Annotated in this window: 53 protein-coding genes, 1 tRNA gene, 1 pseudogene and 1 riboswitch (1 of these 56 only partly in view); of the genes and pseudogenes, 30 read left to right on the top strand and 25 right to left on the bottom strand. The window is 71.6% G+C overall.

All coding sequences use genetic code 11. From position 1 onward, the window contains the following. From ACWC94_RS20560 to recQ, 3 genes are all read left to right on the top strand, one after another. On the top strand, positions 1-189 hold the end of the coding sequence (locus ACWC94_RS20560) for an NADH-quinone oxidoreductase subunit M (protein ID WP_450798214.1). It extends 1,383 nt beyond the left edge of the window; 189 of the gene's 1,572 nt are visible here — the last part of the coding sequence; its start codon lies beyond the left edge, outside the window; the stop codon is at positions 187-189. Next, positions 186-1,835, top strand: a complete 1,650-nt coding sequence (gene nuoN / locus ACWC94_RS20555) for an NADH-quinone oxidoreductase subunit NuoN (RefSeq protein WP_450798213.1) — start codon at positions 186-188, stop codon at positions 1,833-1,835. Before ACWC94_RS20560 ends, nuoN begins: the two co-directional genes overlap by 4 nt. Before the next feature lie 177 nt (positions 1,836-2,012). Further along, positions 2,013-3,995 carry a DNA helicase RecQ gene (gene recQ / locus ACWC94_RS20550; protein WP_450798212.1) on the top strand — a complete coding sequence of 661 codons (1,983 nt, stop codon included), beginning with the start codon at positions 2,013-2,015 and terminating at the stop codon, positions 3,993-3,995. Positions 3,996-4,025: 30 nt separating this feature from the next. Here the strand turns inward: recQ and ACWC94_RS20545 are convergent, their stop codons facing one another. The 10 genes from ACWC94_RS20545 to fahA all read right to left on the bottom strand — a co-directional run bounded on the left by ACWC94_RS20545 (position 4,026) and on the right by fahA (position 14,702). Then, positions 4,026-6,791, bottom strand: a complete 2,766-nt coding sequence (locus ACWC94_RS20545; protein WP_450798211.1) for a fumarate reductase/succinate dehydrogenase flavoprotein subunit — start codon at positions 6,789-6,791, stop codon at positions 4,026-4,028. Between the two features lie 11 nt (positions 6,792-6,802). After that, a complete protein-coding gene (locus ACWC94_RS20540) occupies positions 6,803-7,591 on the bottom strand; it encodes an ABC transporter ATP-binding protein (RefSeq protein ID WP_450798210.1) in 789 nt (262 codons plus the stop codon). Next, positions 7,575-8,489 carry an ABC transporter permease gene (locus tag ACWC94_RS20535; RefSeq protein ID WP_450798209.1) on the bottom strand — a complete coding sequence of 305 codons (915 nt, stop codon included), beginning with the start codon at positions 8,487-8,489 and terminating at the stop codon, positions 7,575-7,577. Before ACWC94_RS20535 ends, ACWC94_RS20540 begins: the two co-directional genes overlap by 17 nt. After that, positions 8,486-9,829 (bottom strand): ABC transporter substrate-binding protein, encoded by a 1,344-nt coding sequence (locus tag ACWC94_RS20530; RefSeq protein ID WP_450798208.1) that lies wholly within the window; start codon positions 9,827-9,829, stop codon positions 8,486-8,488. The genes ACWC94_RS20535 and ACWC94_RS20530 overlap by 4 nt, the downstream gene beginning before the upstream one ends. Before the next feature lie 14 nt (positions 9,830-9,843). Beyond that, entirely contained in the window at positions 9,844-10,071 is a 228-nt protein-coding gene (locus tag ACWC94_RS20525; RefSeq protein ID WP_031166915.1) for a 4Fe-4S dicluster domain-containing protein, read from the bottom strand. Between the two features lie 35 nt (positions 10,072-10,106). Then, complete coding sequence (locus ACWC94_RS20520; protein WP_450798207.1) at positions 10,107-10,895, bottom strand: GntR family transcriptional regulator; 789 nt, start codon at positions 10,893-10,895, stop codon at positions 10,107-10,109. A 133-nt stretch (positions 10,896-11,028) separates the two neighbouring features. Next, positions 11,029-11,967, bottom strand: coding sequence for a M56 family metallopeptidase (locus tag ACWC94_RS20515; protein WP_450798205.1), 939 nt, complete (start codon positions 11,965-11,967; stop codon positions 11,029-11,031). Between the two features lie 251 nt (positions 11,968-12,218). After that, positions 12,219-12,605, bottom strand: coding sequence for a GntR family transcriptional regulator (locus ACWC94_RS20510; protein WP_450798203.1), 387 nt, complete (start codon positions 12,603-12,605; stop codon positions 12,219-12,221). Next, on the bottom strand, positions 12,602-13,375 hold the full coding sequence (locus ACWC94_RS20505; RefSeq protein WP_450798201.1) for a hypothetical protein: 774 nt from the start codon (positions 13,373-13,375) through the stop codon (positions 12,602-12,604). The genes ACWC94_RS20510 and ACWC94_RS20505 overlap by 4 nt, the downstream gene beginning before the upstream one ends. 109 nt (positions 13,376-13,484) lie before the next feature. Then, on the bottom strand, positions 13,485-14,702 hold the full coding sequence (gene fahA / locus ACWC94_RS20500) for a fumarylacetoacetase (protein ID WP_450798200.1): 1,218 nt from the start codon (positions 14,700-14,702) through the stop codon (positions 13,485-13,487). Positions 14,703-15,006: 304 nt separating this feature from the next. Here fahA and ACWC94_RS20495 point away from each other — a divergent pair, with 304 nt between their 5' ends. The 4 genes from ACWC94_RS20495 to ACWC94_RS20480 all read left to right on the top strand — a co-directional run bounded on the left by ACWC94_RS20495 (position 15,007) and on the right by ACWC94_RS20480 (position 18,680). After that, positions 15,007-16,251: a carboxylate--amine ligase gene (locus ACWC94_RS20495; RefSeq protein ID WP_450798343.1), complete on the top strand. Its 1,245-nt coding sequence runs from the start codon at positions 15,007-15,009 to the stop codon at positions 16,249-16,251. Between the two features lie 45 nt (positions 16,252-16,296). Next, entirely contained in the window at positions 16,297-17,499 is a 1,203-nt protein-coding gene (locus ACWC94_RS20490) for an FAD-dependent oxidoreductase (RefSeq protein ID WP_450798199.1), read from the top strand. A gap of 33 nt (positions 17,500-17,532) precedes the next feature. Further along, positions 17,533-17,802: a hypothetical protein gene (locus ACWC94_RS20485; protein ID WP_450798198.1), complete on the top strand. Its 270-nt coding sequence runs from the start codon at positions 17,533-17,535 to the stop codon at positions 17,800-17,802. Between the two features lie 65 nt (positions 17,803-17,867). Next, positions 17,868-18,680: an HAD family hydrolase gene (locus ACWC94_RS20480; RefSeq protein ID WP_450798197.1), complete on the top strand. Its 813-nt coding sequence runs from the start codon at positions 17,868-17,870 to the stop codon at positions 18,678-18,680. Positions 18,681-18,845: 165 nt separating this feature from the next. Here ACWC94_RS20480 and ACWC94_RS20475 read toward each other — a convergent pair whose 3' ends face one another. Further along, positions 18,846-19,334, bottom strand: a complete 489-nt coding sequence (locus ACWC94_RS20475; protein ID WP_450798196.1) for a transglycosylase SLT domain-containing protein — start codon at positions 19,332-19,334, stop codon at positions 18,846-18,848. A gap of 3 nt (positions 19,335-19,337) precedes the next feature. Continuing rightward, positions 19,338-19,515: riboswitch (cyclic di-AMP (ydaO/yuaA leader) on the bottom strand. Between the two features lie 572 nt (positions 19,516-20,087). Here ACWC94_RS20475 and ACWC94_RS20470 point away from each other — a divergent pair. The 4 genes from ACWC94_RS20470 (at position 20,088) to ACWC94_RS20455 (ending at position 24,728) form a co-directional block, all read left to right on the top strand. Then, complete coding sequence (locus tag ACWC94_RS20470; RefSeq protein ID WP_450798195.1) at positions 20,088-21,098, top strand: polyprenyl synthetase family protein; 1,011 nt, start codon at positions 20,088-20,090, stop codon at positions 21,096-21,098. A gap of 449 nt (positions 21,099-21,547) precedes the next feature. Continuing rightward, positions 21,548-22,753, top strand: coding sequence for a LolA family protein (locus tag ACWC94_RS20465; RefSeq protein WP_450798194.1), 1,206 nt, complete (start codon positions 21,548-21,550; stop codon positions 22,751-22,753). Positions 22,754-22,843: 90 nt separating this feature from the next. Next, a complete protein-coding gene (locus ACWC94_RS20460; RefSeq protein WP_450798193.1) occupies positions 22,844-23,860 on the top strand; it encodes an ABC transporter ATP-binding protein in 1,017 nt (338 codons plus the stop codon). After that, positions 23,847-24,728 (top strand): ABC transporter permease, encoded by an 882-nt coding sequence (locus ACWC94_RS20455; RefSeq protein ID WP_450798192.1) that lies wholly within the window; start codon positions 23,847-23,849, stop codon positions 24,726-24,728. The genes ACWC94_RS20460 and ACWC94_RS20455 overlap by 14 nt, the downstream gene beginning before the upstream one ends. Before the next feature lie 6 nt (positions 24,729-24,734). Here ACWC94_RS20455 and ACWC94_RS20450 read toward each other — a convergent pair whose 3' ends face one another. Further along, positions 24,735-25,328, bottom strand: coding sequence for a flavodoxin family protein (locus ACWC94_RS20450; RefSeq protein WP_450798191.1), 594 nt, complete (start codon positions 25,326-25,328; stop codon positions 24,735-24,737). A gap of 195 nt (positions 25,329-25,523) precedes the next feature. Here ACWC94_RS20450 and ACWC94_RS20445 point away from each other — a divergent pair, with 195 nt between their 5' ends. Further along, positions 25,524-26,831, top strand: coding sequence for a tetratricopeptide repeat protein (locus ACWC94_RS20445; protein ID WP_450798190.1), 1,308 nt, complete (start codon positions 25,524-25,526; stop codon positions 26,829-26,831). A 191-nt stretch (positions 26,832-27,022) separates the two neighbouring features. Here the strand turns inward: ACWC94_RS20445 and ACWC94_RS20440 are convergent, their stop codons facing one another. The 3 genes from ACWC94_RS20440 to ACWC94_RS20430 all read right to left on the bottom strand — a co-directional run bounded on the left by ACWC94_RS20440 (position 27,023) and on the right by ACWC94_RS20430 (position 29,511). Beyond that, complete coding sequence (locus ACWC94_RS20440) at positions 27,023-27,502, bottom strand: VOC family protein (protein WP_450798189.1); 480 nt, start codon at positions 27,500-27,502, stop codon at positions 27,023-27,025. Positions 27,503-27,594: 92 nt separating this feature from the next. Then, the gene (rarD, locus tag ACWC94_RS20435) at positions 27,595-28,545 is read right to left on the bottom strand and encodes an EamA family transporter RarD (protein WP_450798188.1); all 951 of its coding nucleotides are present in this window, start codon (positions 28,543-28,545) and stop codon (positions 27,595-27,597) included. 111 nt (positions 28,546-28,656) lie between these two features. Further along, a complete protein-coding gene (locus tag ACWC94_RS20430; RefSeq protein ID WP_450798187.1) occupies positions 28,657-29,511 on the bottom strand; it encodes an NAD(P)H-binding protein in 855 nt (284 codons plus the stop codon). 98 nt (positions 29,512-29,609) lie between these two features. On the opposite strand from ACWC94_RS20430, the gene ACWC94_RS20425 reads away from it, so the two are divergent. After that, on the top strand, positions 29,610-30,014 hold the full coding sequence (locus tag ACWC94_RS20425; RefSeq protein ID WP_450798186.1) for a winged helix-turn-helix transcriptional regulator: 405 nt from the start codon (positions 29,610-29,612) through the stop codon (positions 30,012-30,014). A 15-nt stretch (positions 30,015-30,029) separates the two neighbouring features. On the opposite strand, the gene ACWC94_RS20420 is transcribed toward ACWC94_RS20425, so the two are convergent. The 5 genes from ACWC94_RS20420 to ACWC94_RS20400 all read right to left on the bottom strand — a co-directional run bounded on the left by ACWC94_RS20420 (position 30,030) and on the right by ACWC94_RS20400 (position 37,263). Next, positions 30,030-31,091: a 2-oxoacid:ferredoxin oxidoreductase subunit beta gene (locus ACWC94_RS20420; protein WP_450798185.1), complete on the bottom strand. Its 1,062-nt coding sequence runs from the start codon at positions 31,089-31,091 to the stop codon at positions 30,030-30,032. Further along, positions 31,084-33,012 carry a 2-oxoacid:acceptor oxidoreductase subunit alpha gene (locus ACWC94_RS20415; RefSeq protein WP_450798183.1) on the bottom strand — a complete coding sequence of 643 codons (1,929 nt, stop codon included), beginning with the start codon at positions 33,010-33,012 and terminating at the stop codon, positions 31,084-31,086. The genes ACWC94_RS20420 and ACWC94_RS20415 overlap by 8 nt, the downstream gene beginning before the upstream one ends. A 284-nt stretch (positions 33,013-33,296) precedes the next feature. Next, the gene (locus tag ACWC94_RS20410; protein WP_450798182.1) at positions 33,297-33,986 is read right to left on the bottom strand and encodes a LuxR C-terminal-related transcriptional regulator; all 690 of its coding nucleotides are present in this window, start codon (positions 33,984-33,986) and stop codon (positions 33,297-33,299) included. Between the two features lie 304 nt (positions 33,987-34,290). Further along, a complete protein-coding gene (locus ACWC94_RS20405; RefSeq protein ID WP_450798180.1) occupies positions 34,291-35,628 on the bottom strand; it encodes a sensor histidine kinase in 1,338 nt (445 codons plus the stop codon). A 450-nt stretch (positions 35,629-36,078) separates the two neighbouring features. Further along, on the bottom strand, positions 36,079-37,263 hold the full coding sequence (locus ACWC94_RS20400) for a sensor histidine kinase (protein ID WP_450798179.1): 1,185 nt from the start codon (positions 37,261-37,263) through the stop codon (positions 36,079-36,081). A gap of 259 nt (positions 37,264-37,522) precedes the next feature. Here ACWC94_RS20400 and ACWC94_RS20395 point away from each other — a divergent pair, with 259 nt between their 5' ends. The 12 genes from ACWC94_RS20395 to ACWC94_RS20340 all read left to right on the top strand — a co-directional run bounded on the left by ACWC94_RS20395 (position 37,523) and on the right by ACWC94_RS20340 (position 49,647). After that, positions 37,523-37,942: an NADH-quinone oxidoreductase subunit A gene (locus tag ACWC94_RS20395; protein ID WP_450798178.1), complete on the top strand. Its 420-nt coding sequence runs from the start codon at positions 37,523-37,525 to the stop codon at positions 37,940-37,942. Beyond that, a complete protein-coding gene (locus tag ACWC94_RS20390; protein ID WP_450798177.1) occupies positions 37,933-38,547 on the top strand; it encodes an NADH-quinone oxidoreductase subunit B in 615 nt (204 codons plus the stop codon). The genes ACWC94_RS20395 and ACWC94_RS20390 overlap by 10 nt, the downstream gene beginning before the upstream one ends. Continuing rightward, a complete protein-coding gene (locus ACWC94_RS20385; protein ID WP_450798176.1) occupies positions 38,544-40,313 on the top strand; it encodes an NADH-quinone oxidoreductase subunit C in 1,770 nt (589 codons plus the stop codon). The genes ACWC94_RS20390 and ACWC94_RS20385 overlap by 4 nt, the downstream gene beginning before the upstream one ends. Beyond that, positions 40,310-41,278, top strand: a complete 969-nt coding sequence (locus ACWC94_RS20380; protein ID WP_450798175.1) for a complex I subunit 1/NuoH family protein — start codon at positions 40,310-40,312, stop codon at positions 41,276-41,278. Before ACWC94_RS20385 ends, ACWC94_RS20380 begins: the two co-directional genes overlap by 4 nt. 2 nt (positions 41,279-41,280) lie before the next feature. Further along, positions 41,281-41,832: a NuoI/complex I 23 kDa subunit family protein gene (locus ACWC94_RS20375; RefSeq protein WP_450798173.1), complete on the top strand. Its 552-nt coding sequence runs from the start codon at positions 41,281-41,283 to the stop codon at positions 41,830-41,832. Further along, positions 41,829-42,464 (top strand): NADH-quinone oxidoreductase subunit J family protein, encoded by a 636-nt coding sequence (locus tag ACWC94_RS20370; RefSeq protein ID WP_450798172.1) that lies wholly within the window; start codon positions 41,829-41,831, stop codon positions 42,462-42,464. The genes ACWC94_RS20375 and ACWC94_RS20370 overlap by 4 nt, the downstream gene beginning before the upstream one ends. Next, complete coding sequence (gene nuoK, locus ACWC94_RS20365) at positions 42,464-42,838, top strand: NADH-quinone oxidoreductase subunit NuoK (protein WP_450798171.1); 375 nt, start codon at positions 42,464-42,466, stop codon at positions 42,836-42,838. Before ACWC94_RS20370 ends, nuoK begins: the two co-directional genes overlap by 1 nt. Beyond that, entirely contained in the window at positions 42,835-44,829 is a 1,995-nt protein-coding gene (locus ACWC94_RS20360) for an NADH-quinone oxidoreductase subunit 5 family protein (protein WP_450798170.1), read from the top strand. The genes nuoK and ACWC94_RS20360 overlap by 4 nt, the downstream gene beginning before the upstream one ends. A gap of 6 nt (positions 44,830-44,835) precedes the next feature. After that, positions 44,836-46,410, top strand: a complete 1,575-nt coding sequence (locus ACWC94_RS20355) for a complex I subunit 4 family protein (RefSeq protein ID WP_450798168.1) — start codon at positions 44,836-44,838, stop codon at positions 46,408-46,410. After that, positions 46,407-47,924 (top strand): NADH-quinone oxidoreductase subunit N, encoded by a 1,518-nt coding sequence (locus ACWC94_RS20350; RefSeq protein WP_450798167.1) that lies wholly within the window; start codon positions 46,407-46,409, stop codon positions 47,922-47,924. Before ACWC94_RS20355 ends, ACWC94_RS20350 begins: the two co-directional genes overlap by 4 nt. Positions 47,925-48,394: 470 nt before the next feature. Continuing rightward, positions 48,395-49,258, top strand: a complete 864-nt coding sequence (gene htpX / locus ACWC94_RS20345; protein ID WP_450798166.1) for a zinc metalloprotease HtpX — start codon at positions 48,395-48,397, stop codon at positions 49,256-49,258. Next, on the top strand, positions 49,255-49,647 hold the full coding sequence (locus tag ACWC94_RS20340) for a YccF domain-containing protein (protein ID WP_450798165.1): 393 nt from the start codon (positions 49,255-49,257) through the stop codon (positions 49,645-49,647). The genes htpX and ACWC94_RS20340 overlap by 4 nt, the downstream gene beginning before the upstream one ends. A gap of 72 nt (positions 49,648-49,719) precedes the next feature. On the opposite strand, the gene ACWC94_RS20335 is transcribed toward ACWC94_RS20340, so the two are convergent. Then, positions 49,720-50,970: an APC family permease gene (locus ACWC94_RS20335; RefSeq protein ID WP_450798164.1), complete on the bottom strand. Its 1,251-nt coding sequence runs from the start codon at positions 50,968-50,970 to the stop codon at positions 49,720-49,722. Positions 50,971-51,125: 155 nt separating this feature from the next. On the opposite strand from ACWC94_RS20335, the gene ACWC94_RS20330 reads away from it, so the two are divergent. Further along, positions 51,126-51,392, top strand: a complete 267-nt coding sequence (locus ACWC94_RS20330; protein ID WP_450798162.1) for a GlsB/YeaQ/YmgE family stress response membrane protein — start codon at positions 51,126-51,128, stop codon at positions 51,390-51,392. A 75-nt stretch (positions 51,393-51,467) separates the two neighbouring features. Here ACWC94_RS20330 and ACWC94_RS20325 read toward each other — a convergent pair whose 3' ends face one another. Next, a complete protein-coding gene (locus ACWC94_RS20325) occupies positions 51,468-51,956 on the bottom strand; it encodes a YajQ family cyclic di-GMP-binding protein (protein ID WP_450798160.1) in 489 nt (162 codons plus the stop codon). A gap of 227 nt (positions 51,957-52,183) precedes the next feature. Here ACWC94_RS20325 and ACWC94_RS20320 point away from each other — a divergent pair. Continuing rightward, a tRNA-Tyr gene (locus ACWC94_RS20320) sits at positions 52,184-52,265 on the top strand. A gap of 175 nt (positions 52,266-52,440) precedes the next feature. Here the strand turns inward: ACWC94_RS20320 and ACWC94_RS20315 are convergent. From ACWC94_RS20315 to ACWC94_RS20305, 3 genes are read right to left on the bottom strand one after another with little or no spacing between them, the layout of a single operon-like run. Then, entirely contained in the window at positions 52,441-52,914 is a 474-nt protein-coding gene (locus tag ACWC94_RS20315) for a hypothetical protein (RefSeq protein ID WP_450798159.1), read from the bottom strand. Next, positions 52,911-53,798, bottom strand: coding sequence for a bifunctional DNA primase/polymerase (locus tag ACWC94_RS20310; RefSeq protein ID WP_450798157.1), 888 nt, complete (start codon positions 53,796-53,798; stop codon positions 52,911-52,913). The genes ACWC94_RS20315 and ACWC94_RS20310 overlap by 4 nt, the downstream gene beginning before the upstream one ends. Beyond that, entirely contained in the window at positions 53,795-54,244 is a 450-nt protein-coding gene (locus ACWC94_RS20305; protein ID WP_450798155.1) for a hypothetical protein, read from the bottom strand. Before ACWC94_RS20305 ends, ACWC94_RS20310 begins: the two co-directional genes overlap by 4 nt. Between ACWC94_RS20305 and ACWC94_RS20300 the strand changes: the two genes are divergently transcribed. The 3 genes and pseudogenes from ACWC94_RS20300 to ACWC94_RS20290 form a co-directional block, all read left to right on the top strand. Then, positions 54,234-54,707 carry a GntR family transcriptional regulator gene (locus ACWC94_RS20300; protein WP_450798154.1) on the top strand — a complete coding sequence of 158 codons (474 nt, stop codon included), beginning with the start codon at positions 54,234-54,236 and terminating at the stop codon, positions 54,705-54,707. The two genes, ACWC94_RS20305 and ACWC94_RS20300, sit on opposite strands and share 11 nt — an antisense overlap. Further along, entirely contained in the window at positions 54,700-55,557 is an 858-nt protein-coding gene (locus tag ACWC94_RS20295) for a hypothetical protein (protein ID WP_450798153.1), read from the top strand. Before ACWC94_RS20300 ends, ACWC94_RS20295 begins: the two co-directional genes overlap by 8 nt. Positions 55,558-55,597: 40 nt before the next feature. Further along, positions 55,598-55,989 (top strand): annotated as a pseudogene (locus ACWC94_RS20290) (transposase); the annotation flags it as partial.

The raw sequence follows: 55,989 nt of genomic DNA, 5'->3' as shown, positions 1-55,989 counted from the left end.
CCCGAGGTGTCGGCGATGCCCGACCTGCGCGCACGTGAACTCCTGGTGGTCGCCCCGCTGATCGTGCTGCTGATCTTCCTGGGCGTCTACCCGAAGCCCGTCACGGACATCGTCAACCCCGCGGTCAAGCAGACCATGTCCGACGTACACAAGACCGACCCCAAGCCCTCGGTGGAGGCGGCCAAGTGAGCACAGCAGCCGTCCACAGCCTGTGGACAACCGCGGCCGATCCGATCTCGAAGATCCCGGCACCGAAGATCGAATACGGACAATTGTCGCCGACACTGATCGTCGTCGGCGCGGCGCTGGTCGGGGTGCTCATCGAGGCCTTCCTCCCGCGCAAGGCCCGCTACTACGCGCAGGTGTTCGTGTCCGTCGTCGCCCTGTGCGCCGCGTTCGCCGCGGTGGTCGGGCTGGCCGCCGACGGTTACGGCACCACCAAGGCGCACATCGCGGCGATGGGCGCCATCGCGGTCGACGGACCGTCCCTGTTCCTGCAGGGGACGATCCTGCTGGCCGGCCTGGTCGGCCTGTTCACCTTCGCCGAGCGGCGCCTGGACCCGGCCGCGCACGGCAACCACGTCGACTCCTTCGTCGCGCAGGCCGCCTCCGTACCGGGCAGCGACAGCGAGAAGACCGCGGTGAAGGCCGGCTTCACCACCACCGAGGTCTTCCCGCTGCTGCTCTTCGCCATCGCCGGCATGCTGGTGTTCCCCTCGGCCAACGACCTGCTGACGCTGTTCGTGGCCCTGGAGGTCTTCTCGCTGCCGCTGTACCTGCTGTGCGCGCTGGCCCGCCGCAAGCGGCTGATGTCACAGGAAGCCGCGGTCAAGTACTTCCTGCTCGGCGCGTTCGCCTCCGCGTTCACACTGTTCGGCATCGCCCTGCTCTACGGCTACGCCGGCTCGGTGTCGTACGCGCGCATCGCACAGGTCGTCGACGGCACGGTCACCAATGTCGACCCGGCACTCGCCAACACCATGGGCAACGACGCACTGCTGCTGCTCGGCAGCGCCCTGATCGTGATGGGCCTGCTGTTCAAGGTGGGCGCGGTGCCCTTCCACATGTGGACGCCGGACGTCTACCAGGGCGCGCCGACGCCGGTGACCGGCTTCATGGCGGCGGCGACGAAGGTGGCCGCGTTCGGCGCGCTGCTGCGCCTGCTGTACGTCGTTCTGCCCGGGATGCGCTGGGACTGGCGGCCGGTCATGTGGGCGGTGGCGATCATCACCATGCTCGGCGGTGCGATCGTCGCGATCACACAGACCGACATCAAGCGGCTCCTGGCGTACTCGTCCATCGCGCACGCCGGATTCATCCTCGCGGGTGTCATCGCCACCTCCAAGGACGGCGTCTCGTCGGTCCTCTTCTACCTGGCGGGCTACTCCTTCGTGACGATCGGCGCCTTCGCGGTGGTCACGCTGGTGCGCGACGCGGGCGGCGAGGCGACCCACCTGTCCAAGTGGGCCGGGCTCGGCCGCAGGTCACCGCTGGTGGCCGCCGTGTTCGCGGTGTTCCTGCTGGCCTTCGCGGGCATCCCGCTGACCTCCGGCTTCGCGGGGAAGTTCGCCGTGTTCAAGGCGGCGGCGGACGGTGGCGCGGCACCGCTGGTCGTGATCGGTGTGATCTCCTCGGCGATCGCCGCGTTCTTCTACATCCGCGTGATCGTGCTGATGTTCTTCAGCGAGCCGAAGCCGGAGGGCCCGACCGTGGCCGTGCCGTCCCCGCTGACCATGGCGGCGATCGCCATGGGCGTCGCGGTCACGCTGGTGCTCGGCGTGGCCCCGCAGTACTTCCTGGACCTGGCGAGCCAGGCGGGAGTGTTCGTGCGCTGACGCTCCGCTCGGCCATGCCGCTGCCCGGCCCCCTCGTTCCGCAGGGGCCGGGCAGCGGCGTGTTTCCGGGGCCACTGGCCGGTGCCTGTGGATAACTGCGAGGCTGTCGGTCCGGACCCCTATCGTGGAAGCAGCGGTCGAGAGACGACACACGGGGGACCGACGGGGGACAGGACGATGGGCGTGACGGGCGGGATCAGCGAGATGTCACAGGTGACCGAGGGGCCGGGCGCGGCCGACAGCGAGGCGCTGGCCACGCTGCACCGGGTCTTCGGATACGAGGCCTTCCGGGGCGAGCAGAAAGCGATCATCGAGCATGTGGTGGCGGGCGGCGACGCCGTCGTCCTCATGCCCACCGGCGGCGGCAAGTCGCTGTGCTACCAGATCCCGGCCCTGGTCAGACCCGGTACGGGCATCGTGATCTCCCCACTGATCGCGCTCATGCAGGACCAGGTGGACGCCCTGCGCGGTCTCGGCGTGCGGGCCGGCTTCATCAACTCCACGCAGGACTTCGACGAGCGGCGCATGGTCGAGGCCGAGTTCCTGGCCGGCGAACTGGACCTGCTGTATCTGGCACCCGAGCGGCTGCGTCTGGACGCCACGCGGGATCTCCTCGCGCGCGGCAAGATCTCCGTCTTCGCGATCGACGAGGCACACTGCGTGTCCCAGTGGGGCCACGACTTCCGCCCCGACTACCTCACCCTGTCCCTCCTCGGCGAGCGCTGGCCGGACGTCCCGCGGATCGCCCTCACCGCCACGGCCACCCGGGCCACCCACGAGGAGATCACCCAGCGGCTGAACCTGCCGACGGCCCGCCACTTCGTCGCCAGCTTCGACCGGCCCAACATCCAGTACCGGATCGTGCCCAAGGCCGACCCCAGGAAGCAGCTGCTCGCCTTCCTCCAGCAGGAGCACCCGGGCGACGCCGGCATCGTGTACTGCCTGTCACGCAACTCGGTGGAGCGGACGGCGGAGTTCCTGACCGCCAACGGCATCGAGGCCGTGCCGTACCACGCGGGTCTGGAGGCGGGCACGCGCGCCGCCCACCAGTCACGCTTCCTGCGTGAGGACGGCCTCGTCGTGGTGGCGACCATCGCCTTCGGCATGGGCATCGACAAGCCCGACGTACGGTTCGTCGCCCACCTGGACCTGCCCAAGTCGATCGAGGGCTACTACCAGGAGACCGGCCGCGCGGGCCGCGACGGGCTGCCGTCCACGGCCTGGATGGCGTACGGCCTGAACGACGTCATACAGCAGCGCAAACTGATCCAGTCCGGCGAGGGCGACGAGGCGTTCCGCCGCCGGGCCGGCGCCCACCTCGACGCCATGCTCGCGCTGTGCGAGACGGCCCGCTGCCGCCGCGGCCAGCTGCTCGCCTACTTCGGCCAGGACCCCGACGCTGCGGCCTGCGGCAACTGCGACACCTGCCTCACCCCGCCGGAGACCTGGGACGGCACGATCGCCGCGCAGAAGACGCTGTCGACGGTGGTCCGGCTGCAGCGGGAGCGGGGGCAGAAGTTCGGCGCCGTGCAGATCGTCGACATCCTGCTCGGCAAGCGCACCGGCAAGGTCATCCAGTTCGACCACGACCAGCTGTCCGTCTTCGGTATCGGCCAGGACCTCACCGAGGCCGAGTGGCGTGGCGTCATCCGGCAACTGCTGGCCCAGGGACTGCTCGCGGTCGAGGGAGAGTACGGCACTCTGGTGCTCACCGAGGCGAGCGGCTCCGTGCTGCGGCGTGAGCGGGAGGTGCCGCTGCGCAAGGAGCCGAAGAAACAGGCCGCTTCCCGGTCGCGCTCGGCGGGCGCATCCGGAGGCGACCGCAAGGCCAAGGCCGCCGCGGCGGAACTGCCCGACGACCTGCTGCCGGCCTTCGAGGCCCTGCGCGCCTGGCGCGCCGAACAGGCCCGGGAACAGGGCGTGCCGGCGTACGTCATCTTCCACGACGCGACCCTGAGGGAGATCGTCGTCCGACGGCCCGGTTCGGTGCGCGAGCTGGGCACGGTGAGCGGTGTCGGCGAGAAGAAGCTGGCGACATACGGGGAGGGGGTGCTGGCTGTGCTGGCCTCCCTGGACGGGCCGGCCCCGGCCGCCGGCGACGCACAGGACGCCGACTGGCCGGAGCCGGACGAGGAGCCGGCGCCGGACGACTGGACATAGCCCGACACGGGGTGCCGCGAGGTGCGGGAGTCACAGCCCCCGTGCCGCGTAGGCCCTGACGTCCGCGTCCGAGTCGCCGGTGGCCGTCGCGAGGGCCGCGCGTGCCTCTGCCGTGGCCCGGTGCCGGGTCAGGGCCAGCACGGCCGACTTGCGTACGTCGGCGTTCGGGTCGGCCAGCGCCTTGGCCAGGGCGGCGACGGCGGTCCCGGCGGACGCGGCCGACAGGGCGGTGGCGGCGCCGGAGCGGACCTGCCAGGCCGGGTCCGACAGCGCGGCCACGGCTCGGGCGGCGAGCGGGGCCGGGCAGCCGGTGCCGGCCAGCGCGGCGAGCGCGGCACCGCGCACCAGGGGATCGGTGTCCCCGGTGAGCCGGTCCAGGGTGGTGGTCAGCAACTCGCGGTCGGCCACGGCCAGGGACGCCGGGTTGACGGCGGCCAGGGCCTTGGCCACGGTGACCCGGACCTCCCGGGAGGGATCGTCCGCGGCATCCGCCAGCGGCCGGACCGCGTCGACGGAGACGAGCGCCCGTACGGCCTCGGTGCGGACGGCGACGTCGGGGTCGGCCAGCGCCGCCGCGAACACCCCGGCCTCACCGAGCCGCAGAGCACGCAGCACATCGAGGGCGGCGGCACGGACCACGGGGTCGGCCTCGGCGAGAGCGCCGGTGAGGGCGGTGCCCAGAACCGGCTCGGGCTCCAGGGTCTCGACGAGTTCGCGCAGTGAGGCCGCGGCGGTCGCGCGGACCTCGGCGTCGGGGTCCGCGAGGGCACCGGCCAGGGCCTGCCCGGTGCCGGGGGGCACGGTCTCGGTGAGGACCGAGACGGCCGTACGCCGGACAGCGGGATCCTCATCGGTCAAGTACGGCTGGAGAAGTCCGAGTTCGGGCTGCGCCTCGGCCAGCTCCAGCAGGTGCAGGAGCCGGGGCGAGGCGGTGACCGGCACGCCCGACGGGCCGGCGGAGGCGGTGGCACGCGCGGACGTCGGCCCTGCGGCGACCGGCGCCACCTCGCGCGGCCCGGCCGTGGCCACCTGCTCGGGACGGACCTCGCCCAGCTGCCGGGAGGGACCGCCGACCGGCTCGAACTCCTCGACCGGGACCAGATACGGAGCCACGGGACGAGCCGTGAACTCCATCGCACCAGAGGGGGACTTGTGCAGATCGAGATGGTGGAACCAGGAGACGTCGTCACGGCCGGGGTGGTCGAGACGGTCGTGGTAGAGGCCCCAGCGGGACTCGGTGCGGGCGAGAGAGGCGCGGGCGGCCATCTCGGCGCAGTCACGGATGAAGGTGACCTCCGCGCAGCGCATCAGCTCGTGCGGGGTGCGGGCGCCCATGGCGGCGACGTCGGCCCGCATCCGCTCGAAGGCCTCGAGGGCGAGGGAGAGGCGCGCGCCGGACTTCGGCGGTGCCACGTAATCGTTCACGAAACGGCGCAGCTTGTACTCGACCTGGGTCTGCGGCGGGCCGTCCGGGTTGCGCAGCGGGCGGTAGATCAACTCGTGCGCCAAGCGCACCTGGTCTGCAGGAAGCTCACCGTCGTACGCCGAGTACTGGGCGGCGTCCGCGCCGGCGAGGTCGCCGAAGACGAACGCGCCGATCATGTAGTTGTGCGGGACGCAGGCGAGGTCACCGGCGGCGTACAGGCGGGGGACGGTCGTACGGGCGTGGTCGTCGACGCGGACGCCCGAGGCGGAGTGGCCGCCGCACAGACCGATCTCGGAGATGTGCATCTCGACGTCGTGGGTGCGGTAGTCGTGCCCGCGGCCGGCGTGGAAGGTGCCGCGGGTGGGGCGCTCGGTGGAGTGGAGGATCGACTCCAGGGCGGAGACCGACTCCTCGGGGAGATGGCTGAGCTTGAGGTAGACCGGGCCGCGGTCGCTGGCGACCTCGGCGGCGAACTCGGCCATCATCTGCCCCGACCAGTAGTCGGAGTCGACGAAGCGCTCGCCGTGCCGGTTGACCTGGTAGCCGCCGAAGGGGTTGGCGACATAGGCGCAGGCCGGGCCGTTGTAGTCCTTGATCAACGGATTGATCTGGAAGCACTCGATACCGGTCAGCTCGGCGCCCGCGTGGTAGGCCATGGCGTACCCGTCGCCGGCGTTGGTGGGGTTCTCGTAGGTGCCGTAGAGGTAGCCGGAGGCGGGCAGGCCGAGCCGGCCGCAGGCGCCGGTGGCGAGGATGACCGCGCCCGCGCGGACGGTGACGAAGGCCCCGGTGCGGGTGTTGAACCCGACGGCGCCCACGGCCCGCCCCTCGACGGTCAGCACCCGGACCGGCATCACCCGGTTCTCGATCCGGATCCGCTCCCGCATCTCCCGCCGCCGCAACTGCCGGTACAGGACCTTTTTGACGTCCTTGCCCTCTGGCATCGGCAGTACGTACGAGCCGGAGCGATGCACCTGGCGCACCGCGTACTCTCCGTGCTCGTCCTTCTCGAACTTGACCCCGTACGACTCCAGCCGCTGGACCATCGCGAACCCGCGGGTGGCGGTCTGGCGGACGGTGGACTGGTCGACGATGCCGTCGTTGGCGCGGGTGATCTCGGCGACGTAGTCGTCGGGCTCGGCGCGACCGGGGATGACCGCGTTGTTGACGCCGTCCATGCCCATGGCGAGCGCGCCGGAGTGGCGCACGTGGGCCTTCTCCAGCAGCAGCACGTTCGCACCGCGCTCGGCGGCGGTCAGGGCGGCCATGGTGCCGGCGGTGCCGCCGCCGATCACGAGGACGTCGCAGGTCAGTTCCTCGGCGTCGGTGACGGCGGGAATCTCCGGGGATGTGGACGCTGGGGTGGTCACCGGGGTGCCTTTCAGGAGCCGAGCGAGGTGAGGATGTCGCGGCGCAGGGCCACACGCGCCGGGTCGTCGACGGCCCCACGGTCGCGCGGCCCGGGTACGTCGCGTACGGCGGCCACCCGGCCGGATCCGAGCAGGGCCACGCGGTCACCGAGGAAGAGGGCCTCGTCCACGTCGTGCGTGACGAAGACGACGGTCGCGCCCGTGCCGCGCAGCACGTCCACCAGCAGGTCCTGCATGCCGGAGCGGGTCTGGGCGTCCAGGGCGCCGAAGGGCTCGTCCATGAGGACGGCGCGCGGGCTGTCGGCCAAGGCGCGGGCCAACTGGGCGCGCTGGCGCTGCCCGCCGGAGACCCGGTGCGGCAACTGTCCGGCCTGTGCGCTGAGTCCGACGCGGGCGAGCCAGGACTCGGCCCGGGACCGGCGTGCGGAGCGCGGTACGCCACTGATGGCGAGCGGCAGTTCGACGTTCCCGCGCAAGGTACGCCAGGGCAGCAGCGCGTCCTCCTGGAAGACCAGCGCACGGTCGGCCGACGGCCCCGTCAGCGGGACGCCGTCCACCTCGACGGCGCCGCCCAGGGGAGGCAGCAGCCCGGCGAGGGTGCGCAGCAGCGTGGACTTGCCGCAGCCGGAAGGGCCCACGACGGTCAGGATCTCGCCGGGGGAGACGTCCAGGTCGACGTCGTACAGCACCGGCGCGTCCGGGCGGCCGAGCACGGTGGAACGGAAGGCGAGCCGGGTGCCGCGTACGGCCTTCGACGCCGGCGCCACGGGAGCGGTGACGGTTTCAGACGAGGTGCTCATCGCGGGCCTCCTCGGTGTCGTTCTGGCCCTGCTGCTCGGGCTCGGCCTGGTGCTCGGGATCGCCGTCGGCGCGAACGGGGCCGGTGACAGGCCGGGGCACGCGGGTGCGGCCGGCGGGGACGTACGAGGTGCGGGGCAGCCAGCGGGTCAGACGCCGGCCGAGGAGTTCCACGGCCGTGGAAGTGACCCAGCCGAGGACGCCGATCGTGACCATGCCGACGAAGACGCCCGGGTAGTCCACCACCGTGTAGTCCTGCCAGGTGCGGTAGCCGACGCCGTACTGGCCGGAGATCATCTCGGCGGAGATCACGCAGATCCACGACACGCCGATGCCGACCGAGAGTCCGCCGAAAATGCCGGGCAGTGCGCCCGGCAGTACCACCGAACCGAGGATCCGCAGCCGGCCGCCGCCCATGGTGCGGACCGCTTCCTCCCAGAGGGGGGTGAGCGCGCGAACCGCGTGCCGGGTGGAGACCAGCACAGGGAAGAAGGCGGCGGTGCAGGTGATGAAGACGACGCCCTGCTCATTGGAGGGAAAGAGGAGGATCGCGACGGGGACGAGGGCGATCGCCGGTATCGGGCGGATCACCTCGAGGACCGGACCGAGCAGATCCTCGGCGAGGCGCGAGCGGGCCACGAGCACACCCGTCGCCACGCCCAGGACGGCCGCCAGCGCGAAGCCGGTGAGGATCCGGGTGAGGCTGTCGGTGAGGTCGGTCCAGTAGTCGTCGCCGGAGAGCCGGTCACCGAAGGCGCGGGCCACGTCCGTGGCCGTCGGGAACTGCGAGAACCGCAGCCACAGGTTCACGTCCAGGCTGGTCAGCAACTGCCACAGGCCGAGGAACGCGGCCAGCGAGGCCGTCCGCAGCGCATACCGGACCAGGGGCCGCCGGGTCATGAGGCCCGCTCCAGTGCCTCGCGGTACGACACCGTACGGGCGCCGCCGTGGGCGGTGACGTAGGCCTGCGCGGTCGCCGGGGTGACGAAGGGCAGCAGCTGATCGCCGTCGGCCACCCACACCGCCTTGCCGGCGAACCAGAGGGTGCCGGTGGTGGCGTCGGGTACATAGGCGGCGCGGATGCCGGCCTGGTGCCCCGCCACGTAGGCCAGCAGTTCTTTCGCGGACTTGAACGAGAGGGTCTTCTCGCTGCCCTTGGGCCACACCTCGCTGGCAGCCGGCGCGGGCGCGGCGATCAGGCGCTTGGCGTAGGAGGCGCTGAGGGCCTTCTTGACGTACTGGTCGTCGACGAAGGAGTCCACGTCGATGTCGCCGGTCAGTTTGGCGGCCTTCAGCACGGACACGTCCTGCGTGAGCGCGGAGACGAGCTGCGGCTTGACGGCCGGGTCGAAGGTGGCGATGCCGTGGGCACCGTTGTAGAGGTAGACCACCTCGGCGGGCAGGCCCGTGGCCTCGGCGACCTTCTCGGAGGCGGCGACGGGGTGGGCGTTGAGGTAGTCCGTCGCCTCCGCCTGGGCCTTGAGGAAGGCCTCCAGGACGGCCGGACGCTGCTGGGCGAAGTCCTCGCGGGCGGTGACGCCGTGGAAGGTGGGCAGGTTCAGCTGGGCGCCGTCGTACAGGGCCTTGGCCCTGCCCTGGTAGGCGAGCAGGCCCGGCCAGGCGACGAACTGCGACAGGGCGTCCACGCTGCCGGAGGACAGTGCCGAGGCGCCCACGGCAGGCTGCTGGTTGAGTTTGGAGATGCCCTGGTCCGGGTCGATGCCGGCGCGTTGCAGGGCCCGTACGAGAGTGCCGTCCGCGGCGGAACCGACGCTCGTGGAGACCTTCTTGCCCTTCAGGTCCTTCAGCGAGGTGAGCTTCGAACCCGGCGCGGTGACGACGGTGTTGAGGCCGCCGCGCAGGTTGTAGCCGGTCACCGAGACCAGGTGGGTGGGCCGGCCGAGCTGTTTGCCGCGGGCCGCGTTGAGCAGCAGCGGGAAGTCGCCCATCGAGCCGATGTCGATCTTGCCGGCGGCCATCTGGGCGGTGATCGGGGCGCCGGTGGCGTAGTCCTGCCAGTCGACCTTGTAGGTGTGGCCGTCGTGCAGGGAGTTGAGCTGCTTCTCGAAGTAGCCGAGGGAGCGCAGCAGCGTGCCCGCGGTGACGGTGTTGATGGTCTTTGACTGGTAACCGACGGTCACGGTGACCGTGGAGCCGCTGCCCGCTTCGGCGCTGCCGCCGCAGGCGGACAGGGGAAGGAGGAACGCGATGGCGGATGCGGCGACTGTCGTTCGTTTCATGGTGGCTGTACCTCTCACCGCAGCAGATAGGGCATGTTGACCGTGACGGCTCCGGTGGGGCAGCGGGCCGCGCACGGGCCGCAGTACCAGCACTCGTCGACGTGCATGTACGCCTTGCCGTTGGTCTCGTCGATGGCCAGGGAGTCCAGCGGGCACATGTCCACGCAGAGGGTGCAGCCGTCGATGCACTTCGACTCGTCGATGGTCACGGGCACGTCGGCCCGCTGGGGCGCCAAGGGCATGGCTGTCTCCAGGAAACGCGCAGGCAAGGGGTGTGTTACGACCGGTGGAGCAGGCCGCTCATGGTGATCCGGTCGCCGCGGAAGCGGATGAACTCCAGGTCGACGGGGCGGCCGTCGGCGAGGTGGGTGAGGCGTTCCAGCATCAGTACGGCGGCGCCGCGCGGGGCCTCGAGCACGGCGGCGGAGTGGGTGTCCGCGTTCACCGCCTCCAGGGTGATCTCGGCGTGGCCGAGGCGCTGGCCGGTGATGGCTTCCAGGAGGCGGAAGACATCGGTGTTCTCCAGGTCGGCGCCGAGCAGGGCGGTGCCGATGTCGAGCGGGATGTAGGTGAGGTCGAGGGAGAGCGGCAGGCCGTTCAGGCGGCGCAGGCGCTCGATGTACAGGACGTCGGCGCCGGCGGGGATACGGAGGCGGTTGGCCACCGGGGCGGGTGCCGGGGCGGGGCCCATGGTGCGGACCTCGTTGGTGACGCGGCCGTGTTCGCGGAGGGTTTCCGCGAGGCCCATCAGACGGTCGAGCCCGTGCGGGTACTTCTGGGCGACGACCACGGTGCCGACTCCGGGCAGCCGCTCCACCAGTCCCTCGGCCCGGAGCAGGTCCAGGGCCTGGCGGACGGTGTTGCGGGAGGCCCGGTAGTCGGCGGCGAGGGTCGACTCGTGGGGGAGGGGGCCGTTCTGGAAGGCGCCGGTGAGGATCTGGTGACGCAGCAGGTCCGCGAGCTGCCGGGCCCGGTCCGCGCGCAGCCGTCGACGCGTGCGGTGGGCGGCGACGGTGGTCGCGGCGCCCTGACCGGCGTGGTCTCGGGGGCGGTCGGTGGGTGGCATGGCCGAAACCATACCGATGCGGTAGGGAAAGGGGTGTTGCTGAAGTGTTGCGCCAGGTGAGGGAGCGTTGGATACCGCGCTGAGCTGCGCGGCTTCCCGTGCGGGCGGCAAGATCTGCCACCCGGTCGCCGGGTCAGGACAGTGCCGTCAGCCCCGGCGCGAACGTGATCAGGAGCGGCAGCAACGGCACCAACGCGGCCACCGTCGTCGTCAGTGCCCGGTGCCGGAGCAGCAGCCGCGGTGGCGGCTCCAGCAGGCGGTCCACGCGCTCGCCCAGGAGGCGTCGGCTGGAGTCGCAGGACAGGACCCCCCGGTGCTGGTTCAGCTCGATCAGCGCGAGGGCCGTGGTGAGGTGCCCGCAGCGCCGGGACGCGGTGTCGTCGGCGGCCAGCTCGACCAGGCGGTGCGTCTGGTCGCAGAAGTGCGCGAAGAGCGGCACGCGCGGGAAGCCCGTGGCGAGCGCGGTGGACAGGTGCAGCAGCCAGTCGTGGTGGGCACGCGCGTGCCCGCGCTCATGGGTGAGGACGGCGTCCAGCTGGTGGTCGGTGAGGCGCTGCAGCGCCCCCGTCGTGACGACCAGCTGCGGCGGGTGTCCCGGCATCCACCAGGCGTCCGGGTATTCGTCCTCCAGCACCAGCATCGGGCCGCGCGCCGCCGGCAGTCCGGCGGGCAGATCGGGAGCACGCTCCCGCAGCTGTGCGCGGGCCTGGCCGCGGCTGCGGCGGGCCTCGACGAGTTCCCGGCCCAGCATCGCCGTCGTCCAGGCGGCTCCGCAGGCCAGCAGCACGGTGAGGGCGGCGGCCCACACCGGCGCGGAGGAGAGGTCGTAGGCGGCGGTGACGGAGGGCGGCGCAGGGGCGAAGACACGCTCGCGGACGGTGTGGAAGACGGCCGCCGTGCCCAGTACCAGTGCCGCCAGACAGCACAGCAGGACGGTGGCGACCAGGCACTGCCACACCCACAGCGCGACCACCGGTTCCCGCTCGGGCCAGGCCGCACGGGTCAGCGCGCGCGGTGCCGGCAGGGCGGCAGTCAGGGCGACGACGCTCAGCAGGAGCAGGCAGACGGTCATGCCGGGGCTCCGGTTCCTGGTCGGAGAGTTGTGCGGGTGTCGGTGGTGCGGGGCGACGCGCCGAGGGTGCGTCGCGCGTGGTGCGTCCGCCCAGTATGACGGTGAGGGGCGGCGAGAGTCAGGTCTCGGCGCTGATCGGTCTTGCGGTCGCGGTCCCCGGCTTCCTCCCGGTCCGGCGTGCCCGCTTGCTTCCCGTCCGGAGTGCCGGCTTCCTTCCCGTGCGGCGTGCCCGGCCTTCGGGTGCGGAAGCGTTACGTACGCCGCTGCTGGAACGCGCGCCGCACCGCCTCCAGCACGTCGTCCTCTGCGAAACCCAGGGCCGCTGCCCAGGCCACGAAGTCCCGCGTGCCGTCGGCGAGTTCCGCCGTTCCGCGGCGGTGGGCGCCCGGTGGCGGCGGAGCCACCCGGGTCCCCGCGCCCCGCCGGGTCCGGATCAGGGACGCCGCCTCCAGTTCGCGGTAGGCACGGGCGACGGTGCCCGCTGCCAGGCCGAGGTCCGCGGCCAGTTGCCGTACGGTCGGCAGCCGCTCGCCCTCGGTCAGTCGTCCGCTGCTGATCAGGGCGGCGAGCTGGGCGCGGATCTGCTCGTAGGGCGGGACGGGGCTGGTCGTGTCGACCCGGACGGCGGCGCCGCTCACCGGCGTGCCCCCGCTCGGCTGCGCCACCCCGCCCGGGGCGAGCAGACGGTGAGGAGCATCCACGGCGCGGTCACCAGGGAGATCAGCGCGAGCGGCAGCAGGACCACGTTGGCCGCGGTGCCCGCGGTGCCGTCGCAGGTCATGCTCGTCAGGGCGGCCGAGGCCGTTGAGGCCGCGCCGAGCAGCGAGGTGGAGACGACGATCCCCCAGGCGGCCACGATCGCCAGCGAGCGGTCGCGGCGGGACTGTTCGTCGCCGGGCCGGGTGGCGATGCGCCGCAGCGACCAGCCGCACGCGCCCGTGGCGACGGCGAGGGAGGCCAGCATGGGCAGGCCGTAGGAGAGACCGGGCCAGGGGCCGTGCCCCTCGGTCGTGCCCCGGCAGGCCAGGGTGAGTTCCCGGCCCGCCCGCCCCATGTCGTCCGGCGAGGCCACCGCGCCCGCCGTCGCCAGCAGCGCCACCAGGGCGACCGCGAGGACGGCCAGCAGCGGGGTCATTCGGGGCGGTACGTAGTCGCGGACCCGGCGTGGTGCGAGGCCGGCGGTGCGGACCGTTCCCCGGGCCGGTGCGGTCAGCGCGTCGCCCACCAGGACGCCGGCGACGGCGCACAGGCCGAACGCCGGGATGGCGTACAGCACACCGTCGCCGTGGTCGAGTGCGGACAGCTGGGCGGCCGCCAGGGCGCCCGTGGCCAGACCCGTCCAGCGGGCGTAACGGTCGACCGGCGCCCGGGAGGCGGTCGCCGGTGTGGTGGCGTCGAGATCGGTCATGGAAGTCCCCCGTGGAAGCACATCGTGCACTCACCGCTTGTATCAAGCAGTGAGTACAAGATGCCCGGTCCGGCGGACTTGTGTCAATTCCTTGCTACAAGCTGGCCCTTCACCCCGCCACGACCCGCCCGCTGACCTCCCCCAGGCCGACACGGCGTCCGTCCGCCCCGGGAGCCCATGCCGACAGGGTCACCACGTCCCCGTCCTCCAGGAAGGCGCGTTTGCCGTCCGGGAGTTCGAGGGGATCGCGGCCGTTCCAGGTCAGCTCCAGCAGCGAGCCGCGCTGACGCTCCTCGGGGCCGCTCACCGTGCCTGAGCCGTACAGGTCGCCGGTGCGCAGCGAGGCACCGTTCACCGTCATGTGGGCGAGCTGCTGGGCGGCGGTCCAGTACATGGTCGAGAACGGCGGCTCGGAGACCACATGGCCGTTGATCGCGACGGAGATCCGCAGGTCGTAGCCACCGGGTTCGATGCCGGGCGCCGAGTCGTCCAGGTACGGCAGCAGCGGGTGCGTGCGCTGCGGAGGCGCCACGCGCGCGTGCTCCAACGCTTCCAGCGGGGTGATCCACGCCGACACCGAGGTCGCGAAGGACTTGCCGAGGAAGGGGCCGAGGGGGACGTACTCCCAGGCCTGGATGTCCCGCGCGGACCAGTCGTTCAGCAGGCACAGCCCGAAGACGTGGTCGTGGAAGTCGGCCAGCGCCACCGGACTGCCCAGCGTGGACGGCACGCCGACGACGAAGCCGACCTCCGCTTCGATGTCCAGCCGGATCGACGGCCCGAAGACGGGTGCCGGGTCGGCCGGGGCCTTGCGCTGCCCGGAGGGCCGTACGACGTCCGTGCCGGAGACGACGACCGTGCCGGAGCGGCCGTGGTAACCGATGGGCAGGTGCTTCCAGTTGGGGGTGAGGGAGTCCTCGGCGTCCGGACGGAAGATCTGGCCGACGTTGCGGGCGTGGTTCTCCGAGGCGTAGAAGTCGACGTAGTCCGCCACCTCGAAGGGCAGGTGCAGGGTCACCTCGGACAGCGGGTGGAACAGCGGCTCGACGGCCTCGCGGTGCGCGGGATCCATGACCCAGGCCGTGACGGCGCGCCGTACCTCCGACCAGGTGGGGCGGCCGGCGGCCAGCAGCGTGTTGAGGGTGGGGCGCGCGAGCAGCGCGTGGTGGGGCGAGTCGAAAGCGGCGGCCGCGGCGCCCGCGTCGAGGACGTGGTCCCCGAGCCGGACGCCGACCCTCCGCTCCGTGCTGCCGGAGGGCGAGAACACGCCATAGGGAAGGTTGTGCGGTCCGAAGGGGTCGCCCTCGGGGACGTCGAAGGGGGGCATGGGGTGCTGCCTCACTCTCATCCGGGCCGTGCACGGCGATCGTTCCATGTGGTCGCGCCACACGTTACGGCTGGACTGCCTGTCTTGGGCAGTGCCTCCTGTGGCGCTTCGAGGGGTGTCCGACGGTGGGTGGCGCGGAAGCTTCGAAAGGTTGCTCGCACCCTGTCTAAAGAGTTCGCAATGCCCGGATAAGCCTTGTCGGAGGCGGTAATTCCGGCTTAGCGTCCTTTGGGGACGCGGACGGGGTGGGTCCGTTCCGTCGGGGGGACACGTGGGGGGACCCGTGGCCGGAGACACCGTCGGTGTGCCGTTCGAGGCGGACCGGGACGTACCAGGACTGATCGTCAAGTTCGGCGACTACCCGCTGCACCACGGCGGCGTCGGGGCGATCCGCAGCCTGGGCCGGCTCGGCGTGCCCATGTATGCCGTCACCGAGGACGCGTACACGCCCGCGGCGTCCTCGCGCTATCTGAAGAAGGCCTTCGTGTGGCCGACGACCGGTGCGGAGGACCCGGGCCGCCTGGTCGAGGGCCTGCTGCGCATCGGCCGCCGTATCGGCCGCCCCACCGTCCTCGTCCCGACGGACGAGGAGGCCGCCGTACTGATCGCGGAGCACCAGGACGAGCTGGCCGGATCCTTTCTCTTCCCGCGTGTCGATCGGGCCCTGCCGCGCCGGCTCGCCAGCAAGCAGGGCCTGCACGACCTGTGTGTGGAGCACGGCATCGCGAGTCCGGCGTCGGCGTTCCCCGAGTCGTACGAGGAGGTCGTCGCCTTCGCCGACACGGCCCGCTTCCCGGTGGTGGCCAAGAACCGGGAGGCGTTCGTACGGCGCACCCGGCCCGCGGTGGGCGGCACCACGAGGATCGCCACCCGCGAGGGCCTGCTCACCCTCGCCCGCGACTGGGGGGCGCGGCCGGGCGTGATCCTCCAGGAGTATCTGCCGCGCGAGGAGGCCGAGGACTGGATCGTGCACGCCTGCTTCGACCAGGACTCCGGCCCCCTGGTCCTGTTCACCGGTGTCAAGGTCCGCTCGTGGCCGCCGCACGCCGGCATGACGGCGAACGCGTACGTCGTCGACAACCCGGAACTCGCCGACCTCGCCGCACGTTTCATCAAGCAGATCGGCTACAGCGGCATCATCGACCTCGACCTGCGCTTCGACCGGCGCGACGGACAGTACAAGCTCCTCGACTTCAACCCCCGCATGGGCGCCCAGTTCCGGCTCTTCGAGAACGAGTCGGGTGTGGACGTCGTACGCGCCATGCACCTGAACCTGACCGGCCGCCCCGTTCCGGAGGGGGAACAGCGCGCCGGCCACCGCTACATCGTGGAGAACATCGACCTGCCCGCCCTCCTCGCCTACCGCCGCAGCGGCTATACGACGCCGCACGCGCCGGCGAAGGCGAGCGGGACGGAGCTGGCCTGGCTCGCGGGTGACGACCCGCTGCCGTTCCTCACGATGCTCGCCCGCTTCGTGCGCCCGGGCGCGAAGCACCTCTATCAGCTGTGGCGGACCAACCGCCGCGGCAGCAGCACCTCCACGAAGTAGGCAAGGCCACCAAGCGTGGCGCACCGTGTCCTGGGGAGGGACTTCGTGACACGACCGGTTGCAGTCATCGGGGCCGGGCCGTTCGGCCTGTCCACCGCCGCCCATCTGCGGGCGCGCGGCATCCCCGTCCGCGTCTTCGGCGACCCCATGGTCAGCTGGCGCGACCACATGCCCGAGGGCATGCTCCTGAAGTCGACCCCCGCCGCCTCCAACCTCGACTGCCCGCAGCCCGGCCACACCCTCGCCGACTACTGCGACGCGGCCGGCATCCGCCGTCTGGTGACCGACGAGGACATCATCCCGGTGGAGACGTTCGTCGCCTACGGCGAGTGGTTCCAGCAGAAGCTGGTCCCCGGCCTGGAGCGGGTGCGGGTCGTCTCCGTGGACCGCGACAAGAGCGGCGGCTTCGAACTGAAGCTGGACTCGGGCGAGATGTTCACCGCGCGTGCCGTCGTCGTCGCCACCGGGCTGTCCGGCCTGGCGCACCTCCCGGCCGAGCTCGCGGGAGCCGCCGCCGACGGACCGGCGCCCACGGGCCCGGTCTCGCACAGCTCCCAGCACCACGACCTGGGCCGCTTCGCCGGCAAGGAGCTGATCGTGATCGGCGCCGGCCAGTCCGCGCTGGAGACGGCCGCGCTCGCCGCCGAGGCGGGGGCACGCGTGCGTGTCGTCGCGCGGGGCCGCGGCCGGGTCGCCTTCGGCGCCCCGCCCTGGGACCAGCCGAAGCTGCGCCCCGAGTCCCCCTTCGGGCGGGCCTGGTCGCTGTGGGCGCTCAGCTACTACCCCCACCCCTACCGCTACCTGCCCGAGGCCACCCGCCACTTCCTGGTCCGGCGGGTCCTCGGACCGCTCGGCGCCTGGTGGCTGCGCGAGCGCTTCCAGAGCGCCGTGCTGGTCCAGGACGTGGAGCGGGTGGTGGGCGCCGAGGCACCGGACGGCAGCCCCGTCCTCACCGTCCGCACCCACGGTGGACGCACCGAGCGGCTCACCGCCGACCACGTCATCGCCGCCACCGGCTACCGCGTCGACATCGCGGCGATGGACTTCCTCGGCCACGGACTGCGCACCCGGCTCGCCGTCAGCCGCGGCACACCCAAACTCGGCCCCGGCTACGTCTCCTCCGTCCCCGGGCTGTATTTCACGGGCCTGCCGGCGGCGTCGTCGTACGGCCCGGTGATGCGCTTCGTCTGCGGTACGGAGTTCGCCTCTCCGCGCCTGACGGCACACCTGGCGGCGGCCCACGGCTGAACCCTCCGGGAACCGGCCCGGGTCCGTCACATCGTGCGCCCCCGCTCCGTCAGCGGTCGGAGCGAGCGTGCCCACCACCGATGCGCGGGAAGGACATCGGAACACTCCGGCACGGCAGGCGCGCGCGAGGAGCGGTCCGCCGCCGTCGCCGGCGGGCTCGGGGCGCCCTTCCTCAGTGACGCCGAGCGCGCCGCGCTGCGGCCGGCGGTGCTGTCCGCGCTGATCCTCACCATCACCCTCACCGGCATGTTCCACCGCGTCACCACCGCCATCAGGGAGCCGGCGGGCACCACTTGGGACTGACCAGTACGTAAGTACGCAGGACGACAAGATGAGTCGGCGGGGCGAGGTATCCGTATTCTCTGATCATGGCCGCCTCCCCCGCGTACGCACTGATCGCCACCGACCTGGACGGAACGCTGCTGCGCGGCGACGACACGGTCTCCGACCGGTCGCTCACCGCGCTCGCGCGGGTGGCGCGGGCCGGTGTGCGTCACCTGGTGGTGACGGGTCGCCCGGCCCCGCGGGTACGGCCGCTGCTCGAACGTCTCGGCTGCACGGGGCTCGCGGTGTGCGGGCAGGGCGCGCAGGTCTACGACGCCGCGTCCGGCCGTCTGCTGTGGTCGGTCCGGCTGGACCGGGAGCTGGCCGAGACCGCGCTCGGCAAGATCGAGGCCGAGGTGGGGCAGGTCTACGCGGCCGTCGACCAGGACGGCGTCGACGGGCTCACGCTCATCGAGCCGGGCTATCTGATGCCGCACCCGACCCTGCCCGCGGTGCGGGTCGGCCGGCGCGACGACCTGTGGTGCGAGCCCATCAGCAAGGTGCTGTTGCGCCATGCCGAACTGTCCGACGACGCGTTGGCGGCGGTCGCGCGCTCGGTGGTGGGCTCGCTGGCCACGGTCACCATGTCGGGGCCGGGGACCGTGGAGCTGCAGCCGTCCGGGGTGACCAAGGCGACCGGCCTCGCGCTGGCCGCCGAGCGGCTCGGGGTCGCCCCGGAGGAGGCCCTGGCCTTCGGTGACATGCCCAACGACATCCCGATGTTCGACTGGGCCGGACACGGGGTCGCCATGGCCAACGCACACCCCGAACTCAAGGCGGTGGCCGACGAGATCACCCTGTCGAACGAGGACGACGGCATCGCCGTCGTCCTCGAAAGACTGTTTCCGACCGGCTGACCGGCTGACCGGCTGACCCGCACCGACCCGCTGACCGGTCCGTCAGCAGGTGGCCGTCCGGTGCGGTCCCGCAGGACGCACGGCGGCCGCCCGGCACGCCCCTTCCGTCAGGTGGGGGGCGCGTGCCGGGCGGGCCGGTGTCTGCGCTGCCGGTCCGCGGAGCTGTCAGTACGCGCCGAAGACGTTGTCGATCGACCCGTAGCGCGCGGCCGCGTAGTTGCAGGCGGCGGTGATGTTCGCGACCGGGTCGTAGATGTTGTAGGAGGTTCCGGCCACGTGGTACGCGTTGAACGTCGGGTCGATGACCTGGAGCAGGCCCTTGGACGGGATGCCCTTGGCGGCGTTGGAGTCCCAGAGGTTGATGGCGGCCGGGTTGCCGGAGGACTCCCGCATGACGTTGCGGTAGATGCCGTTGTAGGTGCCCGGGATGCCCTTCTGGCCCATGATCGCGAGGGACTCGCGGATCCAGCCGTCGAGGGTGTTCGGGTAACCGGCGGGGGTGGTGGAGACCGTGGTGGCGCTCGGGGTCGCGGCGGAGGCGCTGGTCGCCCCGATGAGCGGCAGGGCGAGGACGGCGGCACCGGTGCCGACGGCGGCGAGGGCGCGGACGAGGCGGTTGTTCCGGGTACGGCGGGGCTGAGCGGCAGCAGGCATGGGGAAGTTCCTCTCCGACGCCTGCGAGGTGAGCTGTCGGGTTCGGGCGGGGAGGTGCCCGGCCGTGCCCGGGAAGGCACGGCTTCACCCCTAGCCGTTCCGGTGCGACGTGTGCCGTCCGGTCCGGCGACTTACCTGGGTCCCCCGCTCCTGCCTGCGAATGAGTCCGTGGATGGTTATGCGGGCGGTGGCAGGATTCGGCGTCCGCCCGACGGCCCGGAACGTATGCGAGAGCACATGTCGGGAACAAGTACCGGATTCACACAACGTCCTGTTTGACCTTGATCTGCGCCCTATGAGGTGCTTGATCCTTTGCGCCTGTCAACCCTCAACTCGCCAGCGGGGCAAGGCGAGAAGGGGGGAGTGGTGGGGGTGGGGTGCCGATGGGTGCCCGTGACCCAACTCACGAAATAGCAAAATACTCTAAGTCGGACATGGGGGATTCAGGTGGATCGACTGGATGGTGGAACCCGCGGCTCGGCGCCCGTCGTTGTTCTGGGGGAGGGGGTGGAGGTGCTGCCCCGCTCGCCTCTCGGCTTGCGACAAAACGGACAGAGTCCTATTAAGTCGATAAATATACGTTCCTATTACTTGATCAAAAATATCCCGGTCATGACCTGATACCTCCCAGGCTGGACCGGTGGGCGCTATCGGTGATCGAAAGAGGACCGGATACGCTGACTCGAGTGATGGCAGCGACCTATCGACAAACCGTGTGATCGCCAGCAGACACCAGCAGACAGGAGACCCCACGTGACCGTCGTCGGGCCGTTCGGGCTGAGCGTGCGGGACCAGGCTCTGGAAGCCGATGTCCAGGCCGGATTGACGGCTGTCGAGGAAGGCTTGCTCGAGGCCACCAAGAGCGAGGTCCCGTTCATCACGGAGGCCGCGCAGCACCTCGTACGGGCCGGCGGGAAGCGGTTCCGGCCGTTGCTCGTGATGCTCGCGGCCCAGTTCGGCGACCCCTACGCGCCCGGTGTCGTGCCGTCGGCCGTGGTCGTGGAGCTGACCCATCTGGCCACGCTGTACCACGACGACGTCATGGACGAGGCGGCCGTACGGCGTGGCGTGGACAGCGCCAACACCCGCTGGGGCAACTCGGTCGCGGTCCTCACCGGCGACTTCCTCTTCGCCCGGGCCTCCCAGATCCTCGCCGACCTCGGCCCCGAGGCCGTCCGGGTGCAGGCCCTCGCGTTCGAGCGGCTGGTCACGGGCCAGATCCTGGAGACCGCCGGTCCCGCGGACGGCCGCGACCCGGTCGAGCACTACCTGGACGTGCTCGGCGGCAAGACGGGCTCGCTGGTGGCGGTGTCGTGCCGGTTCGGCGCGATGATGTCCGGCGCCGACGAGACGGTCGTCGACGTGCTCACCCAGTACGGCGAGCGGCTCGGCGTCGCCTTCCAGCTCGCCGACGACGTCCTGGACATCGCCTCCGACTCGCACGAGTCCGGCAAGACCCCCGGCACCGACCTGCGCGAGGGCATTCCGACGCTCCCCGTGCTGCGGCTGCGCGAGCGGGCGGCCCGGCTGGGGCTGCCCGAGGACATCGCACTGTGCCGGCTGCTGGACTCCGACCTCAGCGACGACGCCCGGCTCGCCGAGGCGCTGGCCGGGCTGCGCGCCCACCCCGCGCTGGAGCAGGCCCGCCGGGACACCGTCCGGTACGCGGAGGAGGCCCGCGCCGCGCTGGCGCCGCTGCGGGAGTGCGACGCCAAGGCGGCGCTGATGGAGCTGTGCGACGCGGTGGTGCACCGCGCCGGCTGACCCGGACGTTCCGCGGGGCCACTCCCGCGGCAGCGACCGGCCGTACGGCCCCTGTGCGAGCCGTACGGCCGCCGTACGACCCTTCCGGCCCCCGGGCACGGACTGGTGCGATGCCCGATCCCCCGCGGATGCCCGTCCTCCAGGACGCTCGGACACCCGTCCCTTCCGGTCGCTCGGATGCCCCTCCGGCACCGGCTGCCGCGATGCCCATGCCCCCGTACAGCCCCCTCCGTTCCGGTGAGACCCCTACGGGTCGGGGGACCCGCTGCCCCTACGTGTCATACCGCAGGCGTACACGGAGTTGGCTCCGTGGTCTGACGCTTCCTCATGGCCGATTTGGTGAGATGGACACCACGGACATCACCACTCCTCACCGATTCGGGTGAGAATGGCGGCACTGGTGGACCAGCGTGAGGACAGCCGCCGCCGACGACGGAGGTAAGGCACACATGGCACCGTACGAAACCGACGACGCAGTGGACGCCGCGCAGGAGGAAGCTCCGCGTGCCGGACGCCGCAAGGCCGCCCGCTACGCGGTCCCGGTCGCGGTGGTGGGGGTGGCGGCGGCCACGATCGGGCTGGTCCCGGCACTCGCCGCCTCCGGTGACCCCGACCTGCCCAGGATCACCGCGCAGCAGCTCATCGAGAAGATCGCCAAGTCGGACGTGCAGCAGCTGTCCGGCACCGTGCGGGTCAGCACCGACCTCGGCCTGCCCGACCTGGGCGGACTGGAGAGCAACCTGGCCTCGGGGGCGGCCAAGGGCTCCGGCAACGGCTCCTCCGCCGACCCGCAGTCCAAGCTCACCTCGCTGGTCTCCGGCACGCACACGCTGCGCGTCGCCGCGGACGGCCCGCAGAAGCAGAAGCTGTCGCTGCTGGAGAGCGGCTCCGAGTACAGCCTCATCCACAACGGCAAGGACGTGTGGGGCTACGACAGCAAGAGCAACGAGGTCTCCCACGGCACCTCGGCCGACTCCGGCAGGGACCACCGGGCCGAGCCCCCGGCCACGCCGAAGGACTTCGCCGACGAGGCGCTGAAGTCGGTGGACGACACCACGTCCGTCACCGTCGACGGCACCGAGCAGGTCGCCGGCCGTGACGCCTACAAGCTGCTGATCAAGCCCCGGCAGTCCGGCACCACGGTCGGTGCGATCAGCATCGCCGTGGACGCGAAGACGGGCATGCCGCTGAAGTTCACCCTGACTCCGAAGAGCGGCGGCGCCGCCGTCCTCGACGCGGGCTTCACCCGGGTCTCCTTCGCGAGGCCGGACGCCTCCACCTTCGCCTTCACCCCGCCCAAGGGCGCGAAGGTGACGGAGGAGAAGAAGGGGAGCAAGGGGCACGCGGAGCGGCAGCACGCGCCGAAGCAGGGCGAGTTCGGCAAGGGCCTCGGCGGCACCGCCGTCCTCGGCAAGGGCTGGACGTCCATCGCCACCTTCGACACCGGCGCCAAGGGCGGCCTGCCGACCGGCTCCAAGGCCGGTGACCTCGGCGGCTTCCTCGGCTCGCTCGGCGACAAGGTCTCCGGCAAGTTCGGCAAGGGCACCGTCTTCTCCACCCGGCTGGTCAACGCCCTGATCACCGACGACGGCAAGATCTACGCCGGCACGGTGACCAAGGACGCCCTGGTGAAGGCGGCGAACACGGGAAAGTAGCCCCTTCCGGGCACCACGAGCCGTGACCGTACGTTGAACCTTCCGGGGTCTTCCGGGTCTTCGCGGGCAGGGCGAATCGAGGGGGAGCCGATGGACGAACCGTCCACCAGGGAGCGGGAGGCGGAGGAGAGCGGGGAACCGGGGGACGCGGAGCGGCGTGCCCCGGCCCGGGCGGAGGCGGACGTCATCGTCACCCGCGGCCTCACCAAGCGCTATCGCGGCGGACAACTCGCCGTCGACGGCCTCGACCTGACCGTCCCGGCGGGCAGCGTCTTCGGCTTCCTCGGTCCCAACGGCTCCGGCAAGACCACCACCATCCGCATGCTGATGGGCCTGATCGAGCCGACGGCGGGCACGGCCCGTGTGCTGGGCCGCCCGATGCCCCGGGCGGCCCGTGCCGTTCTCCCGCAGATCGGCGCGCTCATCGAGGGGCCCGCCCTGTACGGCTTCCTCTCCGGCCGGGACAACCTGCTGCGCTACGACGCCGCCGACCCGACCGCCGACCCCCGCACCCGGCGCGCCCGCGTCGCCGCCGCCCTGGACCGGGTGGGTCTCACGGCCGCCGCCGGCAAGAAGGCGAAGGCGTACTCCCTCGGTATGAAACAGCGCCTCGGCCTGGCTGCCGCGCTGCTCCAGCCGCGCCGGCTGCTGGTCCTGGACGAGCCCACCAACGGCCTGGATCCACAGGGCATGCGCGAGATCCGCACCCTGATCCGGGAGCTGGCCGCCGACGGCACGACCGTCTTCCTCTCCTCCCACCTCCTCGACGAGATCGAGCAGGTCTGCACCCACGCGGCGGTCATGGCGCGGGGCCGGCTCGTCACCCAGGGCCCGGTGGCCGAGCTGGCGGCCGGGGCGCGGGGCCGGCTGGTGGTGACCACCCCGGATCCGGCCGAGGCGGCACGGGTGCTGAAGGAGCAGGGCGTCGGGGACGTCGTCGCCGACGGCGAACGGGTCGGCGGCGAACCACCCGCACGCGACCTCGCCGAGGTGAACGCGGCCCTGGTGGCGGCGGGGGTGCGGGTCCGGGGCTTCACGGTCGAACGGGCCTCGCTGGAGGACGCGTTCGTGGCGCTGACGGGGGAGGGCTTCGATGTCGCGGGCTGAGACGGTCCCGGTGACCGCCGTACGGCGGCCGAGTCCGCTGTGGACGCTCGGGCTGCTGCGCAGCGAACTGGTTACGACCCTCCGGCGCTGGCGCACCCTCGCCCTGCTCGGCGTGCTGACCGCGGTGCCGGTGCTGGTCGGGATCGCGGTGAAGATCCAGACGCGCGGCGGCGGGACGGCGGACCACAGCGGCCAGGGCCCGGCGTTCCTCACACAGATCACCAACAACGGCCTGTTCCTGGTGTTCACGGCGCTGGCCGCGACGCTGCCGTTCTTCCTGCCGATGGCCGTCGGGGTCGTCGCGGGCGACGCGATAGCCGGCGAGGCGGGGGCGGGCACCCTGCGCTATCTGCTGGTCGCCCCCGCCGGCCGTACCCGGCTGCTGCTCACCAAGTACACGACCGTGATGGCGTTCTGCCTGCTGGCCACCCTGGTTGTCGCCGTCTCCGCCCTGATCGTCGGCGCGCTGCTCTTCCCGCTGGGTGACCTGACGACCATCTCGGGCACCCGGATCAGCTTCGCCGAGGGGCTCGGCCGGGCCCTGCTGATCGCCCTGGTGGTCGCCGCCTCACTGGTCGGCGTGGCGGCGCTGGGCCTGTTCGTGTCGACGCTCACGGGCAGCGGCATCGCGGCGATGGCGACCACCGTCGGCCTGCTCATCACCGTCCAGATCCTCGACCAGATACCCCAGCTGCACGCGCTGCAGCCGTACTTCTTCCCGCACTACTGGCTGTCCTTCGCCGACCTGATGCGCGACCCCGTCTACTGGGACGACCTGGAGAAGAACCTCGGCCTGCAGGCGCTGTACGCGGCGGTGTTCGGCTCGGCGGCCTGGGCGCGGTTCACGACGAGGGACATCAGCGCGTAGGACCCTCTAGCCGGCGGCCTTCTCGTGCGGGAAACGGGCGAGGGGCGCGTCCTGGGCGAAGAAGGTCTTCGCGCGTGCCAGCGCCTCGGTGTCCTTCAGTACGTCGCCGGGCGCGCTGCCGTTGCCGAGCAGCACCCCGCCGAAGCGCATCCCCATGTACGCGGCGGAGTTGTTGAGTGTGCCGGCGTAGGGGTCGGCGACGGACGGCTCGTCGTCCGCCAGGGCCGCGATGCCCCAGAGCGTGCGGCCGGCCAGGGTCGCCCTGAAGTCGAGGCCCGGGGTGCGCAGCCAGCCGGACCAGTGGTCCAGGTAGCGCTTGGTGAGACCGGACACCGAGTACCAGTACAACGGCGAGGCGATCACGATGTCGGTGGCTTCGAGCGTGGCGTCCAGCAGCAGACCGGTGGAGCTGTCCGACGACGGCCGTACGTGGTCGCTGTCGTGCCGCAGGTCCGTGAAGTCGGGGAGGGGGTGCTCGGCCAGGCGGATCCAGCGCTGTTCGACGTCACCGGGCAGCTGCTCGGCGGCCCTGCGGGCCAGCAGCTCGGTGTTGCCGTCGGCGCGGGAGCTGCCCAGGACGAAGAGGAAACGGCGGCTCATGGGTCCCCCAGGAGAGTGTTGGCGTACGACGTTTAAAGGCACGTGCATTATATGCATACGCAAGCAGCTCGGGCCAGGGTGCGGCTGGTGCGAGGCTGTGACGCTGCGGTGACGCGGAACGCGAGGGAAACCGACACACTGGTCGGCAGGACGCGTACGACCGGATCGCGACGCCGGGGGAGTGAGGGAAAACCGATGGCCCGACTCAGCTTCGAGAAGAAGCGGGTGCAGCAGCCCGCGGTGCATCCGGCGGTGGTGGCCGTGCGGGTGTTCGGCGCGGGAAGCGCGTCGGTGGGCGGGGCGTCGGTGGCGGCGGCGCCGGGCGAGGAGATCCAGCAGGCCGTCCTCAACCACCTCCAGCGCCTGGCCATCAGCCTCGGTGCCCCGATACGCGCCACCATCCACGACGACCGCGCGGGCTGCGTGGTTCCCCTGGAGGTCTCGGCGGACGGGTCCAGCCGGGTCACGGGGCGGGCGGTGCGGGTGGCTGCGCCGGGCGGGCCGCGCTCGGCCGACGTCGCGTCACCGGCGGGCGTGGCTGGGGTGGAGGGCGCGCGGGACGTGCCCCGCGCGGAGCAGCCGGAGCCGGTGCTGACCGGGACGGTGCAGGCGCCGACGGGACAGTTCGGCCCCGCGCCGGTCATGCCGGTCAGGGAGGCGCCGGTGCCGGCAGTCGACGCCCGGGAGTCCGAGTCCGCACCCATGGCCTACGTCCCCGCGGCTTACGCCCCCGCGGCCCCGGTCGCCCCCGTCCCGGCCTCCGCGGCCCCGGCTGCCGTCGTCTCCGCCCCTGCCGCTCCGGCCTCCGCCCCCGCGGCGCACCCGTCCACGGCCTCCGCCCCCGCGGCCTCGACTTCCGCGGTCTCCGCCCCCGCGGCCCCGGCCGCCAAGGGCTCCGCCCCCGCGGCGCTGGCTTCCATGGCGTCCGCGCTCATGGCCTCCGTCCCCGACCCCGCTCCGACCCATACCCCCGCCCGGGGCTTCGACGCCGTCGCCGAGGAGGTGCTCGGGGACGAGCCCGTGACCGAGACCGCGGAGGGGGCCGAGTTGCTCACCGAGCCGATGACGCGGATCAACGAGGCCGTGCGGGAAGGCCGTGTCGAGGCGGCGGCGGAACTCGCCGACCGTACGGTCGCCGAGGCGACCGCCGTGCTGGGCCCGCGCCATGCCGAGGTGCTGCACCTGCGCGAACTGTCGGCCTACATCGCCTACTTGGCGGGCGATCCGGTCCGTGCCTTCCAGCTGTCCCTGGACCTCGCCCGGTTGCGCCGGCAGGCGCGGGACCCGGAGGCCGCCTACGGCAACGTCCAGAGCGCGGCGACCGCCTGGCGCGCGGTGCGCGATCCGGAGGAGGGGCTGCGGCTGGGCCGGGACCTGATCGACCTGTGGGCGGAACTCAGCACCGAGCCGGGCCCCGCCGCCGACGATCTCCGCCCGCTGGAGTCCGCCCGCGCCCGCATGGTGCGCCTCACCGACCGGGCGGCCCGCGCCGCGCAGGCCTGAAGACTGCCCGATCCCGACGCCCGCCCATGGCTGACGTCGGCCATGGTCTGACGCCCGCCCATGGTCTGACGTCGACCCCGACAAGACGCCCGTCCAGTCGCGGCGCCCGCCCGTAACGGATGAGCGTCCAGGCCTGGCGACCACCCGGACCCCGGCAGTCGGTCATGCCGGAACCTGTCCCGGCGACAGCCCTACTGCACGCAGAACTCGTTGCCCTCCGGGTCCGTCATCAGGACCCACTCGCCGGCGGGCTCCTTCACCTCGCGCAGCACCCGCGCGCCCAGCGCCCGCAGTCGTGCCACCTCGTCCGCGCGCCGCCCGGCACCGGCGTGCAGGTCGAGGTGGAGGCGGTTCTTGACGGTCTTCGACTCCGGTACGCGCTGGAACAGCAGTCGCCGCCCGAGTCCCGTGCCGGTCTCCGGGTCGTACGGGTCGTCGGGGTGTCGTACGGCGATCAGGTCACGGAAGGCGGGGCGGCCGTGGTACTCGACGGTGGCCGCCCCGGGCAACGCGCCGAGGGACAGCAGTCGTTCGACGAGGGCGCTGTTGTCCTCGGCCGTGTAGTGCAGCGCGGCGGCCCAGAAGTCGGCCTGTGCGTGCGGGTCGGCCGCGTCGATGACGAGCTTCCAGTGCAGTGGGGTGGGGGCCTCGGTGGGCGGCTGAGTCGACATGCTCACCACTTATAGCGGGGAGCACTGACATCGGTGGCGTTCACGGGAGCGGAGGCCCCCGGCTCACGCGTCACGGGAGCGGAGGCCCCGGCTCACGCATCCACAGGCGCGGAGTCCGGTGTGTTCACCCGGGGTGTCCCGAGCGGCTCCCTCGGCTTCCGCGCGGAGCGCAGCGCGTCACCCGTCAGCAGGATCAGTGCCAGCCAGACCAGGGCGAATCCGGCCCAGCGCTCGGGCGGCATGGCCTCGTGGAAGTAGAGGATGCCGCACAGGAACTGGAAGACGGGGGCCAGGTACTGCAGCAGGCCCAGGGTGGACAGGGGGACGCGGATCGCCGCCGCGCCGAAGCAGACCAGGGGCAGCGCGGTGACGACGCCGGTGGAGGCGAGCAGGGCGGCGTGTCCGGTGCCGTCGTTCAGGAAGCTGCTGCCTCCGTGTCCGCCGAGCCACAGCAGATAGCCGAGCGCGGGCAGGAACTGGATCGCGGTCTCGGCGGCCAGTGACTCCAGGCCACCGAGGGCGACCTTCTTCTTGACCAGGCCGTAGGTGGCGAAGGAGAAGGCGAGGACGAGCGAGATCCACGGGGGGCGGCCGTAGCCGATGGTCAGGACGACGACAGAGGCGAGGCCGGTCGCGACCGCCGCCCACTGCACGGGCCGCAGCCGCTCCTTCAGCAGCAGCACGCCCATCGCGATGGTCACCAGCGGGTTGATGAAGTACCCGAGGGAGGACTCGACCACGTGGCCGGAGTTCACGGACCAGATGTAGACGCCCCAGTTCACGGTGATGACGGTGGCGGCCACGGCGACGAGCCCGAGCCGGCGCGGCTGGCGCAGCAGCTGTCCGGCCCACGCCCAGCGCCGTACGAGGAGCAGGGCGACGGCGACGACCACCAGGGACCACACCATGCGGTGGGCGAGGATCTCCACCGCCCCGGCGGGTTTCAGCAGGGGCCAGAACAGGGGCACCAGGCCCCACAGGCCGTAGGCCGCGAAGCCGTTCAGCAGGCCTATCCGGTGCTCACCCTTGGACTTCCCGGCCACAGGCCCTCCCTCTCGCAACAGGCACGCGAGAACGAAGGTAGCGCCGAGCACCCCCGGCTGTCATGGCCATATCGCCATACGGTCATGACAGCCGCGGTGCCGCCGGATCGCTCAGCCCTTGAGCGCGGCGGTGACCGCCTCCGCCAGCGGGGTGGTGGGACGGCCGATCAGCCGCGACAGGTCCCCGGAGGAGATGACCAGCTCGCCCTTCTCGACCGAGGCGTCCACGCCGGCCAGGACCGCGGCCAGCGGTCCGGGCAGTCCGGCACCGGTCAGGACGCCGGTGAAGGCCTCGACGGAGACCGGGGTGTAGGTGATCTCCTTGCCGGTCTGCCGGCTCAGCTCGGCCGCGTACTCGGCGAAGCCCCACGCCTCGTCGCCGCCCAGCTCGTACGTCGTGTTCTCGTGGCCCTCGCCGGTCAGTACCGCGACCGCGGCGGCGGCGTAGTCGGCACGGGCGGCCGAGGAGACGCGGCCCTCGCCGGCGGCCTGGACGACCGCGCCGTGCACCAGCACCGGGGCCAGGTTCTCGGTGTAGTTCTCGTGGTACCAGCCGTTGCGCAGCAGGGTGTACGGCAGGCCGGAGGCGAGCAGCGCCTGCTCGGTGGCCCGGTGGTCGTCCGCCAGCGCCGCCGTCAGGGTGCCCGGAGCGCTGGTGTACGCGAGCAGCGCCGCGCCGGCCGCCTTCGCGGCGTCGATGACGACCCGGTGCTGCCGCACCCGTCCCTTGTCGAACTCGTTGCCGGAGATCAGCAGGACCTTGTCACCGGCGGCGAACAGGCCGTCGAAGGTCTCGGGGGCGTTGTAGTCGGCGACGGCCAGCTTCACCCCGCGGGCCGCGAAGTCGGCGGCCTTCGCCTCGTCCCGTACGACGGCGGTGACCTGCTCCGCCGGAACCTTCTCCAGCAGCTGCTCCACGACGTGCCGGCCGAGGTGTCCGGTGGCTCCGGTGACGACGATGCTCATGAGGGAACTCCTTGGGGTGCCGTGTGTCTGTGTAGGGCACTCACCCTAGGAACGGCGCTAACCAAGCGAAAGTACCCACTTTGAAGTAAGGTACGGGCATGTCGGTAAGTGGGTGGAAGGGTGACGGCGAGGCGATGTGCCCCCATCGCCTGGTCCTCGAGCATGTCACCAGCCGCTGGGGCGTGCTGGTGCTGATCCAGCTCCTCGACCGCCCGTATCGCTTCAGTGAACTGCGCCGGGCGATCAGCGGCCTCGGCGGGCGGGGCGTCAGCGAGAAGATGCTCACACAGACGCTGCAGACCCTGGAGCGCGACGGCCTCGTCCACCGGGATGCCAAGCCCGTCATCCCGCCGCGCGTCGACTACTCCCTGACCGGGCTGGGCCGCGAGGCGGCGGAGCAGGTGCGGGCGCTGGCGCAGTGGACCCAGCAGCGCATGGACGACGTGCTCAGCGCCCGCCGTGCATACGACGAGGCCCGGGAAGACCAGTCCCGGGCCTCGTGACAGCGCACGGCAGGGTCAGCCGACGACCGTCCAGGTGTCCCCGCCGGCCAGCAGCGCGGCCAGGTCGCCCTTGCCCTTCTGCTCGATCGCGGTGTCCAGCTGGTCGGCCATCGCCGTGTCGTACACCGGGCGTTCGGCCGAGCGGAAGACACCGATCGGGGTGTGGTGCAGGGTGTCGGGGTCGGCGAGCCGGGAGAGGGCGAAGGCGGTGGTCGGGGACGCGGCGTGCGCGTCGTGGACCAGGATGTCCGCCTCGTTGTCCGCCGTCACGGTGACGACCTCCAGGTCACCGGTGGCCCGGTTGCGTACGACGCCGCGGGTGCCGTCGGCCCCGAAGCGGATCGGCTGCCCGTGCTCCAGGCGGATCAGGGCCTCCTCGGCCCGCTGCTTGTCCTTCAGGGCGTCGAAGGCGCCGTCATTGAAGATGTTGCAGTTCTGGTAGATCTCGATCAGGGCGGTGCCCGGGTGGTCGGCGGCCGCGCGCAGCACCTCCGTCAGGTGCTTGCGGTCGGAGTCGATGGTGCGGGCCACGAAGGACGCCTCCGCGCCGAGCGCCAGCGACACCGGGTTGAACGGCGCGTCCAGTGAGCCCATCGGCGTCGACTTGGTGATCTTGCCGACCTCGGACGTCGGTGAGTACTGGCCCTTGGTCAGGCCGTAGATCCGGTTGTTGAACAGCAGGATCTTCAGGTTCACATTGCGGCGCAGGGCGTGGATCAGGTGGTTGCCGCCGATGGACAGCGCGTCGCCGTCACCGGTGACCACCCACACCGACAGGTCCCGCCTGCTCGTGGCCAGGCCGGTCGCGATCGCCGGGGCGCGGCCGTGGATGGAGTGCATCCCGTAGGTGTTCATGTAGTACGGGAAGCGGGAGGAGCAGCCGATGCCGGAGACGAAGACGATGTTCTCTCTGGCCAGCCCCAGCTCCGGCATGAAGCCCTGTACGGCGGCGAGGATCGCGTAGTCGCCGCAGCCCGGGCACCAGCGCACTTCCTGGTCCGACTTGAAGTCCTTCATCGACTGCTTGGCCTCGGCCTTGGGGACCAGCTGCAGCAGTCCGTTGCCGGTGTCAGTCATCGATGGCCTCCTTCAGCGCCGTGGCGAGCTGTTCCGCCTTGAACGGCATGCCGTTGACCTGGTTGTAGGAGTGGGCGTCGACCAGGTACTTCGCCCGGATCAGGGTGGCGAGCTGCCCGAGGTTCATCTCCGGCACCACCACCTTGTCGTACTGCTGGAGCACCTTTCCGAGATTGCGCGGGAAGGGGTTGAGATGGCGCAGATGCGCCTGCGCGATCGACTCGCCGGCCGCCCGCAGCCGCCGTACCGCCGCCGTGATCGGGCCGTACGTGGAGCCCCAGCCCAGCACCAGGGTCTTCGCCCCGTGCGGGTCGTCGACCTCGATGTCCGGGACCTCGATGCCGTCGATCTTGGCCTGCCGGGTGCGGACCATGAAGTCGTGGTTGGCCGGGTCGTAGGAGATGTTGCCCGTGCCGTCCTGCTTCTCGATGCCGCCGATGCGGTGCTCCAGACCCGGCGTGCCCGGGATCGCCCACGGCCGGGCGAGGGTCTCGGGGTCCCGCTTGTACGGCCAGAAGACCTCGGTGCCGTCGGCGAGGGTGTGGTTCGGTCCGGAGGCGAACTGGACCCTGAGGTCCGGCAGCTCGTCCAGGTCCGGGATCCGCCACGGCTCGGAGCCGTTGGCCAGGTAGCCGTCCGAGAGCAGCATCACCGGTGTGCGGTACGTCAGCGCGATCCGGGCCGCCTCCAGTGCCGCGTCGAAGCAGTCCGCCGGGGTCTGCGGCGCGACGATCGGGACCGGCGCCTCGCCGTTGCGGCCGAACATCGCCTGCAGCAGGTCCGCCTGCTCGGTCTTGGTCGGCAGACCCGTGGACGGGCCGCCGCGCTGGATGTCGACGACCAGCAGCGGCAACTCCAGTGAGACCGCGAGACCGATCGTCTCGCTCTTCAGCGCGACCCCGGGACCGGACGTCGTCGTCACCGCGAGCGAGCCGCCGAAGGCCGCGCCCAGCGCCGCGCCGATGCCCGCGATCTCGTCCTCGGCCTGGAAGGTGCGGACGCCGAAGTTCTTGTGCTTGCTCAGCTCGTGCAGGATGTCGGAGGCCGGAGTGATCGGGTATGAGCCGAGGAACAGCGGCAGGTCCGCCTGCCGCGAGGCCGTGACCAGCCCGTAGGCCAGGGCGAGGTTGCCGGAGATGTTGCGGTAGGTGCCGACCGGGAAGGCCTTGGCGGCCGGGGCGACCTCGTAGGAGACCGCGAAGTCCTCCGTCGTCTCGCCGAAGTTCCAGCCGGCCCGGAACGCGGTGACGTTCGCCTCGGCGATGTCCGGCTTCTTGGCGAACTTCGACCTCAGGAACTTCTCGGTGCCCTCGGTGGGCCGGTGGTACATCCAGCTCAGCAGGCCCAGCGCGAACATGTTCTTGCTGCGCTCGGCCTCCTTGCGGGACAGGGCGAAGTCCTTGAGCGCCTCCACCGTGAGGGTGGTCAGCGGCACCGGGTGGAGGTTGTAGCCGTCCAGCGAACCGTCTTCGAGCGGGTCGGTGTCGTAGCCGACCTTCTGCAGGGCGCGCTTGGTGAACTCGTCCGTGTTGACGATGATCTCGGCGCCGCGCGGCAGGTCGCCGACGTTCGCCTTCAGGGCGGCCGGGTTCATCGCGACCAGCACGTTCGGCGCGTCACCCGGGGTGAGGATGTCGTGGTCCGCGAAGTGCAGCTGGAAGCTGGAGACACCGGGCAGGGTGCCGGCGGGGGCGCGGATCTCGGCGGGGAAGTTGGGGAGGGTGGAGAGGTCGTTGCCGAAGGAGGCGGTCTCCGAGGTGAACCGGTCACCGGTGAGCTGCATACCGTCACCCGAGTCCCCCGCGAACCGGATGATCACCCGGTCCAGGCGCCGCACGTCCTTCGCGCCGCCCGGTTTGCGCTGCTCTCCCACGACGGTTCCGTCGGTCTGCTCCGCTGGGCTGCTGACCTGGCTGGTCACTGAACTGGACCTCCTTCGAGGCGGCTGTCCGTCGGGTGGTCGTCCCACGGACCATCCCAGGATCAACCCTACGTCGGTTAGGGTCGCCTTCCCGAGGCCATCCGAAGATTGGACGGCGTTTCGAGATGGCCTGTCGCGCTGCTTCTCACTTTCCCGCATGATGACCCGCGCCGCCGGAACCCCGATCAAGAAGTTCCCGAGCGTCCCTCGCTTGTCTCCTGAGTCCCTGGCTGCCGGGTACCCGGCAGCCAGGGACTCAGGAGACTGTCCGGAGGCGCCGGTCGTCAGGAGTTCAGGTACGTCAGGACGGCCAGAACACGACGGTGGTCCCCGTCGCTCGGGGCCAGTCCGAGCTTCAGGAAGATGTTGCTGACGTGCTTCTCCACGGCCCCGTCGCTGACCACCAGCTGCTTGGCGATGGCCGAGTTCGTGCGCCCCTCCGCCATCAGCCCGAGCACCTCGCGCTCGCGCGGGGTCAGCCCCGCCAGCACGTCCTGCTTGCGGCTGCGCCCGAGCAACTGAGCGACGACCTCCGGGTCCAGCGCCGTACCGCCCTCGGCCACCCGCACCACCGCGTCCACGAACTCGCGCACCTCGGCGACCCGGTCCTTGAGCAGATAGCCCACACCCCGGCTGGAACCGGCCAGCAGCTCGGTGGCGTAGCGCTCCTCCACGTACTGCGACAGCACCAGCACCCCGAGCCCCGGATGCGCCTTGCGCAGCCGTACGGCCGCCCGGACACCCTCGTCGGTGTGCGTCGGCGGCATCCGTACGTCCGCCACGACCACGTCGGGCAGCGCGCCCTGGGCCTCCAGGTCCGCGACGGTCTTCACCAGCGCCTCCGCGTCCCCGACACCGGCCACGACATCGTGCCCGCGGTCGGTCAGCAACCGGGTCAGGCCCTCTCTGAGCAGCACTGAATCCTCGGCGATGACCACCCGCACCCTGTCCTCCACGATCTCCCGGCCCCCCATGCCATGCCGTTCGTGCGACGACGCCCGCCCATGCGGACGCTCGTCCGTACGAAGGTCAAGCATCCCAGCATTCGCACCGCACCGCCGCCGCGCAGCACAATCCGGCCACCGGGAGGACCGGTGATGTCGCTGTGAGTGCCGGGCCGGCGGGCTGACACCTGTGGGCCTTCGGCGGGTGTGCCGTGCCGTGTCCGCGCGGTGGCCGGGTCAGCGGGGCGGGAGACTGTCCCGGCAGGCGGGCGGCAGGAGGCGGCGGGAGGGCCGCGGGTGTGGCACGGGCGGTCGGGGGGCGTCGTACCGGGGGTCAGGCTCGCCAGGGCAGTTCCGCGATCACCCGGGTGGGGCCGCCCGACGGGGAGTCCACCACGAGGATGCCGTCCACCGCGTCCAGCCGTCCGGCGAGGCCGGCCAGGCCCGAGCCGCGGGAGGCGTCCGCGCCGCCCACCCCGTCGTCGGTCACCTGCAGCATCAGCCGGTCCTCCGTGCACCACACGTCCACCGAGGCGGACCGGGCCCCGCTGTGCTTGCTGATGTTCTGCAGCAGTTCGGAGACGGTGAAGTAGGCGATGCCCTCGATGGCCGGCGCCGGGCGGCCCGGCAGATCGACCTCGACCCGTACCGGCACCGTGCAGCGGGAGGCGACCGCGGACAGCGCGGCGTCCAGGCCCCGGTCGGTCAGCACGGCCGGATGGATCCCGCGGGCGAGGTCGCGCAGTTCCTGCAGCGCCGTCTTCACCTCCCCGTGCGCCTCGTCCACCATCCGCGCCGCCGCCCGCGGGTCCTCCCGGAGCTTCTCCTTCGCCAGCCCCAGGTCCATGGCCAGGTTGACCAGCCGGGCCTGCGCCCCGTCGTGCAGGTCCCGTTCGATGCGCCGCAGGTCGGCGGCGGCCGTGTCGACCACGACCCCGCGGTCCGACTCCAGCTCCACCACCCGCGCCGACAGCAGCGACGGCCCCAGCAGCCCCCGCACCAGCAGCCCGTCCACCGTCGTCAGGGCCCGTACGATCCACGGCGTGGCCAGCGTGACCAGCAGCCCGACCAGCGCGGTCACGGTGATCTCGAAGGGGTTGTCGAGGTAGACGCTGTGGTGTTCGTCGCCGTACAGCTGCAGCCCGCCCTGGCCGCCGTACATCGGGAAGACCCAGAACCACAGCGGGTAGGTCAGCAGCGACCAGCCGCACGTCCACAGGCTCACCACCACCGAGAACGAGAACACCGCCCAGGGGAACTGCACCAGCGTGTACAGCAGGTTCCGCCAGGAGGTGCCGCTCTTGAGCACCGCGCCCATCCAGGCCAGCACACCCGGCTTGCGCGACCGCAGTGGCTCCGGCTCGGCCACGTCCAGCCGCAGCAGCCCGCGCGCCCGCGCCCGTTCCAGCGCGCCGAACCCGCGGCAGCCGGCGAGCGCCGCCGCGAGCACCGGGATGCCGAGGAAGGTCACCAGCAGGCCCGCGCCGAGCGATGCCATGGTGACCGTCCAGGTGAACAGCACGATGGACAGGGGCAGGCTCAGCAGGACGTAGCCGAGCTCGCGCCAGCTGCGCGCCTCGAACGGCGCCCGCAACGCGGCGGGCAGCCGGTAGCCGGTTCCGGCGGACCGCCCGTGCCCCCGCCCGTACTCGTGTCCGTACTCCGTGGCCATCGATGTCGTCCCGTTCTCGTCGTTCGAGCGGCGGTTCAGCCGTGTCTCCAGGTTGGTGTGCCGAGGGGGTGCCGGGCCATGGAGTCCGTCGGCGTCTTGGGCCGGGGGTTTTCCCCACCCCCGTGCCTCCGGCGGGCAGGCCGTCGTCCGGTGCGGTCGGCGGTCGGCGGTTGGCGGTTGGCGGTTGGCGGTTGGCGGTCGGCGGTCGGCGGTCGCGGGTCAGCGGTCGGCGGTCGGCGGTCGCGGGTCAGCGGTTGCCGGTCGGTTTTTCGGCGCGGTCGGCTTCCGGCGCCGCGGTCGGCCTTTCGCCGCGGTCGGCTTCCGGTGCCGTCGTGCGCGACGGCCGTAGGGGGCGCGCGGTGAGGCGGCTGCGGTCGGCGGTGGGCGCCCGCGCAGTTCCCCGCGCCCCCGGGAAGTAGCGCCCGCCGCACGCTTGTGCGGAACCGTCGGTTACTGCGTCCGGTCCCGCCACGGCAGCTCGGCCGTGATCACCGTCGGGCCACCGGCCGGGGAGTCGAGGACGAACAGGCCGTCCACCGCGCCCAGCCGCTCCGCGAGGCCCCGCATCCCGGTGCCGCCCTCCAGCCGGGCGCCGCCCCGGCCGTCGTCCCGGACCTGGATGAGCAGCCGGTCCTCCGTCCGCCACACGTCCACCGAGGCGGACCGGGCCCCGCTGTGCTTGCTGATGTTCTGCAGCAGTTCGGAGACGGTGAAGTAGGCGATGCCCTCGATGGCCGGCGCCGGACGGTCCGGCAGGTCCACGGTGACCTTCACCGGCACCGTGCAGCGGGTGGCGACCGCGGACAGCGCGGCGTCCAGGCCCCGGTCCGTGAGCACGGCCGGATGGATCCCGCGGGCGAGGTCGCGCAGCTCCTGCAGGGCCAGTTTCACCTCGCCGTGCGCCTCCTCCACCATCGCCGCCGCCGAGTCGGGGTCCTCCAGCAGCTTCTCCTTGGCCAGACCGAGCCCCATGGCCAGGTTGACCAGCCGGGCCTGCGCCCCGTCGTGCAGGTCCCGTTCGATGCGCCGCAGGTCGGCGGCGGCCGTGTCGACCACGACCCCGCGGTCCGACTCCAGCTCGGCGATACGGCGTTCCAGCTCGTCCGACGGCGACAGCAGCCCGCGCACCATGAAGCGGTCCACGTTCGCCAGCCCCCGCGCCAGGTACGGCAGCACCGGCCACAGCACGAACAGCGAGGTCAGCACGGTGCAGAAGGTGACGACGCCCCACGGCAGCCGGATCGCGTCGTACAGCAGCGTCCGCCAGCCCACCGGGTCCTTCAGCGCCATCCACAACCGCTGCACCGGCCCGCCGCTCCGGGCCAGCGGCATCGGAGTCGGCTCCTCCACCCGCACCCCGAGCAGCCACCGGGCGCGGGCCCGCTCCAGCTTCCCCAGCTGCCGTGCGCCCAGCAGACTGAGCGCCAGCAGCGGAAGGCCGACGACGGTGATCGTCAGCGATCCGCCGACGGACAGCACGGTGATCGCGTAGACGAAGCCGAACACCGTCACCGGCAGGTTCAGCAGGAGATACAGGATCTCCTTCCACGTGTGCGTGTCGTACGCCGGCCGGATCGGCGGCAGCCGGTCGGTGCCGTCGGCCGCCCGGCCGTCGACGGAACTGGTAGCGGTCATACCGGTCAGCCTGCCGTGCGCGGCGCCCTCCGCGCCATGCGGTACGCCGCCCTCCGCCGCCGGGGGAAATCCCCACCCCGCCCCCGTCATTCGTCTCACCCCGTGACGGGCTGCTTACCCTCTCTTTATCAGGGCCTAGACTCCCGTGCGTACAGATCGTCGAATCAGGTTGCAGCACAGAGCTCAGGACTCACGGGTTCGCTGACGCGCGAGTTCACTCATTCACTAGGGTCACGAGGTCAGGGAGCGAGGTCGGACGGTGCGGGAGACGTTGGGGGACTCGACGGTCGGCGCGGCGAACGTCATCGCGGCCGGCTACTTCCGGTCCTACTCTGTGGTAGGACTGCTCGCGCTCGTCGGCGTGCTGTTCGTCGCGGTCGCCTTCGGCGCGGGCCGCCTGCTGCGCCCGGTCGTGCCGACCCCGGAGAAACTCCTGACCTACGAGTGCGGCGTCGACCCCGTCGGCGAGGGCTGGGCCCACACCCAGGTCCGCTACTACGTCTACGCCTTCCTGTACGTGATCTTCGCGGTCGACTCGATCTTCCTGTTCCCCTGGGCCACGGTCTTCGCCGCCCCCGGTTACGGCGCGACGACCCTGGTGGAGATGTTCATCTTCCTCGGCTTCCTCGCCGTGGGCCTGCTGTACGCATACAAGAAGGGCGTCCTGGCATGGACGTGACCCCGGATCCCGTTTACCTGCCGGAGCCCAAGCGGCTCGGCGCCCTGGCCCGCCTGGCCCCCGAGCCGATGAAGGTGGTCCTCAACTGGGGCCGCCGCTACTCGCTCTGGGTCTTCAACTTCGGCCTCGCCTGCTGCGCGATCGAGTTCATCGCCGCGTCGATGGCCCGCCACGACTTCATCCGCCTCGGCGTGATCCCGTTCGCGCCGGGACCCCGCCAGGCGGACCTGATGGTGGTGTCGGGCACGGTCACGGACAAGATGGCCCCGGCCGTGAAGCGCCTGTACGAGCAGATGCCCGAGCCGAAGTACGTCATCTCCTTCGGCGCCTGCTCCAACTGCGGCGGCCCCTACTGGGACTCGTACTCGGTGACGAAGGGCGTCGACCAGATCATCCCGGTGGACGTGTACGTCCCCGGCTGCCCACCCCGCCCCGAGGCGCTGCTCCAGGGCATCCTGAAGCTCCAGGAGAAGATCGCCCGCGAGTCGCTGGGGGAGCGGTACGGCACCGGTTCCGCCCGCCCGTCGGCCGCCGCCCTGACCAGCGACCTGGTCAAACCGCCGGTTCCGGCCCCGGCACCGGGCACCGAGGGGGACGCCCGATGAGCACCGCCGGCTGGCTGCCCGCCCCGGTCGAGGACCTCTTCGGTACGGACGCCACGGCCGAGGAGTCGTACGACCTCCTGACCGTGGACGTCTCGCCGTCCTCCTGGCTGACCGCACTGGAGACGGCCCGTACGACCCTGGGCTGCACCTACTTCGACTGGCTGAGCGCGGTCGACGAACCGGGCACGGGGTTCCGCGTCTCGGCCCACGTCGTCGCCCTCCACCCGGTCCGCCGTCTCCTCGTCCGCACGACCGTCCCGCACGAGGCGCCGACGCTGCCCTCCGCCGTGGGCGTCTACGCGGGCGCCGCCTGGCACGAGCGCGAGACCCACGAGATGTTCGGTGTCCGCTTCGAGGGCCATCCGTCGCTGGAACACCTCCTCCTTCCCGAGAGCTTCGAGGGCCACCCGCTCCGCAAGGACTTCGTCCTCGCCGCCCGTGTCGCCAAGGCCTGGCCCGGCGCGAAGGAGCCGGGCGAGTCCGAACACGGCGGCCCGAAGCGCCGGCAGATGCTGCCCCCCGGCGTGCCGGACCCCAACGAATGGGGCCCCCTGAAGGGCCAGCTCCCGCCTGCCCCGGCCCGCCCGGCCCGTGCGGCGGCGGGGCGCGCGGCGGGAGACCGCCCGGCCCGAGCGGCGGGAGACCGCCCGGTACGACGCACCCGCACGGCGTCGGAGGGCTCCGCGAGCCAGCAGACGGAGACTCCCGCTGGTGCTGGTGCTGGTGCTGGTGCTGGTGCTGGTGCTGGTGCTGGTGCTGGTGCTGGTGCTGGTGCGGAGGGGGCGGTTGGTGCTGCCGGTGCCCGGCCGCGGCGGACGCGGAGCGCGAGCGAAGGCTCGGTGAGTCAAACCCGGGCGCCGGCCCCGCAGGACGCGGCCGAGCAGAAGCAGGCCGCGGCGGAGGGCGACGCGCCCCGGGCAGCGACTTCGGAAGGCCCTGCGGCCGAGGCGTCCGTGGCCCACGAGCCCGGCCCGGCGCCGACCCGCCCGCGTCGTGCCCGCAGCACCTCGGAGGGCTCGGCATCACAGCGGACCGGGACGACACCGGAGCCGACGGCACCGGCCTCGGGTGAGACGGCGACTTCTGGTGAAACGGTGGGCCCGGTTTCGGGTGCGCCGGTGGGCCCGGTTTCGGGTGCGCCGGGGGGCCCGGTTTCGGGCGAGCCGACCGCACCGACTTCTGGTGAGTCGACCGCACCGGCTTCCGGTGAGCCGACGGCACCCGTTTCGGGCGAGGCCGTGGCAGCGGCTTCGGGTGAGCCGGAGACTCCGCCTACGGGCAGGCCGACCGCACCGGACAGCGCGGCTCCTCCCGCCCGCCGGAGTACGGCCCCGCGCAGCTCGGACGCCCCCTGGCACCACGCCCGCCCGGCCTTCGACGAGCCGACGGAGTCCGAGCGGACGTCTACGGAGCCTCAGCGCACCTCTGCGGCGCCCGAGGAGTCCGAGCGGACGTCTACGGAGCCTCAGCGCACCTCTGCGGCGCCCGAGCCGATCCCTGCGGAGCCCCAGCCGACCTCTGCGGAGCCCCAGCCGACCTCTGCGGAGCCCGAGCCGACCTCTGCGGAACCCGGCCCGACCGAGCGACGACCCGAACGGCCCGCCAAGGGCGAGGACCCCGCCACCCGCGGCGACCGTGCCACCTCCACCACCCCCGGCACTACCGACGACGGCAACCCCGTCACCCCCGGCACCGCAGACACTCCGCACACCCCCCGTGCCCCAGAGACTCCCGACGACCCCCACCCCACAGGAGGCCCGCAGTGAACGGCGTGCTGGACGTCGCTCTGCGACTCCTCGTCGTGTTCGTCGTCTTCCTCACCTTCCCGCTGATCGTCGGTCAGACCGAGCACAAGGTGATGGCCCACATGCAGGGCCGGCTCGGCCCGATGTACGCGGGCGGTTTCCACGGCTGGGCCCAGCTCATCGCCGACGGCGTGAAGTTCGCGCAGAAGGAGGACGTGGTCCCGGCCGGAGCCGACCGCCGCGTCTTCCAGCTGGCCCCCGCCGTCGCCCTGCTGCCCTACCTCCTCGTCCTGCTCGCCATCCCGATCGGCCCGAGCGAGGGCGCCGTCGGCCAGGTACTCGACGCGGGCGTGTTCTTCGTGCTCGCGGTGATGGGCGTCGGCGTGCTCGGCTCGCTCATGGCCGGCTGGGCCAGCGCGAACAAGTTCTCCCTGCTCGGCGGCCTGCGCACGGCCGCCCAGCTGCTCGCCTACGAACTCCCGATGCTGCTCGCCGCCGCCTCGGTCGCCATGGCGGCGGGCACCGTCTCCCTCCCCGGCATCCTGCACACCTTCCACTGGTGGTGGGTGCCCTGGCAGATCGTCGGCGCGGTCGTCTTCTTCGTCGCCGGACTCGCCGAACTGCAGCGCCCGCCGTTCGACATGCCCGTCGCCGACTCCGAGATCATCTTCGGCGCGTACACCGAGTACACCGGACTGCGGTTCGCACTCTTCCTCCTCGCCGAGTACGCCGGGATCGTCGTCCTGTGCGGTCTGACCACCGTCCTGTTCCTGGGCGGCTGGCACGGCCCCTGGGGCCACGACGGCCTGGGCTGGCTGTGGACCCTGCTGAAGACCGCGATCCTCGCCTTCCTCGTCATCTGGCTCCGCGTGACCTACCCGCGGCTGCGCGAGGACCAGCTCCAGAAGCTCTCCTGGACCCTCCTCGTCCCCCTCTCCCTCGCCCAGATCGCCCTCACCGGCATCGTCAAGGTGGTGATCTCCTAACCATGGCCCCCCTTCCCGGCAGTGGCCTCGCCAAGGGCCTGGCCGTCACCCTCCGCACGATGACGAAGAAGACCGTCACCGAGCAGTACCCGGACGCCCTGCCCGAACTGCCGCCCCGCACCCGCGGCGTGATCGGCCTGTTCGAGGAGAACTGCACGGTCTGCATGCTCTGCGCCCGCGAATGCCCGGACTGGTGCATCTACATCGACTCCCACAAGGAGACGGTCCCGCCGGCCGCCCCCGGTGGCCGCGAGCGCAGCCGCAACGTCCTCGACCGGTTCGCCATCGACTTCTCCCTGTGCATGTACTGCGGTATCTGCATCGAGGTCTGTCCTTTCGACGCGCTGTTCTGGTCCCCGGAGTTCGAGTACGCCGAGACCGACATCCGTGAGCTCACCCACGAGCGGGACAAGCTCCGCGAGTGGATGTGGACCGTCCCGGCCCCGCCCGCCCTCGACCCCGCGGCCGAGGAGCCGAAGGAGATCGCCGCCGCCCGCAAGACCGCCGACAAGCTGGCGGCCGCGCAGGCCGAGCCGGGGGAGGACGCCTCGTGAGCCTCGCCGCAGCCACGGCCACGGTGGCCGTTTCCGGCACTCGGGGCTTCCTGTCCCCGACCGGCGTCGAGATCGCCTTCCTCCTCGTCGGCCTGGTCACCTTCGGTGCCGCGCTGGTCACCGTCACCACCCGCCAGCTGGTGCACGCCGCCCTGTGGCTGGTGGTCGCCCTCGGCGGCCTCGCCGTGGAGTACCTGCTGCTCACGGCCGAGTTCATCGCCTGGGTACAGGTCCTGATCTACGTCGGTTCCGTCGTCGTCCTCCTGCTGTTCGGTCTGATGCTCACCAGGGCGCCCATCGGCCGCTCCCCGGACGCCGACTCCGGCAACCGCTGGGCCGCCCTGGCCGTCGCGGTCGCCGCCGCCGTCGCCCTGGTGTGGGTGGTCGTCGACGCCTTCCGCACCACCTGGATCGACCTGGACGGCCCGGCCGCCGGCACCACCCGGGTCACCGGCGAGAGCCTGTTCCGGACCTGGGTCCTGCCCTTCGAGGCCCTGTCCGTGCTGCTCCTCGCGGCCCTGGTCGGCGCGATCGTCCTGTCCCGCAGGGCGAAGGCGGACACCGCCGCCGGCGCACCGGCCCCCGCGGACGTGCCCGCGACCGCACCCGGCGAGAAGGAAGGCGCCCGCTGATGCACCTCGCCTACCCGGCCGTACTCTCCGCCCTCCTCTTCTGCACCGGCCTGTACGGCGTCCTCGCCCGCCGCAACGCGATCCTGGTCCTGATGTCGGTCGAGGTGATGCTCAACGCCGTCAACCTCAACCTCGTCGCCTTCGACGTCTGGCTCAGCCGGGCCGCGAAGGAGACCCTGCACTCCGGCCAGGCGCTGACCCTGTTCACCATCGCCATCGCCGCCGCCGAGATCGGCATCGGCCTGGCGATCGTGCTCGCCGTCTACCGCAACCGCGGCACCTCCGACATCGACAAGCTCCGCGACACCGCCGAGGGCCCCGCCACCGGGGGACCGGACGCCTCGGCGGCCGAGAAGGCTGAGGCCAGCGCGTGACCACGACCACCCTCGCCGTCCTCGTCCCCCTCCTGCCGTTCCTCGGCGCCGCGGCCGGACTGCTGCTCGGCCGCACCGCCCCCGGGTTCGTCCGCCCGCTCGCCGTGCTGCCGCCGCTGGCCTCGCTCGCGCTGGCCGCGCTGGTCGCCGTGCGCCAGGGCGGCGGTCAGGCCATCGACGCGCACACCGAGCTGACACCCACCGGCTCGGTCCCCGTCGAGCTGGCCCTGCACATCGACGGCTTCGCCGCGCTCGTCGCGGTCCTGGTCGCGTTCGTCGCCGCCTGCGTGCAGATCTACTCGACGGGCTATCTGCGCGACGACCCGCGCTACCCCTCGTACGCCGCCCTCGTCTCCCTGTTCACCTCCGCGATGCTCCTGGTCGTCTACTCCGGCGACCTGATCGTGCTGCTGGTCGGCTGGGAAGTCATGGGCATCTGCTCGTACTTCCTGGTCGGCCACTACTGGGAGACCCCGGAGGCCCGCACCGCCTCGCTGAAGGCCTTCCTGGTCACCAAGCTCGGCGACGTGCCGTTCCTGATCGGCCTGTTCGCGCTGGCCACCGACGCCGGCTCCTTCCGCATCACCCGCGTCCTCGGCGCCGTCGCGAGCGGTGACCTGCACCACCCGACCCTCGTCGCCCTGCTGCTCCTCGCGGGTGTCGCGGGCAAGTCGGCGCAGTTCCCCCTGCACACCTGGCTGCCGGACGCGATGGCGGGCCCGACACCCGTCTCGGCGCTCATCCACGCCGCGACGATGGTCGCCGCCGGTGTCTACTTCATCGCCCGTCTCCTTCCGGTGTTCGAGTCCTCCCAGGCCGCGATGATCGTGCTCGCCGTCATGGCCGCCGTGACCATGACCGGCTCGGGTCTCGCCGCGCTCGCCCAGGACGACATCAAGCGCGTCCTCGCCTACTCGACGATCGGCCAGCTCGGCTACATGACCGGCGCCCTCGCCGTCGGTGACCGCGGTGCCGCCGTCTTCCACCTCCTGTCCCACGGCGCCTTCAAGGCGCTGCTGTTCCTCGCCGCCGGCGTGATCATCCATGCCGCCGGCACCAACTCGCTGGCCGCCATGTCCCGCATGCACGGCCTGCGCGACCGCGTCCCGGACGCCTACTGGACGATGACCGTGGCCCTGCTCGCGCTCGCCGCGATCCCTCCGTTCAGCGGCTTCTTCTCCAAGGAGTCGGTCCTCGGCGCCGCCGAGCACGCGACCGACGGCCACAGCGCGCACGTGCCCGGCTCGGCCGGCTGGATCGTCCTCGTCGCCGGCCTGGTCACCGCCCTGCTGACCGCCGCTTACGCGGCCCGGCTGTGGCTGCTGGCCTTCCGCGGCCGGGGTGCCGAGGCCCCCGACCACGGCCGTCAGCCGCTGACGATGACCGCGGTGCTCTGGGTCCTCGCGGTGCCGTCCCTGGCCTTCGGCGGGCTCGCCTACCGCTCGCTGCCCGGCTGGTTCGACGGCCGCGACCTGACCCCGACCCTGCCCACCTCCATCCTCGGCACGGGCCTCGCCCTGGTCGGCGGGCTGCTCACCTACGGCGCCTGGCAGCGCACCACGCAGCTCGCCGCCCGGGCCCCGATGGGCGCGGTCGCCGCCCACCCCGAGGGCGACGCCGCACTGGTCGAGGCCGAGGCCATCGCCACCCACGAGCCGGCCTACGGCGACATCGCCTACGCCCCCGACCCGGCGGACCCCGGCCGGCTGCTGCTCGGCCCGCTGCACCGGCCCGCGGCCGCGGGCTTCCACCTGGACGCCGTGTACGACGTGCTGTTCGTCCGCCCGGTCCAGGCCGGGGCGAGCCTCGTCCGCTTCCTCGACCGAGAGGTCGTCGAGACCTACGTGCAAGGCGCGGCCGGCCTGCCCCGGCTGCTCGGGGCCGCCGTACGGCGCGCCCAGACCGGCAATGTGCAGACCTATGTGAGCGCGCTGCTCGCCGGCACCGTCGTCCTGGCGGTCGCCGTCGTCCTCGTCGCCACGGGAGCGTGAGCAGGCGTGATCGATATCAACGAGTCCGTGATGCAGTTCCTTCTGGCATTCGTCGTCGTCGGCCCGCTCCTCGGCGCCGTCGCCGCTCTCCTGCCGGCCCCGCCCGGGCTGAAGGGGAAGTCGCCCGAGCAGGCCGTGCTGCGGCACGGTGTGACCGTGACCGGCGCGATCCTCATCGCCGCGATCGTCCTCGCGCTCGGCTTCGACCACGACCACGCGTCGAAGATGCAGGCCACGACCGACATCAGCTGGATCCCCGCACTCGACGTGCGGATCCACCTCGGCATCGACGGCATCTCCCTCCCCCTTGTCGTCCTGACCGCGCTGCTGACCTTCCTCTGCGCGCTGTACTCCTACTTCAACCCGCCCAAGGGCCCGTCCCCGAAGGCGTTCGTCGCGCTGCTGTTCCTGCTCGAGTCCGGCACCCTCGCGACCTTCGCCGTCCTCGATCTGCTGCTGTTCTTCCTCGCGTTCGAGATGGTGCTCATCCCGATGTACTTCCTCATCGCCCGCTGGGGCGGGGAGGGCCGGACCCGGGCCGCGTGGAAGTTCATCCTGTTCACGCTGCTCGGCTCCGTCGTCATGCTGCTCGGCCTGCTCCTGATCGGAATCAAGGCGGGCACCTTCGACATGGTGGCACTCGCCACTGACAACGGCCGGTCGCTGACCGCGTCCGTGCAGGTCATCGCCGTTCTGGCGATCGGGATCGGGCTCGCCGTGAAGTCGCCGATGTGGCCGCTGCACAGCTGGCTGCCCGACGCTCACACCGCCGCGCCGACCGTCGGCTCGGTGCTGCTGGCCGGCGTCCTGCTGAAGATGGGTACGTACGGGTTCGTCCGGATCCTCCTTCCGGTCGCGCCGCACGGCTTCCACACCTTCGCGCCGTACCTCGCCGCGTTCGCCGTCGTCGGGATCATCTACGGATCCCTGGCCTGCCTGGCCCTGGCCAAGCGCGGCGCGAAGGGCGATCTCAAGCGGCTGATCGCCTACTCCTCCGTCGGCCACATGGGCTTCGTCCTGCTGGGCATCGCCACCATGACCCCGACCGGCGTCAACGGCGCCCTGTTCGCCAACATCGCCCACGGCCTCATCACCGGCCTGCTCTTCTTCCTCGTCGGCGCGCTGAAGGACCGCACCGGCACCACCGACCTCGACACCCTCGCCAAGGAGACGGGAGCCGCGCTGTACGGCAGGGCCCCGCGTCTGGGCGGCCTGCTCGCCTTCGGCGCCGTCGCCTCGCTCGGTCTGCCGGGTCTCGCCGGGTTCTGGGGCGAGATGCTGGCCCTGTTCGGGTCCTTCGAGCCCGCGGCCGGCCTCAGCCGGCCGGCCTTCCTCACCTTCATGGCGATCGGCGCCTTCGGCACCCTGCTGACCGCCGCGTACATGCTGATCGTGGTCCGCCGCGTCTGCATGGGCGGCGTCGAGCAGGAGGTCCATGCCCTCGCCGACGTGCGCGGGTACGAGTTCGCCGCCTGGACACCCCTCGTCGCCCTCACCGTCGTCGCCGGACTGTGGCCGAGGGCGCTGCTCGGCCTCACCGACCCGGCCGTGCACCAGCTGCTCGCAGGAGGCACCCGATGAGCGCCCAGCCCCTCGCCGAATCGCTGGTCCAGTCCGTCGACTGGCTCGCCGTCGCCCCGCCGACCATCACCGCCGTGGTGGGACTCGTCGTCCTGGTCGCCGACCTGTTCCTGCCCGAGGCCTGCAAGGCCGTCCTCGGCTGGATCTCGGTCGCCGGACTGGCCGTGGCCGCGCTGATGCTGCTGCCCCTCCTGGGCGGCGACCGCAGCACCTTCTGCCTGAACGGCGCCACGCGCGCGTGCAGTTACACCGCCGACCACTTCACGCTCGTCATCCAGTTCCTCGTCCTCGGCGGCGCCCTCCTCGCGGCGCTGCTGTCGGTCACGAACCTCGAGGACGACCAGCGGCGCGTCCCGCCCGGCGAGTTCTGGTTCCTGCTGCTGTCCTCGGCGGCCGGCGCCGCCCTGCTGCCCGCCTCCCGCGACCTGGCCACCCTGATCGTCGCCCTGGAGGTCGCCTCCCTGCCCGCCTTCGCCCTCGTCGGCATCCGGCACGGCGACAAGCGGTCCTCCGAGGCCGCCCTGAAGTTCTTCCTGTCCTCGGTGACGGCCACCGCGGTCAGCCTGATGGGCATCAGCTTCGTCTACGCCTCCACCGGCACCCTCTACCTCACCCAGGTCGCCCAGCGCCTGCCGCACGTCGACGGACAGCTGCACACGCTCGCCCAGACAGGTGTCGTCCTCACCCTGATCGGTTTCGCCTTCAAGACGGCCGCCGTCCCGTTCCACTTCTGGGTGCCCGACACCTACGTCGGCGCGCCGCTGCCCGTCGCCGCGTACCTGTCGGTCGTCGGCAAGGCGGTCGGCTTCTCCGGCCTGATCCTCGTCACCGTCGTGGCGTTCCCGTCGTACGCCGACGTCTGGGGCCCCGCGCTCGCCGTCCTGGCCGCCCTGACCATGACCGTCGGCAACGTGGGCGCGCTGCGCCAGCAGGCCACGCGCGCGTACAGCGCCGTACGGCTGCTCGCCTGGTCCTCCGTCGGCCAGGCCGGCTACCTGCTGGTGCCGATCGCCGCCGCCGGCTACGCCAAGGACCCGCAGAAGGCGATCGGCTCCACGGTGGCCTACGCGCTGATGTACGCCGCCGTGAACCTCGGCGCGTTCGCGGTGGCCGCCCTGGTGGGCCGCAGCCGGGCCCTGAACCGGATCGCCGACTACCGCGGCCTGTACGCCGCCAACCCGCTCACCGCGCTCCTGCTGGCGTTCTTCCTGCTGTGCCTGGCGGGGCTGCCGCCGGGCGTCATCGGGCTGTTCGCGAAGGTCACGGTGTTCTCGTCGGCGGTCGACGCGGGCCTCGGCTGGCTCGCCGTCGTCATGGCCGTCAACGTGGTGATCGCGCTCTTCTACTACCTGCAGTGGACGGCCCTGCTGTTCCGCGCCCCCGAGGGCGAACCCGCCCGGCACCGCGTCCCGGCTCCCCTCACGGCCGCCCTCGCCCTCACCGGCGTCCTCGGTGTCGCCCTGTCCGGGGCACCCCAACTGGTCCTCCGCTTCGCGGCCACCGGCCTGTTCTGAGGAGCCGTCACACGCGCCTCCCCCACCTGTGCCCCTCACGCGCGCGTGCAGCAGCGCTCCCCGCACGGCCCTTCGGTGACCGCGAACAGTCGGTGACGGCGAACAGTCGGTGACCGCGAACAAGGGCGTCCCGTGCCACCCCCTCGGAGCCGCCGGGTCATCGAAGCGGTGCCGACCCCGCACAGCCCGCGCAGCGGCCTCATCCCCGACGGCGCACACCACCGCCGTCGGCCCCGCGCCGCCGGAGATCAGCCCGGAGAGACGCGGAGCCGGTGCGCGCACAAAGGCCCGTGAGTCCTCGCGGCGGTTTCCGCGATCCCACGCGCGCGTGCCGTCGGCCGCCTCACCCGTACGGCCGAGGCACGGCACCGCCCGCACCAGGGAACTCGCGCCGCCCGCCTGGCGTTGAGCAGTACGGGAGGATCCACTGGACCTGAGGGTTCCCTGCTGCACGACTTGGAGGGCGTACGGTGCACCGCCGGCACAATGGGCTCAGGACGGCAGTACTCCTCGGGGGGCTGTCGGCCCTCATCATCGTCATCGGCAGCTTCTTCGGCCGTGCCGGTCTGGTCATCGCGGTCCTGGTCGCCCTCGGCACGAACGCGTACGCGTACTGGAACAGCGACAAGCTGGCTCTTCGCGCGATGCGCGCCCGCCCGGTCAGCGAGTTCGAGGCCCCGGGGCTGTACCGCATGGTCCGCGAGCTGTCCACACAGGCCCGCCAGCCCATGCCCCGGCTCTACATCTCCCCGACGGAGGCCCCCAACGCCTTCGCCACCGGCCGCAATCCGCGCAACGCGGCCGTGTGCTGCACCGAGGGCATCCTGCGCCTGCTGGACGAGCGTGAACTGCGCGGCGTGATCGGCCACGAGCTGAGTCACGTCTACAACCGGGACATCCTCATCTCCTCGGTGGCCGGCGCACTCGCCTCGGTGATCATGTTCCTGGTGAACTTCGCCTGGCTCATCCCGGTCGGCCGTTCGGACGACGACGACGGCCCCGGCCTGCTCGGCATGCTCCTGATCATGATCCTGGGCCCGCTCGCCGCCACCGTCATCCAGCTGGCCATCAGCCGCTCCCGCGAGTACGAGGCGGACGCCTCCGGAGCTCAGCTCACCGGCGACCCGCTGGCCCTCGCCAGTGCCCTGCGCAAGCTGGAGACCGGCACCCAGCAGCTTCCGCTGCCGCCCGAGCCCCGGATCGAGACCGCCAGTCACATGATGATCGCGAATCCCTTCCGCGCGGGCCAGGGGTTGACGAAGATGTTCTCCACGCACCCGCCGATGGCGGACCGCATCGCCCGGCTCGAGAAGATGGCAGGTCGCTACCAGTGAAGACCATCCTGAACATCATCTGGCTCATCCTGAGCGGCTTCTGGCTGTTCCTCGGATACCTCCTCGCCGGCGTCCTGCTCTGCATCACGATCATCGGGATCCCGTTCGGCATAGCGGCGTTCCGCATCGGCGTCTACGCCCTGTGGCCCTTCGGATACACCACGGTCGAGCGCCGCGACGCGGGCGCCCCCTCCTGCATCGGCAACGTCCTGTGGCTGGTCCTGGCCGGCTGGTGGCTGGCGCTCACGCACATCGTCACCGGCATCGCCCTGTGCCTCACGATCATCGGCATCCCGTTCGGCGTAGCCAACTTCAAGCTGATCCCGGTCTCCCTGCTGCCGCTGGGCCGCGAAATCGTCCCCACGGACCAGCCCTTCGCGACCCGCTGAGCCGGCCGGCGGAAGCCGGACGCCGGACGCGTGCGGGACAGCGGGCGCACTGACGGCGCGTCACCCGCCGTGTCACTCGCCGCGCCGGCGCACCCACCGCCGTACGCCGTAGGCCGCCGCCCCCACCGTGAGGACGCCCGCCCCCACCGCCACCGAGACGGCGGGCAGTGCGAACGCCAGCGTGGCGCAGCCCAGCAGGCCCACCACGGGCACCGCACGGGCCTTCGGCGCGGGGGTCAGGGTCCATGCGGACGCGTTGGCGACGGCGTAGTACGCGAGCACCCCGAAGGAGGAGAAGCCGATCGCGCCGCGCACGTCCACCGTCGCGGCCAGTACGGCGACCACCGCCCCCACGGCCGGCTCCGCACGGTGCGGCACCTGGAAACGCGGGTGTACGGCCGCCAGCGCCCCCGGCAGATGCCCGTCCCGGGCCATGGCGAGGGTCGTACGGGACACGCCCAGGATCAGCGCGAGCAGGGAGCCGAGCGCCGCCACCGCCGCCCCTGCCCGCACCACGGGCACGAGCCCCGGCACGCCGGCCGCCCGCACCGCGTCGGCCAGCGGAGCCCCCGCGTGCCCGAGCCGGTCCGCGCCGAGGACACCGAGCACCGCGACGGCCACGCACGCGTACACCCCCAGTGCGATCCCCAGGGCGAGCGGGATCGCGCGCGGGATGGTGCGCGCCGGGTCCCGTACCTCCTCCCCGAGGGTCGCGATGCGCGCGTACCCGGCGAAGGCGAAGAACAGCAGTCCCGCCGCTTGAAGCACTCCGCCGGCGCCCGACGACAGCCGGATGTCCAGCCGCCCGGCGTCGGCCCGCCCGGAGGCCAGGCACACGATCACCACGGCCGTGAGAACGGCCAGTACCACCGCCACGATCACGCGGGTCAGCCATGCCGACTTCTGGATCCCGCCGTAGTTCACGGCCGTCAGGACCACCACGGCCGCGACCGCCGCCGCATGCGCCTGCCCCGGCCACACGTACGCGCCCACGGTGAGCGCCATGGCCGCGCAGGACGCCGTCTTGCCGACCACGAACGCCCAGCCCGCGAGGTATCCCCAGAAGGGGCCCAGCCGTTCCCGCCCGTAGACGTACGTGCCGCCGGAGGCCGGGTAGCGGGCGGCGAGACGGGCCGAGGACAGGGCGTTGCAGTAGGCCACCACGGCGGCGAGCGCCAGCCCGGGCAGCAGTCCCGACCCGGCCGCGCGCGCGGCGGGCCCCAGGGCGGAGAAGACGCCCGCTCCGATCATCGAGCCGAGACCGATGACCACGGCGTCCCGCACTCCCAGGGTGCGCCGCAGTCCGGTGCCGGAGGGTGTCATGTGCCGCACCCTACTGAGCGCGGCAACCATGGGGTGGACCTGTGACGTCCTCTTCATCGACACGGCACGAACACGCGCGCGTGACGGCAGGGGTCCGCACCGGACTCTCAGCGGCCGGACAGTGCGGACACAGCGCGGAAGGGCAGGTTCACGGCATGAGCATCATCGCTTGGATCATCCTGGGACTGCTGGCCGGAGCCATCGCCAAGGTCCTCCTGCCGGGCCGCGACCCCGGCGGCTTCATAGGTACGACCCTGATCGGCATCGCGGGCGCGTTCATCGGCGGCTGGATCTCCGCCCGCTGGCTGGACCACCCGATCACCAAGAGTTTCTACGACGGCGCCACCTGGGCCGCGGCGATCGGCGGCTCCCTGGTGCTGCTGATCGTCTACCGCATCCTGTTCGGCAACTCCCGGGACTGAGCGCGGACCGGCAGCCGGTGCCGCGCCGGCACGCAGGGTGGGCACCGCTCGGGGGTGCCCACCTCTTACGGCCTCTTACCGGTAGTTCACGAACTGCAGCGCGAAGTCGAAGTCCTTGCCCTTCAGCAGCGCGATCACGGCCTGCAGATCGTCACGGCTCTTGGAGGAGACGCGCAGCTCTTCGCCCTGGACCTGGGCCTTCACGCCCTTGGGGCCCTCGTCGCGGATGATCTTCGCCACCTTCTTCGCGTTCTCCTGGGAGATGCCCTCCTCGATCGACGCGAAGATCTTGTACTCCTTGCCGGACAGCTGGGGCTCGCCCGCGTCCAGCGCCTTCAGCGAGATGCCGCGCTTGATCAGCTTGGACTGGAAGACGTCGAGGACAGCCTTCACCCGGTCCTCGGAGTTCGCCTCCATGAGGATCTTTTCACCGGACCACGAGATCGAGGCGCCCACGCCCTTGAAGTCGTAGCGCTGCGAGATCTCCTTGGCGGCCTGGTTGAGGGCGTTGTCGACCTCCTGCCGCTCGACCTTCGAGACGATGTCGAAACTGGAGTCGGCCATGTCCTGTGGCTCCTTGTATCGGGGTGCGTATCGGGTGCGTGCCGGCGTGCGCGGCGACGGCCGCCGGGTCCGGCGTGGCGCCGGGCCGCATCCGCACCAGCCTAGCCACCCCGCGAGCCGAGGGGTGGAGATCAACCGGGTGGCGAAGCACCCCCATGTATCGGGTATTGTTTACGTCGTCGCCAGGGAGCGCCGCCGTAGAGCGGATCGATCTGGTGGCCGACCCCGGCGGTGTGCCCGAGCGGCCAAAGGGAGCAGACTGTAAATCTGCCGGCTCAGCCTTCCCAGGTTCGAATCCTGGCGCCGCCACGCTGAGAGAGACCCTCTCTGACCAGGTTACTTCCCTGGTCAGAGAGGGTCTTTTCGTTGCCCCCTCCTGTTCGAATCGTCGTGGACGGGGCCTGGATGTGTCTCACCTCGTACCGCCCGTATCCCAGGTTTGATCAGTGCGTGTCCCCCAGGTGTCCCCCGGGGGAGAGCAAGATCACTCCGGCTCGTTCCACTCCCGAAGCGCTGCTTCGATCCGGCTGTTCGCATGCTCCCGCGTCTGGTCAAGCACCTTGGCGTACACCTTGTGCAGCACCGCGATGCTGTGTCCGGCGCGACGGGCACACTCCATGGCGTCCACGCCGGAACTGAGCCAGAACGAGCGGTGGGCGGTGTGAGCTTCAACCAGGGCGAGCACCCGGGCGTGGCCGACAGCGCTTCGGTCCCAGCCGCACAGGCATTTCGAGGTGGCCGTGGGCACCGTGCCGCGCGGGGCACGGACGTGGAGCCACGCGACGGGGCGCCGGCCGTCTCCCGTGTGCGGGTCAGAACGAAGAGCAGTTCGGACGCCCTTACGGGCGGCGCCTTTCGGCACGCCTACGGCCGCCGCGTCCACAGCCTGTGGAGCGGCCTGCGGGCCGGTGGGCGTCGGGGGTTGGCCTTCCAAGGGAGAGGTGGTGGGGGCGGTCATGCCGCCTCCCTGGGCCGTATTTTGCGGATGGAGCTGTCGAGGGCGCTGCGGATCGTGGTGCGGCACTCGGCGGCGGTGAGTCCGACCGCCTCTCCCGCCCCTTGGAAGGCCTCCTCCGCCACGTGCCGGGGGAGGTCGCCCCACGCCACGAACCGTCCCACCTTGAAGGCGCACCGGTTCAGCGTGTTGTTGCGCTGCCTCTCCGGGGCGGCGGCCACGACCGCGCACTCAGCTTCCAGTGCGGCCAGTGCCGCGCGGCTGCCGTCGACCGCAGGCAGCCTGAGCGGGCCCACAGAGCGCGGCGGGGTGGGCTGCAGGGTTTGCAGCCACGAGGGCAGTACGGCCGCCTCAGAGCCGCACAGAGCCTCGTACCGTCCGGCGGGGGTAGTGCTGCCGGCGGCGACGACGTACCCGCCCCATGCCCGGGTGTCGACCGAATCCGCCACGGTGCCCGCTGTGTTGCCCAGCCTCAGGCCGGGCGGGGCGGTGAAGTACAGATGCGTTCCACCGCTAGGGGTCCGGGTCCGGTAGGTGTCAGGGACGGCGTGCCCGGCGCGCTCGCAGAGCGCCGCAAAGGTCGTCGCGCCGTCAGGCGCGTCCGAACTGCCCTTGTGCTCTGGGGTGTCCAGGTCGACCACGAGCAGCCCGGACGGGCCGGTGGCGGTACCGACGTTGAACGGCGCTCGCGTCCAGGCGGCGCGGATGCGGTCGGGGTCGGTGGTGGCCCGCTGCTCCCACTTCACGTGCCCGCCCGCGCACACGCCGGTGCGGGTGCAGGACTTCTCCCCGTGCAGCGCCGGGGGCTTGCTGCCGGGCCGGAGCGGGAAGACGTGCCAGCCACGCTTGGCCGCGTCCAGGGCGGCGCGCAGCAGGTGCTCACTCATGCGGCCACCCCCAGGTAGCTGACCGCGTTGGCGCCCAGGAGCAGGCCGTAGGTGTGGTGGGCCTGCCGTGGGATCACGCCGTTGCCGAGGATCATGAGCTGGTTCTTGCGGGGGATGCCGGGGACGGCGGTCACCCAGCCGGCGGGCAGGCCCATCATCCATTCGGCGAACGCCGGGGACAGGCGCCGGTTGCCGCGCGTGCCGGGTTCGGTCGGGCAGGGCGCCGGCCGCCCGGTGACGCGCTCCCAGCGGCGGATGGCCGGGCCGTAGTCGGTGCCGTCGGTGGCGATCCAGTCGGCCTGCCGGGGCAGCCGGTTGACAACGAATTCGTTCAGCGGACGGGAGTTGCGGCCCAGCAGGTTGGAGGCACCCGACTTCCAGTCCCGGGTGGCCGGCGTGGGCAGCAGGCGTCTAGCCGCCGGCGTGGACGCAAGGGTGCAGGACATCCAGGAACAGGGGCGGACACCAAGCCAACAAATCTCGGTAAGCATCGAGAAAGCCACACCGGAGATCGCCCAACGACTCGACTTGCAGGCCGATGCGCTCGTGCTAGTTCGCCGTCGACTGCGTTTCGGGGATGATCAGCCGTGGTCGACCGAGGATTCTTACTATCCGCACGACCGTGTGAAGAACGCGCCCGCTGCCGAACCGGCGGATATCCCCGAGGGTGTTATCGCCTATATGGCGTCAATCGGGCACAAGCAAGTTCGTTACGTGGATGACGTCACGGCAGCGATGCCCAACCCGAAGCAGGCCACGGATCTGGCCGTTGAGGCAGGGATTCTCCTGCTGGTCAGGACCCGTGTCGGCTACACGGAGACGGGTCCGGTCCGGGTCACCATCACGGCAATGCCGACAGACCGGAACGTGCTTCGCTACGAGTTGGGAACAGGGGGAAGCAATGCGTGATGACGTCACCATTCGGCCGGCCGACCGAAGTGAAGCCGACAAAATCGCTTCCATGTGGGAAGAAGCCGCCACGCGGTTGAAGTCGATGGGAATCAACCAGTGGCAATATCCGTCCAACAGGGAAAAGATCGCTGACGACATCGGGCAGGGCTGCGCATATCTGGTTGTCGACGGCCCTGAATGCCTGGGCACCATCACGGTAGACGAGTTCGCCGATCCTGAGTTCTGGCTTTCGGACGATTTTCCCGACGACGCCTTGTATGCACACAGGATGATCGTGCGTGAGAATGCGGCCGGAATCTCGTTGGGCGTCTCCATGCTCGACTGGGCATCCCACAAGGCGGCGAAGATGGGTAAGTCCTGGCTTCGAGTCGACGCCTGGAAGACGAACCCCGACCTTGGGCGGTACTACGAGTCACAGGGTTTCGCGCACGTCAGGACCGTGGACCTCCCCCATCGGCGCTCCGGCGCCCTCTACCAGCGACCGGCGGGGTCGGTGACGGGGGTGGGCCCCCGGTACCTGGTTGGAGGCTTGGCGGTTGGACGAGAACGGCAACCCGGAATGGGGATGGACCTCAGAGGCATAGGTGCAGGTCGGGCGCCTCATGGCGTACGCCAACCCGTACGCCAACAGCAGCGCACAACCACGGGCAACAAGATTGCCGACCAGGGCTTGGTGCGTTTCCCGGCGTACACACCCGAAGAGCGCCGTCGGCTGGGCGCTGTCGCTCACCGCCTCACCACCTACTGGGGGCAACGGGTGTTCGCCGAAGCTGAAGACGAGTGCCGGATGAGGCTTTGCCTCGCCGGATACAAGGCGCTGCCGGAGTCGTCGGCGGCGCGCCCCTAAGACGTCGTTTCTTATGGCGTGATCGTTCGTTGAACCGTGCATGACGGATCTGGTTGAGCGGTTGGTGCCGGACGAGTTATGGGTGCTGTTCCGGCAGGTGGTGCCGCCAACGGAGGTGAGACGCCCGCAGGGTGGTGGTCGGCGACGGGCCGGGGATCGCGAGACCTTGGCGGCGATCATTTTCGTGGCCACGTCGGGCTGCACATGGCGGCAGCTGCCGCAGGTGTTCGGCCCTGCCTGGCCCACCGTCTACCGGCGCTTCGCCCAGTGGAGCCAGGATCGGGTCTGGGCCAGGCTCCACCGGGTCGTCCTGGACGAGCTCGGTGCCAGAGGTGAGCTGGACTGGTCGCGGTGCGCGATCGATTCCGTCAGCGTGCGGGCGGCAAAAGGGGGCCGCTGACCGGACCGAATCCGACCGACCGCGGCAAGCCG

The sequence above is a fragment of the Streptomyces sp. NPDC001135 genome, from assembly GCF_053598395.1.
This window is presented reverse-complemented; position numbering and strand designations above follow the sequence as displayed.

Coding starts and splice junctions, on each gene's coding strand:
- ACWC94_RS20375 (WP_450798173.1), top strand. CDS start 41,281: ATGGCCCCCCTTCCCGGCAGTGGCCTCGCCAAGGGCCTGGCCGTCACC.
- ACWC94_RS20515 (WP_450798205.1), bottom strand. CDS start 11,967: ATGACCGTCTGCCTGCTCCTGCTGAGCGTCGTCGCCCTGACTGCCGCC.
- ACWC94_RS20475 (WP_450798196.1), bottom strand. CDS start 19,334: ATGCCTGCTGCCGCTCAGCCCCGCCGTACCCGGAACAACCGCCTCGTC.
- ACWC94_RS20430 (WP_450798187.1), bottom strand. CDS start 29,511: ATGAGCATCGTCGTCACCGGAGCCACCGGACACCTCGGCCGGCACGTC.
- ACWC94_RS20310 (WP_450798157.1), bottom strand. CDS start 53,798: ATGAGTGAGCACCTGCTGCGCGCCGCCCTGGACGCGGCCAAGCGTGGC.
- nuoK (WP_450798171.1), top strand. CDS start 42,464: ATGCACCTCGCCTACCCGGCCGTACTCTCCGCCCTCCTCTTCTGCACC.
- ACWC94_RS20440 (WP_450798189.1), bottom strand. CDS start 27,502: ATGTCGACTCAGCCGCCCACCGAGGCCCCCACCCCACTGCACTGGAAG.
- ACWC94_RS20525 (WP_031166915.1), bottom strand. CDS start 10,071: ATGCCCTTGGCGCCCCAGCGGGCCGACGTGCCCGTGACCATCGACGAG.
- ACWC94_RS20335 (WP_450798164.1), bottom strand. CDS start 50,970: ATGACACCCTCCGGCACCGGACTGCGGCGCACCCTGGGAGTGCGGGAC.
- ACWC94_RS20385 (WP_450798176.1), top strand. CDS start 38,544: ATGAGCACCGCCGGCTGGCTGCCCGCCCCGGTCGAGGACCTCTTCGGT.
- ACWC94_RS20400 (WP_450798179.1), bottom strand. CDS start 37,263: ATGACCGCTACCAGTTCCGTCGACGGCCGGGCGGCCGACGGCACCGAC.
- recQ (WP_450798212.1), top strand. CDS start 2,013: ATGGGCGTGACGGGCGGGATCAGCGAGATGTCACAGGTGACCGAGGGG.
- ACWC94_RS20350 (WP_450798167.1), top strand. CDS start 46,407: ATGAGCGCCCAGCCCCTCGCCGAATCGCTGGTCCAGTCCGTCGACTGG.
- ACWC94_RS20455 (WP_450798192.1), top strand. CDS start 23,847: ATGTCGCGGGCTGAGACGGTCCCGGTGACCGCCGTACGGCGGCCGAGT.
- ACWC94_RS20450 (WP_450798191.1), bottom strand. CDS start 25,328: ATGAGCCGCCGTTTCCTCTTCGTCCTGGGCAGCTCCCGCGCCGACGGC.
- ACWC94_RS20420 (WP_450798185.1), bottom strand. CDS start 31,091: ATGACTGACACCGGCAACGGACTGCTGCAGCTGGTCCCCAAGGCCGAG.
- ACWC94_RS20540 (WP_450798210.1), bottom strand. CDS start 7,591: ATGAGCACCTCGTCTGAAACCGTCACCGCTCCCGTGGCGCCGGCGTCG.
- ACWC94_RS20330 (WP_450798162.1), top strand. CDS start 51,126: ATGAGCATCATCGCTTGGATCATCCTGGGACTGCTGGCCGGAGCCATC.
- fahA (WP_450798200.1), bottom strand. CDS start 14,702: ATGCCCCCCTTCGACGTCCCCGAGGGCGACCCCTTCGGACCGCACAAC.
- ACWC94_RS20305 (WP_450798155.1), bottom strand. CDS start 54,244: ATGTCCTGCACCCTTGCGTCCACGCCGGCGGCTAGACGCCTGCTGCCC.
- ACWC94_RS20315 (WP_450798159.1), bottom strand. CDS start 52,914: ATGACCGCCCCCACCACCTCTCCCTTGGAAGGCCAACCCCCGACGCCC.
- ACWC94_RS20535 (WP_450798209.1), bottom strand. CDS start 8,489: ATGACCCGGCGGCCCCTGGTCCGGTATGCGCTGCGGACGGCCTCGCTG.
- ACWC94_RS20505 (WP_450798201.1), bottom strand. CDS start 13,375: ATGACCGATCTCGACGCCACCACACCGGCGACCGCCTCCCGGGCGCCG.
- ACWC94_RS20425 (WP_450798186.1), top strand. CDS start 29,610: ATGTCGGTAAGTGGGTGGAAGGGTGACGGCGAGGCGATGTGCCCCCAT.
- ACWC94_RS20390 (WP_450798177.1), top strand. CDS start 37,933: ATGGACGTGACCCCGGATCCCGTTTACCTGCCGGAGCCCAAGCGGCTC.
- ACWC94_RS20405 (WP_450798180.1), bottom strand. CDS start 35,628: ATGGCCACGGAGTACGGACACGAGTACGGGCGGGGGCACGGGCGGTCC.
- ACWC94_RS20295 (WP_450798153.1), top strand. CDS start 54,700: ATGCGTGATGACGTCACCATTCGGCCGGCCGACCGAAGTGAAGCCGAC.
- ACWC94_RS20325 (WP_450798160.1), bottom strand. CDS start 51,956: ATGGCCGACTCCAGTTTCGACATCGTCTCGAAGGTCGAGCGGCAGGAG.
- ACWC94_RS20520 (WP_450798207.1), bottom strand. CDS start 10,895: ATGCCACCCACCGACCGCCCCCGAGACCACGCCGGTCAGGGCGCCGCG.
- ACWC94_RS20460 (WP_450798193.1), top strand. CDS start 22,844: ATGGACGAACCGTCCACCAGGGAGCGGGAGGCGGAGGAGAGCGGGGAA.
- ACWC94_RS20480 (WP_450798197.1), top strand. CDS start 17,868: ATGGCCGCCTCCCCCGCGTACGCACTGATCGCCACCGACCTGGACGGA.
- ACWC94_RS20445 (WP_450798190.1), top strand. CDS start 25,524: ATGGCCCGACTCAGCTTCGAGAAGAAGCGGGTGCAGCAGCCCGCGGTG.
- ACWC94_RS20465 (WP_450798194.1), top strand. CDS start 21,548: ATGGCACCGTACGAAACCGACGACGCAGTGGACGCCGCGCAGGAGGAA.
- ACWC94_RS20530 (WP_450798208.1), bottom strand. CDS start 9,829: ATGAAACGAACGACAGTCGCCGCATCCGCCATCGCGTTCCTCCTTCCC.
- ACWC94_RS20410 (WP_450798182.1), bottom strand. CDS start 33,986: ATGGGGGGCCGGGAGATCGTGGAGGACAGGGTGCGGGTGGTCATCGCC.